The organism is Brachybacterium tyrofermentans, from assembly GCF_014897585.1.
Classification (GTDB): Bacteria; Actinomycetota; Actinomycetes; order Actinomycetales; family Dermabacteraceae; genus Brachybacterium; species Brachybacterium tyrofermentans.
This window is the reverse complement of the sequence record NZ_JABUXW010000005.1, coordinates 55065-112735: the sequence shown is the minus strand read 5'-3', so window position 1 is coordinate 112735 and position 57671 is coordinate 55065. Positions and strand designations below refer to the sequence as shown.

51 protein-coding genes (2 of these 51 cut by a window edge) are annotated in these 57671 nt (G+C 69.2%); 30 read left to right on the top strand and 21 right to left on the bottom strand.

The window, feature by feature from the left end:
* From INT49_RS05065 to INT49_RS05050, 4 genes are all read left to right on the top strand, one after another.
* On the top strand, nt 1-1151 hold the 3' portion of the coding sequence (locus INT49_RS05065; protein ID WP_193116631.1) for a GH32 C-terminal domain-containing protein. Its footprint begins 268 nt before the window's first position; the window shows 1151 of its 1419 coding nt (coding positions 269-1419); its start codon lies beyond the left edge, outside the window; the stop codon is at nt 1149-1151.
* Nucleotides 1148-2062 (top strand): carbohydrate kinase family protein, encoded by a 915-nt coding sequence (locus INT49_RS05060; protein ID WP_193116630.1) that lies wholly within the window; start codon nt 1148-1150, stop codon nt 2060-2062. Before INT49_RS05065 ends, INT49_RS05060 begins: the two co-directional genes overlap by 4 nt.
* Nucleotides 2063-2246: 184 nt before the next feature.
* Nucleotides 2247-3116 (top strand): PrsW family intramembrane metalloprotease, encoded by an 870-nt coding sequence (locus INT49_RS05055; RefSeq protein WP_193116629.1) that lies wholly within the window; start codon nt 2247-2249, stop codon nt 3114-3116.
* Nucleotides 3117-3206: 90 nt separating this feature from the next.
* Nucleotides 3207-3467 (top strand): type B 50S ribosomal protein L31, encoded by a 261-nt coding sequence (locus INT49_RS05050; protein ID WP_193116628.1) that lies wholly within the window; start codon nt 3207-3209, stop codon nt 3465-3467.
* 10 nt (nt 3468-3477) lie between these two features.
* Here the strand turns inward: INT49_RS05050 and INT49_RS05045 are convergent, their stop codons facing one another.
* Complete coding sequence (locus tag INT49_RS05045) at nt 3478-4599, bottom strand: CobW family GTP-binding protein (RefSeq protein ID WP_193116627.1); 1122 nt, start codon at nt 4597-4599, stop codon at nt 3478-3480.
* Between the two features lie 57 nt (nt 4600-4656).
* Between INT49_RS05045 and rpmB the strand changes: the two genes are divergently transcribed.
* The 8 genes from rpmB (at nt 4657) to INT49_RS05005 (ending at nt 8681) form a co-directional block, all read left to right on the top strand.
* Entirely contained in the window at nt 4657-4893 is a 237-nt protein-coding gene (gene rpmB / locus INT49_RS05040; protein ID WP_193116626.1) for a 50S ribosomal protein L28, read from the top strand.
* A 14-nt stretch (nt 4894-4907) separates the two neighbouring features.
* Nucleotides 4908-5075, top strand: coding sequence for a 50S ribosomal protein L33 (rpmG, locus tag INT49_RS05035; RefSeq protein WP_193116625.1), 168 nt, complete (start codon nt 4908-4910; stop codon nt 5073-5075).
* Nucleotides 5075-5380, top strand: a complete 306-nt coding sequence (gene rpsN / locus INT49_RS05030; protein WP_193116624.1) for a 30S ribosomal protein S14 — start codon at nt 5075-5077, stop codon at nt 5378-5380. The genes rpmG and rpsN overlap by 1 nt, the downstream gene beginning before the upstream one ends.
* A 111-nt stretch (nt 5381-5491) precedes the next feature.
* Nucleotides 5492-5797: a type B 50S ribosomal protein L31 gene (locus tag INT49_RS05025; RefSeq protein ID WP_193116623.1), complete on the top strand. Its 306-nt coding sequence runs from the start codon at nt 5492-5494 to the stop codon at nt 5795-5797.
* Entirely contained in the window at nt 5797-5922 is a 126-nt protein-coding gene (rpmJ, locus tag INT49_RS05020; protein WP_193116622.1) for a 50S ribosomal protein L36, read from the top strand. The genes INT49_RS05025 and rpmJ overlap by 1 nt, the downstream gene beginning before the upstream one ends.
* A gap of 254 nt (nt 5923-6176) precedes the next feature.
* On the top strand, nt 6177-7775 hold the full coding sequence (locus tag INT49_RS05015; RefSeq protein WP_193116621.1) for an FAD-dependent monooxygenase: 1599 nt from the start codon (nt 6177-6179) through the stop codon (nt 7773-7775).
* Nucleotides 7776-7857: 82 nt separating this feature from the next.
* Nucleotides 7858-8304, top strand: a complete 447-nt coding sequence (locus INT49_RS05010; protein WP_193116620.1) for a nucleoside triphosphate pyrophosphohydrolase family protein — start codon at nt 7858-7860, stop codon at nt 8302-8304.
* Nucleotides 8301-8681 carry an NUDIX domain-containing protein gene (locus INT49_RS05005; protein ID WP_193116619.1) on the top strand — a complete coding sequence of 127 codons (381 nt, stop codon included), beginning with the start codon at nt 8301-8303 and terminating at the stop codon, nt 8679-8681. The genes INT49_RS05010 and INT49_RS05005 overlap by 4 nt, the downstream gene beginning before the upstream one ends.
* 50 nt (nt 8682-8731) lie before the next feature.
* Here INT49_RS05005 and INT49_RS05000 read toward each other — a convergent pair whose 3' ends face one another.
* Both INT49_RS05000 and INT49_RS04995 read right to left on the bottom strand, forming a co-directional pair.
* A complete protein-coding gene (locus INT49_RS05000; protein ID WP_193116618.1) occupies nt 8732-10150 on the bottom strand; it encodes a phosphoglucomutase/phosphomannomutase family protein in 1419 nt (472 codons plus the stop codon).
* Nucleotides 10151-10199: 49 nt separating this feature from the next.
* Entirely contained in the window at nt 10200-11402 is a 1203-nt protein-coding gene (locus INT49_RS04995) for a Gfo/Idh/MocA family protein (protein ID WP_193116617.1), read from the bottom strand.
* 332 nt (nt 11403-11734) lie between these two features.
* Between INT49_RS04995 and INT49_RS04990 the strand changes: the two genes are divergently transcribed.
* Genes INT49_RS04990 through INT49_RS04980 form a run of 3 tightly spaced genes read left to right on the top strand, consistent with a single transcriptional unit; the run spans nt 11735 to nt 15251 of the window.
* Complete coding sequence (locus INT49_RS04990) at nt 11735-12613, top strand: ABC transporter permease (protein ID WP_226849757.1); 879 nt, start codon at nt 11735-11737, stop codon at nt 12611-12613.
* Nucleotides 12610-13590 carry a carbohydrate ABC transporter permease gene (locus INT49_RS04985; RefSeq protein WP_319021516.1) on the top strand — a complete coding sequence of 327 codons (981 nt, stop codon included), beginning with the start codon at nt 12610-12612 and terminating at the stop codon, nt 13588-13590. The genes INT49_RS04990 and INT49_RS04985 overlap by 4 nt, the downstream gene beginning before the upstream one ends.
* Nucleotides 13591-13616: 26 nt before the next feature.
* Nucleotides 13617-15251 carry a type 2 periplasmic-binding domain-containing protein gene (locus INT49_RS04980; protein ID WP_193116616.1) on the top strand — a complete coding sequence of 545 codons (1635 nt, stop codon included), beginning with the start codon at nt 13617-13619 and terminating at the stop codon, nt 15249-15251.
* Between the two features lie 24 nt (nt 15252-15275).
* On the opposite strand, the gene INT49_RS04975 is transcribed toward INT49_RS04980, so the two are convergent.
* From INT49_RS04975 to INT49_RS04925, 11 genes are all read right to left on the bottom strand, one after another.
* On the bottom strand, nt 15276-16472 hold the full coding sequence (locus tag INT49_RS04975; RefSeq protein ID WP_226849756.1) for an ABC transporter ATP-binding protein: 1197 nt from the start codon (nt 16470-16472) through the stop codon (nt 15276-15278).
* A complete protein-coding gene (locus INT49_RS04970; RefSeq protein WP_193116615.1) occupies nt 16469-17524 on the bottom strand; it encodes an ABC transporter ATP-binding protein in 1056 nt (351 codons plus the stop codon). Before INT49_RS04970 ends, INT49_RS04975 begins: the two co-directional genes overlap by 4 nt.
* Before the next feature lie 113 nt (nt 17525-17637).
* Nucleotides 17638-19308 (bottom strand): ABC transporter substrate-binding protein, encoded by a 1671-nt coding sequence (locus INT49_RS04965; protein ID WP_193116614.1) that lies wholly within the window; start codon nt 19306-19308, stop codon nt 17638-17640.
* Between the two features lie 59 nt (nt 19309-19367).
* Nucleotides 19368-20321 (bottom strand): ABC transporter permease, encoded by a 954-nt coding sequence (locus INT49_RS04960; protein ID WP_193116613.1) that lies wholly within the window; start codon nt 20319-20321, stop codon nt 19368-19370.
* A gap of 9 nt (nt 20322-20330) precedes the next feature.
* A complete protein-coding gene (locus INT49_RS04955) occupies nt 20331-21443 on the bottom strand; it encodes an ABC transporter permease (protein WP_193116612.1) in 1113 nt (370 codons plus the stop codon).
* A 397-nt stretch (nt 21444-21840) separates the two neighbouring features.
* Nucleotides 21841-23766: a glycoside hydrolase family 35 protein gene (locus INT49_RS04950; RefSeq protein ID WP_193116611.1), complete on the bottom strand. Its 1926-nt coding sequence runs from the start codon at nt 23764-23766 to the stop codon at nt 21841-21843.
* Nucleotides 23767-23879: 113 nt separating this feature from the next.
* Nucleotides 23880-25895: a beta-galactosidase gene (locus INT49_RS04945; RefSeq protein ID WP_193116610.1), complete on the bottom strand. Its 2016-nt coding sequence runs from the start codon at nt 25893-25895 to the stop codon at nt 23880-23882.
* A gap of 397 nt (nt 25896-26292) precedes the next feature.
* Nucleotides 26293-27642: a serpin family protein gene (locus INT49_RS04940; protein ID WP_193116609.1), complete on the bottom strand. Its 1350-nt coding sequence runs from the start codon at nt 27640-27642 to the stop codon at nt 26293-26295.
* Nucleotides 27643-27852: 210 nt separating this feature from the next.
* Nucleotides 27853-28815, bottom strand: a complete 963-nt coding sequence (locus INT49_RS04935; RefSeq protein WP_193116608.1) for a carbohydrate ABC transporter permease — start codon at nt 28813-28815, stop codon at nt 27853-27855.
* The gene (locus INT49_RS04930; RefSeq protein ID WP_193116607.1) at nt 28812-29696 is read right to left on the bottom strand and encodes a carbohydrate ABC transporter permease; all 885 of its coding nucleotides are present in this window, start codon (nt 29694-29696) and stop codon (nt 28812-28814) included. Before INT49_RS04930 ends, INT49_RS04935 begins: the two co-directional genes overlap by 4 nt.
* Nucleotides 29693-31027, bottom strand: a complete 1335-nt coding sequence (locus tag INT49_RS04925) for an ABC transporter substrate-binding protein (protein WP_193116606.1) — start codon at nt 31025-31027, stop codon at nt 29693-29695. The genes INT49_RS04930 and INT49_RS04925 overlap by 4 nt, the downstream gene beginning before the upstream one ends.
* A gap of 321 nt (nt 31028-31348) precedes the next feature.
* Here INT49_RS04925 and INT49_RS04920 point away from each other — a divergent pair, with 321 nt between their 5' ends.
* The 3 genes from INT49_RS04920 (at nt 31349) to INT49_RS04910 (ending at nt 35222) form a co-directional block, all read left to right on the top strand.
* On the top strand, nt 31349-33046 hold the full coding sequence (locus tag INT49_RS04920; protein WP_193116605.1) for a sodium:solute symporter family protein: 1698 nt from the start codon (nt 31349-31351) through the stop codon (nt 33044-33046).
* Nucleotides 33047-33068: 22 nt separating this feature from the next.
* Nucleotides 33069-33446, top strand: coding sequence for a hypothetical protein (locus INT49_RS04915; RefSeq protein ID WP_226849755.1), 378 nt, complete (start codon nt 33069-33071; stop codon nt 33444-33446).
* Between the two features lie 264 nt (nt 33447-33710).
* Nucleotides 33711-35222 carry a S10 family peptidase gene (locus INT49_RS04910; RefSeq protein ID WP_193116604.1) on the top strand — a complete coding sequence of 504 codons (1512 nt, stop codon included), beginning with the start codon at nt 33711-33713 and terminating at the stop codon, nt 35220-35222.
* Nucleotides 35223-35325: 103 nt separating this feature from the next.
* Here the strand turns inward: INT49_RS04910 and INT49_RS04905 are convergent, their stop codons facing one another.
* Nucleotides 35326-36858: an FAD-dependent oxidoreductase gene (locus INT49_RS04905; protein ID WP_193116603.1), complete on the bottom strand. Its 1533-nt coding sequence runs from the start codon at nt 36856-36858 to the stop codon at nt 35326-35328.
* Between the two features lie 100 nt (nt 36859-36958).
* Between INT49_RS04905 and INT49_RS04900 the strand changes: the two genes are divergently transcribed.
* The 11 genes from INT49_RS04900 to INT49_RS04850 all read left to right on the top strand — a co-directional run bounded on the left by INT49_RS04900 (nt 36959) and on the right by INT49_RS04850 (nt 50557).
* On the top strand, nt 36959-38884 hold the full coding sequence (locus INT49_RS04900; RefSeq protein WP_193116602.1) for a glycoside hydrolase family 15 protein: 1926 nt from the start codon (nt 36959-36961) through the stop codon (nt 38882-38884).
* Between the two features lie 125 nt (nt 38885-39009).
* The gene (locus INT49_RS04895; RefSeq protein ID WP_193116601.1) at nt 39010-40557 is read left to right on the top strand and encodes an NAD-dependent succinate-semialdehyde dehydrogenase; all 1548 of its coding nucleotides are present in this window, start codon (nt 39010-39012) and stop codon (nt 40555-40557) included.
* Nucleotides 40558-40720: 163 nt separating this feature from the next.
* Entirely contained in the window at nt 40721-41656 is a 936-nt protein-coding gene (locus INT49_RS04890; RefSeq protein WP_319021515.1) for a carbohydrate ABC transporter permease, read from the top strand.
* 34 nt (nt 41657-41690) lie between these two features.
* A complete protein-coding gene (locus INT49_RS04885; protein WP_226849754.1) occupies nt 41691-42635 on the top strand; it encodes a carbohydrate ABC transporter permease in 945 nt (314 codons plus the stop codon).
* Nucleotides 42636-42748: 113 nt separating this feature from the next.
* Complete coding sequence (locus INT49_RS04880; RefSeq protein ID WP_193116600.1) at nt 42749-44062, top strand: ABC transporter substrate-binding protein; 1314 nt, start codon at nt 42749-42751, stop codon at nt 44060-44062.
* Nucleotides 44063-44100: 38 nt separating this feature from the next.
* A complete protein-coding gene (locus INT49_RS21535) occupies nt 44101-45240 on the top strand; it encodes an ABC transporter ATP-binding protein (RefSeq protein WP_193116599.1) in 1140 nt (379 codons plus the stop codon).
* A 157-nt stretch (nt 45241-45397) separates the two neighbouring features.
* Nucleotides 45398-46384 (top strand): hypothetical protein, encoded by a 987-nt coding sequence (locus tag INT49_RS04870; RefSeq protein WP_193116598.1) that lies wholly within the window; start codon nt 45398-45400, stop codon nt 46382-46384.
* 161 nt (nt 46385-46545) lie between these two features.
* Nucleotides 46546-46866: a DUF3870 domain-containing protein gene (locus tag INT49_RS04865; RefSeq protein WP_193116597.1), complete on the top strand. Its 321-nt coding sequence runs from the start codon at nt 46546-46548 to the stop codon at nt 46864-46866.
* Nucleotides 46867-47018: 152 nt separating this feature from the next.
* A complete protein-coding gene (locus INT49_RS04860; protein ID WP_193116596.1) occupies nt 47019-48170 on the top strand; it encodes a DUF819 family protein in 1152 nt (383 codons plus the stop codon).
* A gap of 14 nt (nt 48171-48184) precedes the next feature.
* Nucleotides 48185-49339 carry a dipeptide epimerase gene (locus INT49_RS04855; RefSeq protein WP_193116595.1) on the top strand — a complete coding sequence of 385 codons (1155 nt, stop codon included), beginning with the start codon at nt 48185-48187 and terminating at the stop codon, nt 49337-49339.
* Nucleotides 49340-49438: 99 nt separating this feature from the next.
* Nucleotides 49439-50557 (top strand): C40 family peptidase, encoded by a 1119-nt coding sequence (locus tag INT49_RS04850; RefSeq protein WP_193116594.1) that lies wholly within the window; start codon nt 49439-49441, stop codon nt 50555-50557.
* Nucleotides 50558-50816: 259 nt separating this feature from the next.
* Here INT49_RS04850 and INT49_RS04845 read toward each other — a convergent pair whose 3' ends face one another.
* The 6 genes from INT49_RS04845 to INT49_RS04820 all read right to left on the bottom strand — a co-directional run bounded on the left by INT49_RS04845 (nt 50817) and on the right by INT49_RS04820 (nt 57266).
* Nucleotides 50817-51419, bottom strand: a complete 603-nt coding sequence (locus tag INT49_RS04845) for an NlpC/P60 family protein (RefSeq protein WP_193116593.1) — start codon at nt 51417-51419, stop codon at nt 50817-50819.
* Between the two features lie 247 nt (nt 51420-51666).
* Nucleotides 51667-52467 (bottom strand): serine hydrolase, encoded by an 801-nt coding sequence (locus tag INT49_RS04840; protein WP_193116592.1) that lies wholly within the window; start codon nt 52465-52467, stop codon nt 51667-51669.
* 235 nt (nt 52468-52702) lie between these two features.
* Nucleotides 52703-53047, bottom strand: a complete 345-nt coding sequence (locus INT49_RS04835) for a hypothetical protein (RefSeq protein ID WP_193116591.1) — start codon at nt 53045-53047, stop codon at nt 52703-52705.
* A gap of 232 nt (nt 53048-53279) precedes the next feature.
* The gene (locus INT49_RS04830; RefSeq protein ID WP_193116590.1) at nt 53280-54158 is read right to left on the bottom strand and encodes a carbon-nitrogen hydrolase family protein; all 879 of its coding nucleotides are present in this window, start codon (nt 54156-54158) and stop codon (nt 53280-53282) included.
* 369 nt (nt 54159-54527) lie between these two features.
* Nucleotides 54528-55376, bottom strand: a complete 849-nt coding sequence (locus tag INT49_RS04825) for an aldo/keto reductase (protein ID WP_193116589.1) — start codon at nt 55374-55376, stop codon at nt 54528-54530.
* A 177-nt stretch (nt 55377-55553) separates the two neighbouring features.
* A complete protein-coding gene (locus INT49_RS04820) occupies nt 55554-57266 on the bottom strand; it encodes an IlvD/Edd family dehydratase (protein WP_193116588.1) in 1713 nt (570 codons plus the stop codon).
* A 118-nt stretch (nt 57267-57384) separates the two neighbouring features.
* Here INT49_RS04820 and INT49_RS04815 point away from each other — a divergent pair, with 118 nt between their 5' ends.
* Nucleotides 57385-57671 carry the 5' portion of a zinc-dependent alcohol dehydrogenase gene (locus tag INT49_RS04815; RefSeq protein WP_193116587.1) on the top strand. It continues 787 nt past the right edge of the window, so the window shows 287 of its 1074 coding nt (coding positions 1-287); it begins with the start codon at nt 57385-57387; its stop codon lies beyond the right edge, outside the window.

Sequence of the window (57671 nt, the reverse complement as noted above, 5' to 3'; positions counted from 1 at the left end):
TCCATGACGCCGCGAACACCTCCGGCCTGGGGGCGCCGAGCGAGGACGGTCCGCTCGTGGCCTTCTACACGAGCGCGTACACGCCGGAGCATGCGACGGCTCCCGGCATCCAGGCGCAGTCGATCGCCTTCTCCCTCGACGGCGGCACGACCTGGGACTTCTACGCCGAGAACCCAGTGCTCACACGAGATTCGGAGAACTTCCGGGACCCGAAGGTGTTCTTCCATCCCGAGAGCGGCCGCTGGGTGATGGTCACGGTCGAGGCCCTGGACCACGCCGTTCATCTCCACACATCCACCGACCTGCTGTCCTGGGAGCCTGCCTCGACCGTCACGCACCCGGGGCTCGACGGCGGCATCTGGGAGTGTCCGGATCTCCTGCGGGTGCAGGTCCCGGGAACTGACCGGGCCCCCGGGCGGGAGGCATGGGTCCTGGTGATCAGCACCAACCCCGGTGGACCGGCCGGTGGATCCGGCACCTACGCGCTGATCGGCGACTTCGACGGGACCCGCTTCACGAGCGACGCGTCGCCGGTCCCCCTGGACCTGGGGCAGGACTGCTACGCGACGGTGTCCTTCTCGGGCGTGGACGGCGATCCGGTGCTGCTGGGCTGGATGAACAACTGGGCCTATGCGGAGCAGACTCCGACCGCGCCGTGGCGCTCGGCGATGACGCTGCCGCGGACCCTCCACGTGGAGCCGGCCGCGGACGGGACGCTCCACGTGGTCCAGCACGCGATCGTCCCGGGGGGTCTGCGATCCGTGGATCTCGACGCCGCGGTCGACGGGGAGCCCGTCCAGCTGGACGCGGACGAGCCCTTCCTTCTGCGAGGAACCCTCTCCCCGCAGGGGGCACGACGGATCGTGCTCCGGTTTGGTGCCGGACCGGCGCAGCGCGAGCTCGTGCTGGGCCTGGACCCGGAGGGGCACGTGGTCCTGGACCGCAGCCGCGCGCACCTCGAGCCCTTCGCTCCCGACCATTCCCGGTCACTGCCCTACAGCCCCCTGGCAGGAGCCGAGGGCGTCGCCTTCGACCTGGTCGTGGACCGCTCCTGCGTGGACCTCGAGCTCGATGGCGGCCGCGCCATGGTCTCCCAGCAGATCTTCCCCGCTGCCGATACCGTCGCCGTGCTGGTCGAGCGCTCGGCATGAGCGACCTGACCGTGCTGGTCGTCGGCGAAGCGCTCACCGACGTGGTGATCGGGGCCGACGGCGCCGAGGAGGCGCGTCCGGGCGGCAGTCCGGCCAACATCGCCGTGGGGCTCGCGCGGCTCGGGGTGGCGACCGATCTGCTGTGCCGGATCGGGCCGGACGCCTACGGGGACGAGCTGCGCAGCCATCTCGAGCAGGCGGGCGTCGGCCTGGTACCAGCCATCTCGGCCGGGCCCGATCGCACCTCCACCGCCGTGGCCCGGATCGGCCCCGACGGTGCGGCGATCTACTCCTTCGACATCGACTGGGACCCGGGCCCGATCAGCGTCGGTGAGGTGCGGGCGCTTCATACGGGGTCGCTGGCGATGGTCCTGGAGCCCGGCGCGTCCGAGGTCTCGGCCGCACTCTCCGCGGCCACCCCCTCCACCCTCGTCTCCCTCGACCCCAACATCCGGCCGTCCCTCTGCCTCCCCCGGGACGAGGCGCTGGCACGGTTCGAGGTCGCCATCGGCCGCGCCCACCTGGTCAAGATGAGCGACGAGGACCTCGAGTGGCTGTACCCGGGCGCGTCACCGGGCGAGGTCGCGGCAAGGATGCACGGGGCCGGGGTGCGACTGTTCGTAGTCACCCTCGGTGCGTGCGGATGCTTCCTCAGCACCGCCGAGTGGTCTGGCCGGATGCCGGCCGAGCCGACATCGATGGTCGACACGATCGGTGCAGGCGACGCCTTCATGTCCGGGCTGCTGTACGCCGTGCTCTCGAAGGACGGCGACGAGTCCGTGCGCACCGGTGACCTGCGCCGGCGGACGGTCGAGGGCTGGGCCCGCATCGCGCTCCGCAGCGCCGCGCTCACCGTAGGGCGTCACGGCGCCCAGCCCCCGCACCTCGCCGAGCTGCGGACGCGAACCTGAACGCCGACGCGAACGCAGATGCAGACGCAGGCGCAGGCGCAGACGCAGACGCAGACGCAGAACGCTTCCTGATGATCGCCCCGTCCGCCCGCGGCCGGGGCGCATACTGAGAGCGACGCCGCCGCTTCGACGACGCCGTACCTCGGGTGGGCGGGTCCGATCCCGCTCCAGGAAGGATCGTCTGATGAGCGAGCAGCCAGTCATCCCCCCGCAGGCCCCGACCGTCGCGCCATCCGGTCCCCCGCCGACACCGCAGGCACCGTCGGTTCCCCCGCGGATGCCGCAGGCATCGTCGGGTCCGCACCCCGGACCGGCCCCGTCGCTGACCGCGGCTCCATCGTCAGGCACCGCGGGCACCGCCCGCTACCCCTGGTACCTGCGCTTCGCGTGGATCCTCGCGCTGGTGGCCGGGATCATCGCGTATGTGGCGACGTTCGTGATCATGCTGCTGACCCGGAACCCCACGATGCTGCCCACCGTGCTGCTGGTCGGCGCCGCGACCATCCCCCTCACGGTCCTGCTGTTCGCGCAGTCCAGCCGGGTGGGCCCGCTCGTGCCCACCCGCACCGTCCTGGTGACGGTCGCGCTGGGCGGGCTGTTCGGGATCTGCGCCGCCGGCCTGGAGGAGACCATCGCCGGCCTGCTCCTGGGCAAGGCCTCGATCCTGCTGGTCGGCGTGATCGAGGAGACCGCGAAGCTCGTGGTCCCGTTGATCGTGCTGGGCCTGGCCCATCGCAGCACCCGGGGCGGGGGCGTCGTGATCGGCATCGCGGCCGGCACCGGGTTCGCGGTCCTGGAGACCATGGGCTACGGGTTCAACGCCCTGCTGTCCCGGAGCGGCGGACTCGGCGCGCTCGACTCGACCCTGATCCTCCGCGGCATCCTCGTGCCGGCCGGGCACGTGGCCTGGACCGGCGCGATCTGCGCGGCCCTGCTGACGCTCACGATCCTCGCCCATCGCGCCTTCGTGCGGCGGGCCCTTCCGCCCGCCGGGAAGGTGGCCGCCGGAACCCGTTCGACTGGCGCGGAATACACCATCCCCTCCCCTCGTTGAAAATTCACGTCAACGGCTCTCGGCACGAGCGTCGGTCGACCGGCACCGCACCCCACCAGGCCGCGTCCGCCAGCAGGCGAGGAGAACACCATGAAGAAGAACATCCACCCCGAGTACCGCCCCGTCGTCTTCCGTGACGCGAGCGCCCACCACTCGTTCCTCACCAACTCCACCCGTACGTCGTCCACCACGGTGACCTGGGAGGACGGCAAGGAGTACCCGGTGATCGACATCGAGATCTCCTCCGCCTCGCACCCCTTCCACACCGGCCGCGCCGCCGTGCGCGACGCCGCGGGCCGGATCGAGCAGTTCCGTCGCCGCTACGGCCGCACCGGGGTCCTGACCGCCTGACCGCGTCCGGTCAGACGGTCGCGTCCCGGGCCCCCAACCACGGCGCAAGGTGATCCTCGGCGCCGAGCCACGGGGCAAGACCGTCGGACCACTCGTCCGCCGTGAGCAGGCTGCGCCCGAAGGCCCCGCGCACCCGCTCCCGATCGGCCGGGTCGACGCCGGTGACCACCAGGCGCGTCGTGGGCAGCTCGAGACCCGCCTTCCACACGGCGCCGACGGAGACCTGACCGCCGGCGCCGTCCCATTGGCAGATGCTGTCGGGCCGGTCAGGGACCCAGAACCGACCCCGGCTGCGCAGCTTCCCGGATCCCAGGTCCTCGATGTTCTCGAGCAGGCGCTGCGGATGGAACGGTCGCCGGGAGGTGAGGTCGAGCGTCCAGGTGCCGTGCGCGGTCAGGCCGCCGTAGGGCTCGACGTATCGCATGTCGCGTCGGCGCAGGCCGACGAGATGATCGAGGTGCCCTCCGAGAACCTGGTCGAGCCCGACCTCGTGCGGCCCGGCTGCGAGGATCTGATCCGGGGCACGCAGATGCTCCAGCAGCTCAGCGCCCTCCGAGCGAGGATCTCCGTCCACGACGAGCAGGTCGGAGTATTCGATCTGCGCGGCGAGCGCCTCGCCGACGCTTCGCTGGTCCCCGTCGGCCCATTGCACGCCGCGCTCGGCGAGCGTGGCGTCCCCGAGCAGATCATCCAGTGCGGAGCCGGAGGAGAGCACCGCAGCGGCACCTGCGAGATGCCAGCGGTCCTGATGGGGCTGCAGAGTTCCCACCACGACCGTGGGATCGGCGCTGAGGGGAGGTGCGAGCAGCACACCGGCGCACCGGGGATCCCCCGCGAGACGGGCCAGGGTCGGCACGGCGTCCTCGCGCATGGCGCAGGAGACGCACGGGTGCTCGAGGTGGATGACCTCGTCCTCGATCACACCGTCGGCCCGCAGGATCAGGCGGCGCAGTGCGGCAGAGGCCGCATCCACCTCGTAGCGGAGCTCGACCACGCCCTGGCCGTCGAGCAGCAGGCTCGCGACCAGCGCATCCCGGAGCACCGGATCGATGGCCGTGACCACGGCGACAGGCAGGGAATGCCCATCACCCCGCGGTCGTTGAAACTGATCGAACCCGTGGACGTCGGTCATGCCGACACCACCTTCCTTACTTGACGATAACGATTCTCATTAATAGTATCGCTGAGCATGTCCCAGCACTGTCAAGTCACCGGAGCCGCACCGAGCTTCGGGAAGTCCATCTCCCACTCGCATCGACGCACCTCGCGCCGGTTCGACCCCAACATCCAGCGCAAGCGGTTCTACGTCCCGTCCCTGGGCCGCACCGTGAGGCTCCGAGTCTCCGTACGCGGCCTGCGCACCATCGATCGCCGCGGGATCGAGGCCGTCGTGGCCGAGATCCGTTCCCGCGGCGAGAAGATCTGAAAGGAGCCATACCCATGGCCAGGAAGAACGACGTGCGCGGCACCGTGAAGCTGCGCTCCACCGCCGGCACCGGCTACACGTACATGACCAGCAAGAACCGCCGGAACACCCCGGATCGGCTCTCTGCCCGCAAGTTCGATCCGCGCGCTCGCGCCGTCGTCGAGTTCCGCGAGGAGCGCTGATGGCGAAGACCTCGAAGATCGCCGCTGACCAGCGCCGACGGGGGACCGTCGCCCGGCACGCCGAGCACCGCGCCGCCCTCAAGGCCGCGATCAAGGACCCGTCGACGACCCTCGCCGAGAAGGTCCAGGCCCAACGTGCCCTGCAGCGTCTACCACGGGACGCCAGCCCCACCCGCCTGCGCAACCGCGACGCGATCGACGGCAGGCCCCGCGGCTACCTGCGGACCTTCGGGCTCTCGAGAGTCCACTTCCGGGCCGCAGCCCACCGCGGTGAGCTGCCCGGCATCACGAAATCCAGCTGGTGACCACGACGCGCCGCGGTGAGGAACCGGGCCCGTCCGGTCGCCTGCCAGCCACAACAACAACAACCCCAACCACAACGTTCCGGTGAGAGATCACCCGGAGAGGACTCGACCATGAAGACAGCTATCCATCCCGAGTACCGCAGCGTCGTCTTCCGCGACGCGAGCGCCGACTTCTCGTTCCTGACCCGCTCCACCCGTACCTCCGACAAGAGGGTGACCTGGGAGGACGGCAGGGAGTACCCCGTGATCGACGTCGAGGTCTCCTCGGCTTCCCACCCCTTCTACACCGGCAAGGCGACCGTGCTCGACACCGCAGGCCGGGTCGAGAAGTTCCGTCGTCGCTACGGGAAGTCCGCCCCTCAGCCGGCCGCCGCTGACGATGCCGGTGCCGGTGCCGCAGAGACTGCGGGTGCCTGATGAAGGTTCGCTCCTCGCTGCGGTCCCTGATCCGCAAGCCCGGCGCCCAGGTGGTGCGTCGCCGCGGCCGGATCTACGTGATCAACACGAAGGACCCCCGGTTCAAGGGTCGGCAGAAGGGCTGATCCGACGGGCAGGTCCCGATGCCCGGCACCCTTGATCGAGCCGTACGTTCTGTGCAGACAGGCCTCACTCTCCGTACAGAACGCACGGCTCGTTCTGTCGTCAGGACGGGTCGGTGGCTCTCTGTCGTCAGGACGGGATGAGGTTCTCGCCTGAGCGACGGCGGGCTGATCTTGTGCTCCCCTTCCTGCCCTTGACCCCGCGCACTACCGTAGAAGCACGCCCATACCGGACGTGCCGAGGAAAGGCGCCTCCCATGACGACACCACCAGCGACGACGGAGTCGGCCACGTCGCAGTCATCGACTGCAGCGACGGAGAAGGGTCTGCCGCTGCTGGAGACAGACGTGCTCGTCGTCGGCGCCGGGCCCACCGGACTGATGGCCGCCCTGGTCCTATCCCGGCGCGGGGTGCCTGCCCTCGTGATCGACGCCAAGGCCGGACCCACGCGGGAGTCGCGAGCGATCGTGGTCCAGGCGCGCAGCATGGAGATCTACGACCAGCTGGGTCTCGCGCAGGAGGTGATCGACGGGGCCGTGGCCGCGGAGGGCATGCAGATCCGTGCGGAGAGCGCGTCGGGCGGTCTGCTGTCGAGCGCGAGCGGCGTCGACATCGAGCGCATGCAGCAGGGTCAGACTCCGTTCCCCGGAGTCCAGGTCTTCGAGCAGTCCCGGAACGAGGAGCTGCTGGCCCGGGTCCTCGCCGACGAGGGCCGTCCGGTCCTGTGGCGGCATGCGCTGGAGTCGCTGGACGCACCCTCCGGAAGCCCGGTCGAAGCACTGGTCAGCAGCCCGGACGGGCCGCTGCGGATCCGGGCGCGCTGGTGCATCGGCGCCGATGGGGCGAGCTCGACCGTGCGCCACGAGCTGGGCCTGCCCTTCGACGGTGTCACCGATGACGCGACGTTCTGCGTGGCAGATCTCCACGGCGTCACCGGGCTGCCCGACAAGTCCCTGGCCGCCCGCTTCGGGGACGAGAAGTTCGCGGTCCTGTTCCCGCTCGGGCCCGGCGGCCATGTGCGGCTGATCTGGCTGCACGGCGATGAGCATCCCGAGCAGGAATCTGCCCTCGCGGAGGCCCGCGCCGACCTCGACATCGACTACGACAGGGTCGACTGGTTCTCCACCTACCGCGTGCACCACCGCATCGCCCCGCGCTTCCGGCAGGGTGCCGCCTTCCTCGCCGGCGATGCCGGGCACGTGCATTCACCCCTCGGCGGCCAGGGCATGAACACCGGCCTGCAGGATGCCCACCACCTCGCGCACCTGCTGGCCGACGTCACCTCCGGGCGGTGCACCGAGGCGGCTCTGGACCGCTACGACAGCGAGCGTCGACTCGTCGCGACGACCCTGATCACCGCCACCGACCGCGCCTTCGGGCTCGTCGCCCGACCCGGCCGCGGCACGGCCTTCCTGCGCCGACGGGCCCGGGATGTGATGGCCGAGCTCGCGCCGCGGCTGCTCAGCACGCGTCTCGGCCCCTACGTCGGCGGCCTGCTCGGCCAGTACCGGATCCGCTACCACCCGGTGCCCGCGGAGGCGCCGGTGCCGCAGTGGGCCACCGATCCCGCCGTCGGCCTGCGCCTTCCCCCGACCGCGGAGAACGCCGAGGCCCTGCGCGCGATGAGCTGGCAGCTCCACACCTATGGGGCCGACGCCGGCCGGCCGATCGACGTCCCGACCTGGGTCGATGGACCGCTGCACTTCTCCCCGGACCCGCAGGCCCGGCTCCGCACGGATCGGCTGTATCTCGTGCGGCCCGACGGCTACGTGGCCGCGTCGCTCCCGGTGCACGCCGGCTCCTCCGCCGTCCATGAGGTGCGAGCGGCCCTCGCGGCCTACGACGTCATCGCATGACCGGTGGGCCCGGCGTCGAACGGCGGGCTCGACCTCGGTGCGCCGGGACGAGAGCGCACGACCCCACACATAGGGTGCCGGGATGGACCTCCACGACATCGCCGCCCGGATCGAGAAGCTCTCCACCCAGTACGCGGAGGTCTACGGCATCGAACGCTCCGGCGAATGGGCGCTGCTCAAGCTCACCGAGGAGGTCGGGGAGCTCGCGCAGGCGCACCTGACCGCGACCGGGCAGAGCCGCGACCGCGGGCTGGCGGCCGATGCTCAGCGGAAGGTGCTGGCCGACGAGGTGGGCGACGTGCTCGGCATGTGCCTGGTCTATGCGCAGCAGATGGGCATCGACCCGGTCGAGGCAGTCACCGAGAAATGGTTCCAGTACGAGCGCGCGGTGCCGGCGCGGGATTCGGCGGGCACGGGGCCGACGGGGACGGCCGCGGCCACAGGCGTCGGATCAGCCGCGACCACGGGTGCCGGACCGGCCGCGGCCACCGGCGTCGGACCGGCCGCGACCACGGGCGCCGGATCATGAGCCTCGCGGTCTCGATCAAAGCCGTCCTGCTGGACGCCGACGGCCGCGTGCTGCTGGGACGGAACCCGCGTCAGGAATGGGAGCTGCTGGGCGGCCGGCCCGACCCCGAGGACGCCTCGCCCCAGGACACGCTGCGGCGCGAGCTCCTCGAGGAGGCCGGCCTCGCGGTCGACGTCGGCCCGATCCTGGACTCGTGGATCTACGACCTCGGCGAGCTGGGACGGGTCTGCATCGTCACCTACCGCGCGACCCTCCCCGACAGCTCGTCGCTGCAGGTCAGCGAGGAGCACTCCGATCTGCGCTGGTTCACGGCCGACGAGGTGCTCACCGCCCCGATGCCGCAGGGCTACAAGGACTCCGTACGCAGGGCGCGTTGACGGGACGGCGGGCTCCCTGACGGGACGGCGGGCGCATTGACGGGCCGGCGTCAGGCCTTCAGCCCGTAGTGGTCGGCGACCGTCCGGGACAGATCCTTGGCCTCCTCGGCGGTCGGCGCCTCGGCGAACACCCGGATGACCGGCTCGGTGCCGGAGAAGCGGATGGTCAGCCAGGAGTCGTCGGCGAAGTACACCTTGCAGCCGTCCTCCCAGGAGGTCCGGTCGATCTCCCGCTCGAAGCCGGGCAGATCGTGCTCCTCGAAGATCCGTCGCTGCAGCTCGTCGCGGCGCGCGGGCGTGTAGCCGTAGGAGGACTCCTCCATCACCAGCTCGCCGTAGCGCGCCACGAGGTCCGCATAGATCGCCGAGAGCGTCTTCCCGGAGCGGGCCACCATCTCCACCAGCAGGCTGCCGGCGTAGATGCCGTCCTTCCCGGGGATGTGGCCGCGCACGGTGAGCCCGCCGGAGGACTCGCCGCCGATGACGGCGTCCGTCTCCGCCATCTTCGAGCTGATCCATTTGAAGCCCACGGGGACCTCGTGGCAGACCTCGCCATGAGCGGCGGCGACCCGATCCAGCAGGTGCGTGGTCGAGAGGTTGCGGACCACGGGCCCGCTCCACCCCTTGCCGGTGAGCAGGTACTCGTACAGCAGCACGAGCACCTGGTTGGGGCTGAGGTAGTTCCCGAGGTCGTCGATGATGCCGAGCCGGTCCGCGTCGCCGTCGGTGGCGATGCCGAGGTCTGCACCCTGATCCAGGACCGCCTGGCGCAGCGGCGAGAGCGAGCCCTCCGCGGGGGACGGCATGCGGCCGCCGAACAGCGGATCGTGGCGGGCGTTGATGACGGAGACTTCGCAGCGGGCGCTGACGAGGATCGTCTGCAGGCTGGTCTGGGCCACGCCGAACATGGGGTCCAGCACCACCGAGAGGTGGGCGTGGCGGATGGCGTCCAGATCCAGCTGCTCGATGATCGCGTCGAGATACCAGTTGATCGAGCTCTGCTGGGTGACCAGCGGGCTGTCCGCCACCTCGTGCGGGGCCAGGGAGCGCACCGCAGCCGGGTCCAGGGTCCTGACGTGCGCGGTGATCTCGTCGGTGACCTCGAGCTCGGCATCGCGACCACCCTCGGTGAACACCTTGATGCCGTTGTACAGAGCGGGATTGTGGGAGGCCGTGACCGTGATCCCGTAGGCGCTGCCCTTCTGCTTCACGGTCCACATGCACATCGGGGTGGGGACCGGGCGGGTGATCACGGTGACCGGCACGTCATTGCCGGCGAGCACCTCGATCGCCCACCAGGCGGCGACATCGGAGAGGAAGCGACGGTCGTAGCTGAGCACGACTCCGCGCTCGACCACTCCCTCGTCATGCATCCTGTCGGCGAGCCCCTGCGCGAGCAGGCGGACGTTCTCCCGGGTGAACTCGTCGCCGATGATGGCGCGCCAGCCGCCGGTGCCGAACTCGATCATGGGAAATCCTCCTGGGGTAGCGGTGTTCTCCGGGGTCGTCGCGATGCGCTCAGACCGCGACTGTCCGGGTGTTCTGGGGAGCCTGCTGGCCGCCGTCGAAGTACTCGACGACGTCGGCGGGGACGGGCGGGATGTCGTAGGGGACGCCGCCGTTCCGGATCGACTCGGCCCCGTAGACGCCGGTCGCCACGGCCTCCCGGGCCGCGATGACGGAGACGTCGGTGATCCCGCCCTCGCGGGCGAAGCGCAGGAACTCTGCGACCAGGCTCGGGTCGGCGCCACCGTGGCCGCCGTCGGCCCGCGCGATGACCTCGACCGCGTCGGGGCGGCCGGGCCCGGAGCGGCGGGACTCCCAGATGTGGATCTGGTCGCCGCTGCCGTCTCCCATGTTCTCGATCCGTCCGGCGTCGCCGATGACGGTGTAGTTGCGCCAGTAGTCGGGGGTGAAGTGGCACTGCTCGTAGGAGGCGAGCACCCCGTTGTCGAGCGTCATGCTCAACATCGAGATGTCCTCGACGTCCACGACGGGGTTGAGCTCCTTCTGCTCCGTGGGCGGCCAGTTGTCCTCGTCGTACCAGTCCCACATGCGACGGTCGGAGTTGTCGCGGCGATCGGTGACGTCTCCGTAGACGGCGAGGTCGCCGATGCCGGAGACGCGGCGCGTGTAGCCGCCGGCCAGCCAGTGGATCACGTCGATGTCGTGGGCGCCCTTCTGCAGCAGCAGAGAGGTCGCCTTGGAGCGGTCCGCGTGCCAGTCCTTGAAGTAGAAGTCGCCGCCCGTGCCCACGAAGTGGCGGCACCAGATCGCCCGCACCCGGCCGATGCGCCCAGAGTCGACGATGGCCTTCATCTGCCGGATCACCGGCATGTGGCGCATGTTGTGGCCGACGAACAGGCGCGTGCGGTTCTCCATCGCGAGGGCGAGCATCGCGTCGGTGTCCTCGACCCGGATCGCCATGGGCTTCTCCGAGAAGGTGGGGATGCCGGCGGCGAGCGTCTTCAGCGCGACCTCGGCGTGGGCGAAGTCGGGGGTCAGGATCATGACCGCGTCGACCTCGTGCTCCGCGAGCAGCTGGTCGACGTCGTCGACGGTCGCGACGTCGTCCCCGAACAGCTCGCGGGCCGAGTCCTTGCTGCGAGGCGTCGGGTCGGCCACGACCGTGACGCGGGATCCCTCCCCCGGCTGGTGGGCGTGGCGGGCGAGGCCGCCTCGGGCGCCGAAGCCGACGACTCCGATCTTGAGGTCAGACATGAAGGGAACCACTTTCGATGAGGTGCATGACGCGCTTCGTCCCATCCTCCCCCGAGCAGGGTCGGCGCGGGAGGCGAACGCTCCACGAGTTTGAACCGATTTACAAAGTAGGTGAAAGCATTTACTCTCGATCTCACCCTGTCAAGGTGCCGATGCCGACGGGTGAGTGCCGCCTCCCCGGGGCGCCGACCGAGAGGACCGATCTCGTGACCACCTCGACAGCGCAATCCCCCGCACCGCCCCCGCAGGTGGTGAGGGCCGCTCGGAGCACATCGTCCGCGCCCCGGAGACCACGGGGCACCTTCCGCAACCGGGTGCGGAAGGACTGGCAGATGCTCGTCCTGATGATCCCTGGGGCCCTGTGCCTGCTGCTGTTCTTCTACGTCCCCATCCTCGGCAATGTCATCGCCTTCCAGGACTACTACCCCTTCATCACGATCCCCGAGGCCGAGTGGGTAGGGCTGTGGAACTTCATCGACCTGTTCAACGACGAGCAGTTCCTGATCGCTCTGCGCAACACGCTCGTGCTGGCGGTCGTCCAGCTGGTGCTGTTCTTCCCGGTCCCGATCGTGCTCGCGCTGATCGTCGACTCGGTGATGACGCCGCGCTTCCGCAAGGCCTTCCAGTCGATCGTCTACCTGCCGCACTTCCTGTCATGGGTGCTGGTCATCGCCCTGTTCCAGCAGATGCTGGGCGGCGCTGGGTTCATCAACCAGTTCCTGGCCTCCCATGGCATGGACACGATCCCCTTCATGACCAACCCGAGCACTTTCCCCCTGCTGGTGACCCTGCAGGTGGTCTGGAAGGACGCCGGATGGGGAATGATCATCTTCCTCGCGGCGCTCGCTTCCATCCCGGCCTCGTTGTACGAATCCGCCGCGACGGACGGCGCAGGACGCCTCCATCGCATCTGGCATATCACGCTTCCCGGCATGCGCCCGGTGATCGTGCTGCTGCTGATCCTGCAGCTCGGGTCGATCCTCACCGTCGGCTTCGAGCAGTTCATCCTCCAGCGAGACGCCGTCGGCCCCGATGCCGCCGAAGTGCTCGACACGTACAGCTACTACGCGGGCGTGATCGACGGCAGCTGGTCGATGGGCGCGGCCGCCGGCCTGGCCAAGGGAGTCGTGGGCACGGTCCTCATCCTCGCCTCCAACAAGATCGCCCACCTGCTCGGTGAGGACGGCATCTACCGCGGGAGCAGCAAGTGAGCACATCGACCACGCACCCCCTCGAGAACTCGACACGCTCCGCGCTGCCGGACGAACGGGGATTCCACCGACGGCTCTGGGACCTGATCGGCGGACGCTCGGAACGGCCCGCATGGATGGAGAGGCCCTCCCCCTCGCTGACCCTCCTCAAGACCCTCGTGATCCTCGCGATCTCGATCTCGATCCTGGTGCCGATGCTCGTCGTGGTCTCCACCTCGCTCGCCTCGGACGCAGAGATCCGCGAGGCCGGCGGCTACGTGCTCTTCCCGACCGAGCCGACGCTCGAGGCATACCGCACCATCTTCGCCAGCCCGCTCATCTTCCGCTCGCTGGGTGTGAGCGTGCTGGTGACGGTGGCTGGAACGCTCATCGCGCTGTTCGTGACGATCACGATGGCCTACGCCCTCAGCCGCCCGGTGCTGTTCGGCAAGCCGATGCTGTTGGCGATCGTGCTGACGATGTTCTTCTCCCCCGGGCTGATCCCGCTGTACCTCATGATCAAAGAACTGCACATGCTGGACAGCCTGTGGTCCCTGATCCTGCCGACGGCATTCGCCGCCTTCAACTTCATCGTGATGCGCTCGTTCTTCATGGCGCTGCCCCAGGAGCTGCTCGAAGCCGCCCGCATCGACGGGGCCAGCGACTTCCGGATCCTCTGGCAGATCGTCATCCCGCTGTCGAAAGCGGTGATCGCCGTGATCGGGCTGTTCTACGCGGTGGCGTACTGGAACGCCTTCTTCAACGCGATGCTCTACATCAACGACCAGGAGCTCTGGCCGATCCAGCTCATCCTGCGCAGCTACGTCATCCAGGGCACATCGATGACTGCGGACCAGCTCGGCGTCCAGCAGACCGCCGCCCCGCAGTCGATCAAGATGGCCGTCGTCGTCGTGGCGCTGGTCCCGATCCTGCTGGTCTACCCCTTCCTCCAGAAGTACTTCTCCAAGGGCGTCATCACCGGCGCCGTCAAGGGCTGAACGAACTGCCCTCGAGAAAGGCACCCATGAGCCCCGAACCCCGACGTCGCCACGTCCTCGCCGCCGCCGGAGCACTCACGCTCGGAGCCGGCGCCGCCTCGTGCGGCCCCCGGCCCGAGCCGGAGCTTCCCGACGTCCCGGACATCACCCTGCCGACCTATCAGCCGTTGGAAGGACTCGCCCCGGATCTGGTCGGCAATGCCGATGGTCTCCATGACGCGTACCTGACGGTCCCCGAGCAGCTGATCTCGACCACCTCAGGCAGACCCATCACCTCGGGCACGATCTCCGGCCTGACCCAGACCTTCCAGACCCCTCCTCCGCCGATGGACCGCAACCCCTATTGGAAGCGCCTGAACTCGGCGATGGGTGGCGTGCTCGATCTCGACGTGGTGGTGGACGACTATCCCTCGAAGTTCGCCACCACCCTGGCCTCGGGCAATCTGCCGGATCTCATGTGGGTGCCGCCGAACCAGGGCATACCCAACATCGGGCCGATGCTCGATGCGGCCTTCACCGATCTCACCGACTACCTGGCCGGCGACGCAGTGCTCGAGTACCCGAACCTCGCCGCTCTCCGGCAGGACTCCTGGCGCACCGCGGTGGTCAACGGGAGGATCTGGGGAGCTCCCATCCCGTCGACACCCTTCGGCCAGGTCTACGTCGGCAATCCGGAGGTCTGGCAGGAGGTGGACGGATTCACCGCCGAGAGCGCAGCCCAGTTCCTGGAGAAATGCCAGGAGCTGTCGATCCCGGGCAAGCGCTGGGCGCTCGAGCCCTTCCTGCCCAATGCGTTCCATATGATCGGCGAATGGTTCGGTGTGCCCAACGGATATAGGGTCGAGGAGGACCGCAGCCTCACCGCCGCGCAGCAGACCGACGAGTACCTCGAAACTCTCGAGTTCGCTCGTGAGCTGTTCGCCGCAGGGGCGTTCTATCCCGACCTGAACCTCGCGGAAGCACCCCAGCTGCTGACCAACGGCACCCTTGCCGCGATGGTCTCGGTGGGGCCGCGCGGTGCGGCGGAGACTCGCCTGAACAATCCCGATCTCCTGGGCGACATCCTGATCCCGTTCCCTGCCGTCGACGGGCGCATCCCCACCTATGACATGGGGTACGGCACTGTCGGTTTCACCCCGTTCCGCAAGACTGCTGACGAGGCCCGCATCCGCGAGCTGCTGAGCGTGGTCGATTATCTGTCTGCTCCCTTCGGGACCACCGAGTACATGCAGGTCAACTGGGGCACCGAGGGCAAGGAGTACACGGTCGAGGACGGCAACTACGTGTTCACGGAGGCGGGGGCCCAGAACGTGCCCGGCCTGCAGAGCGCCCTGCAGATCATGGCTGCGGGCGAAGGCGTCATCTACAACCCGATCCCCGAGGACACCCGCTACATCTACGAGTGCGAGCAGGAGCTGCTGCCCCTGGCGCAGAAGAGCCCGATCAAGGGCCTGTACTCGCCGACCAACTCGCGTCTCGGCACCAAGATCAAGACCCGCCTGGACGAGGCGCGCGACGAGGCGATCCAGGGCCGCGGCACGATCGACGACTTCAAGGCCGCTCTCCGGGACTGGGAGGAGAAGGGCGGCAAGCAGATCCTCGAGGAGTTCTCAGAGCTGCTGCCGGACGACGTCCCGGTCACCCCCTCGAACCGGGTTTGAGGCGCCCGGCGTCCGGCACCCGGGTCAGGGCTGGAACGGTCCCAGGTCGGCGGTGGTCTCGCCCTCTAGGGCGACGGTCCGGTCCAGGATGTCCTCGGCGTTGACCGTATCGATCCCGGCCTCCGCTGCGGCGGTCTCGATCGGGACCCCGAACTGGATGTTCCGCTGCTTCAGCAGATCCGCCCTGCCCTCCTGATGCAGCCAGCACTTCGCCCAGTGACCGGGTGAGACCTCGACCTTCTCCGGCTCCTTCTCGTTGCAGATGTCCATCGCGAAGGGGCAGCGAGGGTTGAAACGGCATCCCTTCGGCGGGGTGATCAGGCTGGGCGGCTCGCCGAGATCCCCCACCTCGTCGAAGAGGGACTGCTGATCACCCTCCAGGCCACGGCCGGGGTCCGGGGAGGAGTCCAGCAGCAGGCGCGTGTACGGATGCTGCGGGTCGTGGATGACCTCTTCGGAGCTGCCGCCCTCGACCATCTGCCCGGCGTACATGACGTTGATGCGGTCGGCGATGTACCGGGCCGACGCGATGTCGTGCGTGATGTAGAGCAGGGCCAGGCCCTCCTCGTCGCGCAGCTTCTTGAGCAGGTTCAGCACATCCAGGCGGATGGAGACGTCGAGCATCGAGATCGGCTCGTCGCCGAGCATCACCCGCGGTTCGACGGCGAGCGCACGGGCGATCACGATCCGCTGACGCTGCCCTCCGGAGAGCTCATGGGGGTACTTGTCGATGTACTGCTCGGGCGGGGTGAGGTTCACGCGCGTCAGCAGCTCATGGATCCGCTGCTCGACCTGCTTCGCCCCACGGGCCTTGCCGTGGATCTTCAGCGCCCTGCCCAAGATGTGGCGGATCGGCTTCAGCGCGTTCAAGGAGGCGAAGGGGTCCTGGAACAGCAGCTGCACCTGGCCGTAGTACGTCAGCGCCTTGCGCCCCGTGACGTGGCTGACGGGCTTCCCCTCGAGCAGGATCTCCCCGCCGGTGGTCGGGTAGTACAGGCTCAGCAGACGGGCAACGGTGGTCTTCCCGGACCCCGACTCCCCCACCATGGCGACGATCTCGCCGCGGTGCAGCTCGAGGTCGATGCCTTCGACGGCGCGCACGACAGCGCTGCCCTTCTTGCCGCGCACGGTGAAGTGCTTGGTGACGTCACGGGCCTCGAGGACGACCTCACGCTCGGCATCCTGTCGGGGCTGCTCGGTGCGGGTGGATGTCGTGGTCATGCTGCGTGTCCGTTCTCGGAGCGGGCGTCGGAGGGACCGGCGCCCACGGGCTCCTTCTGGGGGTCGTTGAGATGACAGGCCGCGTCGACCTTCTCGCTCACCTGCACCAGCTCGGGTCGCTTCGTGAGACAGAGGTCCATCGCCCGGGCGCAGCGCGGTGCGAAGGCGCAGCCGTCGGGGAGGTTCATGAGGTCCGGCGCCGTGCCGGGGATCCCGCGCATCTCGACCAGCGGTGCGTACAGCGGCGGGAACGAGTCCCGCAGCGCCTTCGTGTACGGGTGCTTGGGGTGGTGGTAGAGCTCGGTCGACGGTCCGATCTCGACGACCTTCCCGGCGTACATGATGGCCAAGCGGTCCGAGAGCTCCAGCAGCAGGGAGAGGTCGTGGGTGACGAACACGATCGCGAATCCCAGCTCGCGCTGCAGCCGCAGCACCTGACTCATGATGGTCCGCTGCATGACGACGTCGACCGCGGTCGTGGGCTCGTCCATCACCACCAGATCGGGGTCGCAGGCCAGAGCGAGGGAGATCAGGGAGCGCTGGCGCATGCCGCCGGACATCTCATGCGGGAAGGAGTCCACCCGGTCACGAGGGATGCCGGAGAGGGCCAGGAGGTCGCCGGCCCGCTCGAGCGCCGCCTTCTCGCTCATCCGCGGATCGTGCTGGCGCAGCACGTCGACGAACTGGGCGCCGAGCCGCTTGACCGGGTTCAGGGCGTCCATCGCACTCTGCATGACGATGGCGAGCTTGTTCCACCGCAGGTGCAGCAGCTCCTTGTCGGTACGGGGCACGAGATCCGTGACGGTCCCGTCGTCCCCGTGGTAGAGCACCTTCCCGCCGACGGTGACCGCCGGCGAGCGCTGGAGGCGCAGCAGCGCAGTGGTGAGCGTCGACTTCCCGGAGCCGGACTCCCCGGCCAGGCCCAGGATCTCTCCCCGGCGCAGGGTGAAGGACGCATGGGAGACGGCGCTGACGGCGCCGTTGAGGGTCAGGTAGTCGACGCTGAGGTCCTGCACCTCGAGCAGGACATCTCCGACATCGCGACGGGTCACGGTGGGCTCCTTGAGAACTGGATGACTGCGGATTCAGGGGTTCAGCGGGCCGGCGGCCCCGGGACGGCCGATCCGTCGGGCGGATGGGCGTCTGCACCACCCGCCCGACGACATCAGGCGATCGGCTTGAGCTTGGCCATGGTCTGCCAGCCCTCCGGGCCGTACGGACGCGGAACGATGTCTCCCTCACCGAGCGGGCTCTGCGGGAAGCCCTCGAAGTTCTTGCCGCTGGCCTCGAGGAAGGAGGCCGAGGCGTTGAACGGCGCGCAGTAACCCTCCTCCACCACGATCTTCTGCATCTGCTGGCTGAGCTCGACGAGCTTGGTCTCGTCGTACTCGACGCGGGAGGCGTCCAGCAGCTCATCGAGCTCGGGATTCTGGATGCGGCCGTAGTTCCCATCGCTCGACTCCCCGATCGGGAGGGCATCCTTGGAGTGGAAGTCGGCGTAGACCGCGGAGAGATGCGGGCCGCCGCCCACCCAGCTCATGCCGATCTCGAACTCGCCGGTGCCGAACTGATCCCAGATCTGTGCGTCCGGGATCTTCAGCACCGCCACATCGAGGCCCAGCACGTCCTTGAGCTGCGCCTTCACGCCATCGGACCAGGTGGACCAGTTGACGTAGTCGGCGACCGTCTTGAAGGAGACCGGGTAGGACTCGCCATCCTTGACCAGCTTGCCGCCCTCGACGCTCCAGCCGCCGTCGGCCAGGAACTTCTTGGCGGCCTCGTGGTCCGCAGCATGCTGGACCCGGTACTCCGAGGCCACGGCCTCGCCGAAGATCTTCTCGTCCATCGTGGTGGGGCTGGTCGAGGAGAGACCGATGTCGAACAGCGAATGGATCTGGTCGGTGTCCAGTGCGGCGTAGACGGCCCGGCGCACGTTCTTGTCGTCGAACGGCGCCTTGGCCGTGTTGAAGATGAGGCTCTCCGTGCCCACCAGCTCCACGGTCCAGTAGTGGTTGCCCTTGGCCACGATCGTGTCCTCGGCGTTCTGCAGCGAGAGGGTCGCCACATCCATCGTGCCCTGCAGGATCATCGACTTGCCGATCTCGGCGCTGCCGTACGGCGTCCAGTTCACGGTGCCGATGTGATCCCAGGCGCCCATGAAGTGGTCGTCGCGGACGGCGAAGGAGACCCGCTGCGGGGTGAACTCCTTCACCACCAGTGGAGAGGAGGTCACGGGATCGGCGTTGGTGAACGATGCGAGGTCCTCGGCGGAGAAGACGTGCTCGGGGTACAGCGGCACCTCCGCGAGTTTGCGATCGCCGCTGATGTCGGCGTTCTCCTCGCTCCAGGTGACCTCTGCGACGAGGTCGTCGACCGCGGTGACCTCGAAGTCGTAGCTGGTGACGGTGGCCTTCTGCTTCTCAGCCTGCTTCGGCAGCTCCATCACCGTGTAGACCAGGTCCGCGGTGGTGATCTTCTCGCCGTCCGACCACGTCGCGTCATCGCGCAGGGTCACGGTGGCCTTCCGGGCCTCCGGATCGAAGTCGATGCTCTCGGCGAGCCACGGGACGATCTCGTACTTGTTGTTCACGTCGGCGTATCCGAGCGTGTCGTAGAGGTAGTTTGAGCCGATCACGCCGTCGGTCGGGGAGAACGGGTTGAAGTTCTCGATGAACGTGGGACGTGGACCGAAGGAGTTGACGTTTATGGAGGCCTTGGCCCCGTCGCCGCCCCCGTCACCGGCAGTCTTGTCGAAGCTGCATCCGGCGGCCGCGCCGACGGCGGCCGCCGCAGCTGAGCCGGCGAGGAAGGTGCGTCGCGTGGAGCTCGTGGTCATGTCTGTACCTCTGATTCGTGCGGAAGGAACATCAGGGAGAACTGCAGGGGGTGGAACAGTCAGTTCGATGCCGTGACGGCGGTGCGCTGCTCTGCGCGTGCCTCGGCCCGCTGACGTCTGAGGAAGGCGCGGACGACCTTCTCGTTGCCTGTCCGCAGCTTCGGGTTGGTGACCTCGTCCAGGCCGAAGTTCACCATCGCCGTCGCGGTGCCGATCACGGCGATCGCGAGGCCGGGGGGCAGGAACCACCACCAGAAGCCCAGGGTGAGCGCGCCCTGGTTCTGGGCATTGGTGATCATCGTTCCCCAGGAGATGACGCCGCCGGTGGAGACGCCCAGGAAGTTCAGCCCGGCCTCGGCGAGGATGCCGGCCATGATCGCGGCCAGGAAGCGCGCGGAGATGATGCCCAGCAGATGCGGCATGATCTCGAACAGGACCAGGCGCCAGGTCTTCTCGCCCAGCAGCTTGGTGGCCATCGAGAAGTCGCGGCCGCGCAGGGTGAGGGTCTGGGCGCGCATGTACCGGGCCATGCCGGGCCACTCGAAGATGCCGATGAGGAAGGCCATCATCACCCAGCCCATCCCGGCCGATCCGGGCCCGCCCGCGGCGGAGATGTACCCGGCCGCGATCAGGGTCAGGGCGAAGGACGGCATGGTCATGAAGACATTCGTGATCGCATTGACGACGGTGTCGTACGCCCCGCCGATGAAGCCGGCCGAGACGCCCAGGAGGGCACCGATCGTGCAGGCCAGCAGTGCGGAGAGAGTCCCGACGGCGAGTGAGCCGCGGGCACCGGCGATGAGCTGGGACAGCACGTCCTGGCCCGAGATCGTGGTGCCCAGGAGGTGCCCGCCCCGCAGCGGCGCGCTGGCGACGTAGTCGTAGTCCACGTCCAGGGGGCCGAAGCCGTACACCTTCAGGATCAGGTCGCCGAAGATCGCGATCCCGGCGCAGAGGCCGAAGGCGGCCAGGCCGATCTGCACGCGGCGGTTGTGGAGGAATCCGGTGAACATGGGAGTGCCTCAGTTCGTGTCGGCCGCGCGCGGATCGAGGAGCACGTAGATCGAGTCGGCGATGAAGTTCGCGACGATCGCGGTGAAGGTCAGCAGCAGCAGGACCGTCTGCATGACCGGGAAGTCGTGCCCGGTGATGGAGGTCTGCAGCAGGTACCCCATGCCGGGATAGGTGAACACGGCCTCGATGAGCACCGCGCCGCCGATCACGCCGCCGATCGCCATCGCCAGACCGGTGACGTTGGGCAGGAGCGCGTTCCGCGCCGCATAGCTGAACAGCACCTTCTTCTCCGGCAGGCCCTTCGCGCGGGCCATCAGCACGTAGTCCTCGGTGACGGTGGCGACCATGACGTTGCGCATCGAGAACAGCCAGCCGTTGAAGCCGATGAAGATCAGGGCGAACATCGGCAGGGCGCCGTAGTACACGACGCTGAGGAGGAAGTAGAAGTTGTTCAGGGACATCGGGACCGACGTGTCGTATCCGCCTGAGACCGGGAACCATTCCAGCGTGATCGAGAAGATCCACAGCAGCACCAGGGCGATCCAGAAGCCCGGGAAGGCGTGGAAGAACGTGGACAGCGGGGCGAACCAGGAGTCGAAGCGGTTGCCGGGCTTCCAGCCCATCACCGCCCCGAGGATCGTGCCGATGATCCAGGCGACGACCGTGCTCACCCCTATGAGGAACAGGGTCCACGGCAGGGCCTGCAGCACGATCTCGGAGACCGGCGTGGGGTAGTGCGCGGTCGAGACGCCGAAGTCGAACTTCGCCACGCCCACCCAGTAGTCGACGTACTGGTGGAGGATGTTCTCGGTCGGATTCCCGTACATGCGGCGCACGGAGGCGATCTGCGAGGCCGACGGCGGCTCGCCCGTGGTCTGCCTGATCTTGCGCAGGATCGCCTCAGCGGGATCGCCGGGCATGAAGCGCGGGATGAAGAAGTTCAGGGTCACCGCCGCCCAGATCACGATGAGATAGCTGCCCAGGCGACGCAGGAAGTACGCCCCGCGGCCGCCAGCTCCACGCCGGCGCCTGGCGCCGGTGACACCGGGCAGGCTGGACTCCGGCCGGAGCGGTTCGTCCAGGGCGACCTCGCGTCGACCTGTCGCAGTGGGCTGCGTCATCGCTGAGCCTCACGGGTCATCGTCGGTTCTCCGGCTTCTCGGGGACGGTGCGCGGACGGTCGTCGCGGAGAGCACCCAACGGGCCTCTGTTCAGCGACGACCACGTCGCGACGTGCGGACGATCACATCCGCAAAAGGATTTACGAAATATAAGCGGCAACCTCTGACATCGTCAACAGCGGACCGGAGAACCGCCGATCCGTCACCCTTTCGTGATCTGGCCTGGAGCATCGCCGCAGATCGGGGCCGACGCCGATCGGCCCGATCTCCCCTGTGGGGCGACCGGGCTGCTCGGGCCGACGGGCCCGCGACGACTCAGATGGCGGGAAGCGTCGCCGTCACGACTGCTCGCGCCGGGACCCTGGCCGCCAGCACCGCGGCGGCACCCACCGGAACCTCAGCCGTCGGCGCGACCGAAGACGTGCCCCTCCGCGAGGGCGAGGCGCGTGGGCTGCTTCTCGAGATCGAGCAGCAGCACCTCGTTGCGGCCGGCGCGCACCAGCGGTGCGGGCACGTAGAGGGTCTGCTGCGGGCCGATGTTCCAGTAGCGGCCCACGCAGAAGCCGTTGACGTAGGCGACGCCGTGCCCGGCTGCGGAGACGTCCAGGAAGGCATCCGCCGCACCATCGGCCTCGAAGGATGCACTGACCAGCACGGGCAGGGCGTCGTCGAGCACGGTGGAGGTGCCAGCCTCGGAGACGTCGTCAGCCCGTGCTGCGCCGTCGGCCCCCATCGCGCCGACCGCCTCGGACCCGGCCGCCAGCTGCGCGAGCTCGGCGCCCATCTCCTCGAGCGGCCAGGCGTCGGCCTCCCAGTCGTTGAGGAAGCGGATGGTCTGCCAGACACCGCCGAGGATGCCTTTGCGCTCCCCCAGCCGCGGGCCGAAGTTCACGCGCCCGAGGTTCTCGACCAGGATCTCGAGGCGCACGGTGCGGCGCCCGCCGTCGGGCAGGAGGCGATCGGCGAAAGGGCTCAGCTCGACCGTGGCGGGATCGGTGTCCCGTGCCTCGTCGCCCATCACGCCGGTCGCGCCGACGTAGATCCCGTCGACGTAGATCCATGCGCGGTCGTGCAGGTCGTAGAGCTTCAGCGGGGAGATGACAGTGCGCCCCTCGCGCACGGAGGCGGCGATCTCGATGTCGCGGCTCAGCCGCAGCAGGCCGCGCTCGAGGCCGAGATCCTCGAAGGAGGGCGGGGTGGGGTGCACATCCGCGACGCGCGAGAAGCGCTCGGTGCCGCGCAGGGCGACGACCTTCTCGATCGGCACCTCCGTCGCTCGCAGGCGGGCGGGGACTGCGTCGAGCCCGAGCCGGGCCAGGTGCTCCTCGAGCGGCGGCAGCTCGACATGGCGGGCGATGACCTCACGGAACGCGCGGAACTTCTCGGTGAGCTCGCCGTTCTCCGCGATCGGGGCGTCGTAGTCGTAGCTCGTGGTGGTGGGCTGGAGCGCCTCGTCATAGTTGGCGCCGGCGCGCAGCCCGAAGTTGGTGCCGCCGTGCGCCATGTAGAAGTTGACGCTCATGCCGTGCTCGAGCATGTCGGTGAGCTCGCCGGCGGCATCACCCCCGGTCCGCTCGTGATGCTCCTCGCCCCAGTGGTCGAACCAGCCGTTCCAGAACTCCATGCACATCTGCGGCTGCGAAGGCAGCTCCTCCTGCGCCATCGTGAGCACCTCGAGCGCGCGCGAGCCGAAGTTCACGGTGCCGAGCGCCCCCTCGACGGTCCCGCCGGTCAGCCACATGCGGGCCGGCCCGTCGGAGGTCACCAGCAGCTCGTCGATCCCGCGGGCGAGCAGACCGTCCCGCAGGTGGGCGAGGTAGGCCGTGTCGTCCCCGAAGCTGCCGTACTCGTTTTCCACCTGGACCATCACGACGTTGCCGCCGCGGCTCGCCTGGCGCTGCGCGATCACGGGGATGAGCTGGTCGAACCAGGCGTCGACGAGTGCGAGATAGGGGGCGTTGCGGTTGCGCAGGCGCAGATTGCGGTCGGCGAGGATCCAGCCGGGGAAGCCGCCGTTCTCCCATTCGGCGCAGATGTAGGGGCCGGGGCGCACGATCGCATCCAGGCCCTCCTCGCCGGCGATGTCCAGGAAGCGTCCGAGGTCCGCGATCCCCTCGAAGTCCACGACGTCCGCCGAGGGCTGGTGCACGTTCCAGGCCACATAGGTCTCCACCGTGTTGCACCCCATCGCGACCAGGCGGCGCAGGCGATCGCGCCACTGGTCGGGGTGGACCCGGAAGTAGTGGATCGCTCCGGAGATCACGAGGTGGGGTTCGCCGGCGCGGAGGAATCCGTCGGGCGTGGGTTGCAGCAGGGCGGTCATCGGTGGTCGTCCTCTCGGTGAAACGTCTTACGTCCAGTGTCGCAGGAACCCCGCGTCCGACGCGCACCGTCCGCCGGGTGTCAGCGCCCGGGTTCGTCAGCTCTCCTGGATCCTCAGCGCTCCTGGATCACTGCGGCGGAGCCTGCGTGGACGGTGAAGGCGCCGCCGGCGTCGGTGCCGGTGAGCAGCTCGCGCCCGCTGACCTGCACCACCTGGTCCCGGTCGGAGTGGTTGAGCACGAACAGGTAGGTGGTGCCGTCCTCGGCGAAGCGCCGCACGGCCTCCACGTCGCGGTGCAGGCCCGACACCGAGGGCTCCACACCCGCGGCGGCGACGATCTCCGCCACGAGGGTCTCGAGCCCCTCCGCCGAAGGACGGGCCGCCACGTACCAGGCCGCGCCGTCGTCCGCCCCGACCCCGTGCCGGGTCACGGCGGGCCAGCCGCGCAGCGGACCGTCGGCCCAGCTGCGCACCACCTCAGCGCCCTCGAGATGCGTCTTCTCGCTCCACAGGTCCGCGTCGGTCCCGTCGTCGAGATGGAGGATCTCCCCGGCCTGCAGCGGGTAGAACTCCTCGGTGCGGACCCCCAGCAGGTCACGGAATGCCCCGGGGTAGCCGCCGAGGTGCACGTGGTCGTTCTCGTCGACGATGCCGGAGAAGAAGGTGATGACCACCTGGGTGCCGGCGCGGGCGGCGTCGGCCAAGCGGTCGGCGTCCTCCTCGTGCACCGAGTACAGGGTGGGGGCGATGACCAGCTCGTAGCCGGTGAGATCGATCCCGGTGGGCACCATGTCCACGCCGACGCCGAGGTCCCACAGCGCGGTGTACCAGCGCAGCAGCTCCTCGTTGTAGCGCAGCGCCTGGGTGGGATGGGAGTCCAGCTCGCTGGCCCACCAGGAGGGGTAGTCCACGACGATCGCGACCCGGTTCAGCACGCGGCTGCCGTGCACGGGGGCGAGAGCTTCGAGCGCCCGTCCCAGAGCCACCGTGTTCCGCCAGACGTCGGTGTCCTGGCCGCCGTGGGGAACCATCGCGGAGTGGAACTTCTCGGCACCGGCCCGGGACTGGCGCCACTGGAAGAACATGATCCCGTCCGCCCCGCGCGCGACGTGCGAGAGCGAGTTGCGCAGCATCTCCCCGCGCCCCTTGGCGCGGTTGCGCGGCTGCCAGTTCACGGCCGACGTGGAGTGCTCCATGAGGATCCAGGGGTCGCCGCCGGCCACGCCGCGAGTGAGGTCCGCGGCCATCGCCAGCTCGATCTGGCCGCGCTCCTGGGCAGCGATCAGGTAGTGGTCGTTGGCGACCAGGTCGACGTCGCCCGCCCAGGAGTAGTAGTCCATCCACTTCGTGGCGCTGGAGAGCATGAAGTTCGTGGTGGCCGGGATGCCCGGGGTGACCTCGCGCAGCACGTCGCGCAGGGCCCGGTAGTGGGTCAGCAGCTCGTCGCTGGAATAGCGGGCGAAGTCGAGCTGCTGCGTGGGGTTCGCGTAGGTCGGTGCGGCACGCGGCGGCAGGATCTCCTCGAAGGAGTCGTAGCGCTGGGACCAGAACGCCGTGCCCCAGGCGTCGTTGAGCGCCTCGATCGTCTCGTACCGGCGCTCGAGCCAGCCCCGGAACGCGAACGCGGCATGGTCGGAGTAGTCGTGCGGGACATGGCAGCCCAGCTCGTTGTCGACGTGCCACAGCGCGAGCGCGGGATGCTCGCCATAGCGCTCGGCCATCACCCTCGTCATGCGCAGCGCGTACTCCCGAAACAGGGGCGCGGAGACCGCGTAGGCCTGGCGCCCGCCCTGGCCCAGCACGGTGCCGCCCTCGGTGACCGGGAGGAGCTCGGGGTGAGTGCGGGTGAGCCACGGCGGCGGCGAGGCGGTCGCAGTGGCCAGGGCGACCTTGATCCCGGCATCGGCGAGGTCGTCCATGACCTCGTCGAGCCAGGCGAAGTCGTACTCGCCCTCGCGCGGCTCGAGCGTGGCCCAGGCGAAGATCGCGACGCTGACCAGGTTCACGCCGGCCTCGCGCATGAGGTCGACGTCCTCGAGGCGCACCTCGCGGGGCCACTGCTCCGGGTTGTAGTCGCCGCCGTAGATGATCCCATCGACTCCGAGCGGCCAGGGGCGTGAAACGGTCATGTCTCCTCCATCGCGAGAACTTTCCGGAATGCCTACTGACCAGGGTAGTCGGCAGGATCCCTGCCGGGTGGGTCTCCACCGGATGCCCCCGTCGGCCGCCACCTCGTCCTCCGCCCCCTCACCCTGCCTGCTCGGAGAAGATCTCCGTGAAGCGCCCGCCACGGGCGAGCAGCTCGTCGTAGCGTCCGCGCTCGACCACGTGACCCTCGTCGACCACGAGGATCTCGTCCATGCCGCGCAGGGTCCATGCCCGATGCGAGACGACGATCGTGATCCTGCCGGCCCTTATCCCGGGCAGCGTCCGCCGTCGACCGGCTGCGGTGGCCGACGGGTCCGTGCCGATCAGGCGCCCCGGCCGACGGGCGCGAGGCGCCGAGAGCCGCCGGCTGCGGCCCGGTCAGCGGGTCTGCGTCGGGTCCCCGATCCAGCCGAGCACCAACGGCGCCCGCGTGGTCCTCTCGTAGGCGACGAACAGGAACGGGGAATCCAGCACCAGCTCGTGCACGTCCGCCGGTGCCGACACGGCTCCGGCGCCGACCGCGGTCGCGGCGGCCGCCTCCATGCCCCCCTCATCGACCGTGATGACGGCCTTCTGCAGGACCGCGGAGATGGCCAGCTCCTCCTGGGTCGTGATGCCGGAGAAATCGGCAGCGGCGGTGAAGGCGTCGGTCATGCCGAGCCCCTGGAGGATCTCCATCAGCGACGCATCCCCGTCGATGTCGAAGCCCGGGAAGGTCAGCTCGGTGGTCGCCTCACCTCGCTCGAGCCCGTCGAGCAGTGCGGCCAGGCCCGCCCCCGGATCCACCGCGGCATCGACCCAGGTATCCAGGACGCTCGCGAGGTCCGCGGCCGGCTGCACCAGGGCGAGCGCGAGGGCGTTCCCGGCGGTGTCCAGCGCGGTGGCGCGGCACAGGTCATCCTCGTACCAGGACGAGGTGGGGCCGCTGAGCATCTCCGCGCTCACCTCCTCGCCCGCGCCGGTGGTGAAGGTGCCTCCCGCCGACGACAGGGGCTGCGGCCAGGCGGCCTTGAGGTGCAGGGCGTTGACCAGCACCAGGCGGGTCGAGGCGTCGAGCGCACCCTCGGGGATGAGGTCCTCGATGAGGTCGTTCGTGGCGTCGGCGACCCAATCGTTGACGCGTCCGCGTCCCTGCTCCCGCTTCCGCTCGTCGGTGAAGTCGACCTGGTAGACGCCGCTGCCGAAGTGGGTCGCCAGGCCTTCCAGGAACTCCTGCTCGACGGCGAGGTCCTCCTGCAGCCAGGTGCCGTTGACGAGCGCGGCGACGGCCGGCTCGGGCTCCTCGTCATCGGCCTTCTCGCGCTCCTCGTCGCCGATGGCGGCGAGCACGCTGGACAGGGTGTTCGCGGTGGCCGCGAGCTCGTCGATGCTGCGGCCGAGCACCTCCTCCATCTGAGCACGGGTATCCCCCGCCGCACCGAGGCCGGCCATGGTCAGCGCCACCTGGGCGGACAGCGGCGAGCAGACGGTGTTCACCGCGGACCTGTCCACGGCCCCGAGCAGGCGGGCGCTGAACGGGACTGTCAGGGTGCCGGCGCCCTCGGCCGGGCCGGGATCGGCGCGCGGCACCTCGGCGGCGAGATCCGGCTCCCCGGCCTCACCGGGGCCGGCCCCCTCGCTGCAGGCCGCGAGGCCGATGGTGGCCAGCGGGAGCGCCGTCCCCGCTGCGAGCACGGCCCGACGGGGGATTCCGGGGCGCGGCACGGGACAGGACGTCAGTGAGGTCATGGGTCCCATCGAAGAGGGCTGACGTCGCGGATGCAAGCACCCCCGGCTACGGAACAGCACCGTTCGCCCCGATCAGGGACCGCCGAACACCCCGCCCCTCTCCCGAACGCCTCCCGAATGCGATTGTGCGCTGCGCTTCCCGGCAAGGAAGCACAGCGCACAATCGCGTCGCGGTGACGCAGGGACGGGGCCGGACCCGGCGGTGGGGCGTCAGCCCTTGATGGAGCCCTCGGTGAGACCGCCGCGCCAGAAGCGCTGCAGCACCAGGATGAGGATCGCCAGCGGGATCACCGACAGCAGGGCGCCAGTGGTGGTGAGCTGGTAGAACTCCGGCAGACGATCTGTCTGGGCCCGCCAGTTGTCCAGGCCCAGGGTGATCGGATACAGCTTCTCGTCGGCCAGCATGACCAGCGGGAGCATGTAGTTGTTCCAGATCGCGACGAACTGGAACAGCAGGATGGTCACGATCGCCGGGGTGAGCTGCGGGAGCGCGAGGCGATGGAACAGCCCCAGCTCTCCCACGCCGTCGATCCGGCCCGCCTCGAGCAGCTCGTCCGGCACCGCGGCGCCGGCGTAGATCGACGCCAGGAACAGACCGAAGGGGCTCACCAGCGACGGGATCAGCACGGCCCAGTAGGTGTTGGTGATCCCGATCGAGGAGAACAGGAAGAACAGCGGCAGGGCCACGGCGGTGCCGGGAACCAGCACACCGCCCAGGACCAGCCCGTACACGAGCTTCCGACCCCGGAAGCGGTACTTGGCCAGGGCATACCCGGCGGCGACCGAGAAGTAGGTGGCCAGCACGGAGCCGACCCCGGAGTACAGCAGCGAGTTCAGGCCCCAGCGCGGGAAGATGCCGCCGTTGGAGGACAGCACCGCCTTGATGTTCTCCCACAGCTGGAAGCTCTCGCCGAACCAGAACCCGCTGGTGCCGAAGAGGTCCTCGGTGGACTTGGTGGCATTGATGACCACCCAGTACACCGGCACGAGGAAGTAGAGCGCGACGATCGCGAGGATCGCGGTGACGAGGATCGTCGTAGTCGGCTTACGACCTGCGTTTCGATTCCCGAGGCGACCGTCACCCCGGGCGGCCTTGGCGGCATTGCCCAGAGGCTTGTTCCGCCTGGCAGTGGTGGTGGTGCTGCCGGCGGGGGCGTTGTCGGTGGAGCTCATCGGCGCTTCTCCGTCCAGTTCGAGACTCCCAGCGCGATGGCCGAGAGGAGGAAGGCGGCGACCGCGATGATCACGGACTGCGCCGCGGCCATGCCGATGTCGTTGTACTGGAACGCGAAGGCATAGGCGGACATGTTCGGGGTGTACTCCGAGGTGATCCCGGCACTCATGGTCTGCAGCAGCCTCGGCTCCGCGAACAGCTGCAGGGTGCCGATGATCGAGAAGATCACCGTGAGCATCAGGGCCGGGCGGATCAGCGGCAGCTGGATCGAGGTCGCGACACGCAGCGAGCTGGCGCCGTCGAGCTTCGCCGCCTCGTACAGCTCACCGGGGATCGCTTTCAGCTGCGCGATGATGATGAGCATGTTGTAGCCCGTGTACGTCCAGGTCACGATGTTCGCGATGGACCACAGCACCATGTTTGGGCCGAGGAAGTCGATGTCGATCCCCACCGCCCCGAGGACGTCCACGATCGGGGACAGACCCGGGATGTAGAGGAACGACCACAGGATCGTGGCGATGACACCGGGGATGCCGTAGGGCAGGAAGTAGGTGGCGCGAAAGAAGCCGGGCCACTTCGCCGAGGCGCTCTCGAGCAGCAGCGCGAGGACCGTGGCAGCGATGATCATGACCGTCACCTGCACGATGCCGAACAGGATCATGCGACCGATGGATGCCACGAAGTTCGCGTTGGTGAGCGCGGCGACATAGTTGTCGAACCACGCGAAGGAGTTCGTGAGCCCTTTCTCGCCGAGCAGACCCGAGCGCGTGACGGTGGTGAAGCTGTAGCCGATCGCCATGATGATCGGCACGATCATCGTGCCGATGAACACGATCAGGAAGGGTGCCAGCAGCACCCACGGAGCTGTCCTGCTTCTCATCGTGCCTCCTCCGCATCCAAGCCCATGTCCCGCATGATCGTGATGATCTCCTTCTGCGAGTTCTCGAGCATGTCCACGAGCGTCTGCTCGCCGGCGACGGCCTGGGTGAAGCCGTCACCGATGATGGCCTGTGCACGCTGCATCATCGGCGCCCAGGTCCAGTCGAGGTTCTGCCCCTCGGCCATCGGGACGATGACCTCCTCGTTGTAGTTCTGTCCGGAGAAGAACTCCGAGGGCTGCTGACGGACCGTGCCGATGTAGTCCTTGGCGGGCGACCAGCCGATGCCGGAGAACTCGATCATGGCGTCGATCCCTGCCGGATCGGTGCACATCCAGGTGAGGAACTCGAGCGCCTCGACGGGATGCTTGCTGGTGGACAGCACCGCGGCCGATGAGCCGCCGTGGCCGCCGGAGGCGTAGCCGTCCTCCCAGCGAGGCATGGGCGCCACGGCCCACTTGCCGGCCCCGCCGGGGACCGTCTCGACCAGCGCATCCGACCATGAACCGCTGATGGAGGCGAGCACGTCGCCGTCACCGGCTGCGGCGTACCACGGCGTCGAGAAGGCGCCGTACCCGGCGCCGATGATCTTCTTGTCCAGGATGTCGTCCCAGAACTCCGCGACCTTCATCGAGGCGTCGCCGACCATGTCGATGACCCAGCCGTCCCCTTCGGGACGGAACCAGGTCGCGCCGGACTGCATCGCCCACGCGATCGGATAGGAGCCATCGGAGGGGTCGAGGCTGATGAGCATCTTGCCGGCCTCGGAGACAGCGGCCGCGGTCTCGCGGAACTCGTCCCAGGTGGCCGGGACCTGCAGCCCGAGCTCCCCTTCGAGAACCTCACGGTTGTAGAAGGTGGCCACCGGGCCGGTGTCCTGGGGGACCGCCCAGTAGGAGTCGCCGACCTTGACCTGGGCGATCGCCCCGGGGTCGAAGGCGTCCGCCTGCTCGGCGAAGTCGTAGCGGGTCAGGTCGACCAGGGCGCCGGCGAGGGCGAACTCCGGGACCTGCCGCAGCTCGACCTGGGCGATATCGGGACCGCCGCCCGCGGCGACCGCGGACAGGATCTTGGCATAGCCGCCCGAGTTGCCGCCGGGGATCCAGGTCGTCTCGACCTTGATCCTGTCCTGGCTGGCGTTGTAGACGTCCGCGACCTTCTGCAGGTCCTTCAGCCAGGCCCAGTAGCTGACGGTGACGGGACCGTCGGATGGGGGGATGGTCGCCTCAGCATTGACGTTGCCGGGGTTCGGCGGGGCGCAGGCCGCTAGGGCAGCGCCCATTCCGACGGCGCCTGAGGCGGCGAGCGCCGCGCGCCGTGTATAGCTCTTCATGAGGGTGGGCTCCTTTCCTCCTCGTCGAGGGTGAACGTTCACGATAACCGGATCCGGGGCGGATCCGGCCCCCAGGTTCGGACCGTGACCTACGGGTGCGTCACATCACATCCGCGATCTTCGGCAACTTCGTGAACGAACCTCGGAAAACTCTACATTGTGATATGCGCGTCGTCCGGCCCCAGGGGGCTCTGCTGGCGGTCGGGAAATAGTTTCACGGTGGTAGCGTGACCGCCCGGTGGCCACGGCCACCCTGCCCTCGTGCCCTTCGGCGCACGTCAGCGGCCCCTCCTCACCCCTTCTTCACCAAGGATCATCCTCATGGTCGACATCCGCCTGGATGCTCAGTGGATCGACTACGCGATCATCGCGTTGTACTTCGTGTTCGTGCTCGGCGTCGGCTGGTACGCCAAGCGCGGAGTCTCGAACTCCATCGAGTTCTTCCTGTCCGGCCGCTCCCTGCCTGCCTGGGTCACCGGCCTCGCCTTCATCTCCGCCAACCTCGGCGCCGTCGAGATCATGGGCATGTCCGCCACGGGCGCCCAGTACGGCATGCCGACCATGCACTACTTCTGGGTCGGCGCCATCCCCGCGATGCTGTTCCTCGGCGTCGTGATGATGCCGTTCTACTACGGCTCCAAGGTGCGCTCGGTCCCCGAGTTCATGCGCATGCGCTTCGGCACCGGCGCGCACCTGGTGAACTCGATCAGCTTCGCCGTCGCGCAGCTGCTCATCGCCGGCGTGAACCTGTCGCTGCTGGCCATCATCGTGAACCGTCTGCTGGGCTGGCCGATGTGGGTGGGCCTCGTGCTCGCCGCCGCGTTCGTGCTCTTCTACATCACCGTCGGCGGCCTCTCCGCCGCGATCTACAACGAGGTGCTGCAGTTCTTCGTGATCGTCGCGGCCCTGCTGCCGCTGACGCTGATCGGCCTGCACCGCGTGGGCGGCTGGAACGGCATGAAGGAGCGCATCGCCGGTGACGGCATGCTCGGCGAGGAGCAGCTGCACTCCTGGCCCGGTCAGGCGCTGTCCGGCTTCGACAGCCCGATCCTCTCCGTCGTCGGCATCGTCTTCGGCCTCGGCTTCGTGCTCTCCTTCGGCTACTGGACCACGAACTTCGTGGAGGTCCAGCGGGCGATGGCGTCGAAGTCCATCACCGCCGCCCGGATGACGCCGATCATCGGCGCCTTCCCCAAGATGTTCATCCCCTTCATCGTGATCATCCCCGGCATGCTCGCCGCGGTGCTGGTCGGGGAGCTGACCGAGTTCAAGCAGCTGGACGTCGCGGGCGATGCCGCCGGGGCCGCCGCCACCGGCGTCACCTACAACGACGCCCTGCTGCTGCTCATGCGCGACGTGCTCCCCAACGGCCTGCTCGGCGTCGCGATCGCCGGTCTGCTGGCCGCGTTCATGGCCGGAATGGCCGCGAACATCTCGGCCTTCAACACCGTGGTCACGTACGACCTGTACGAGCAGTACGTGAAGAAGGATGCGCCTGATGCGCACTACATCAAGGTGGGGCGCTACGCGACGCTCGCCGCCTGCATCATCGCGATCTTCACCGCGCTGATCGCCGGCAGCTTCTCGAACCTGATGGACTACCTGCAGGCCCTCTTCGGGTTCTTCAACGCGCCGCTGTTCGCGACATTCATCCTGGGCATGTTCTGGAAGCGGATGTCCCCGACCGCCGGCTGGGCCGGTCTGGTCGCCGGCACGCTCTCCGCCGTGGCCCTGTGGGCCGGCTCGACGTTCTTCAGCATCTTCGAGCTGCCGGGCCAGGGTCTCGCCTTCGTCTGCGCGGCCACCGCCTTCGTGGTCGACATCATCGTCTCCGTGGTGGTCACGCAGTTCACCGCCCCGAAGCCGGCGCACGAGCTGAAGGGCCTCGTCTACTCCGAGACCCCGAAGGCCGATCTGGTCGACGCCGACGAGAAGAACCTCCCGTTCTGGCGCCGCCCCGTCCCGATGGCGGGCATCGGCCTCGCCCTCGTCGTCATCCTGAACATCGTCTTCGCCTGAGCGCGGACGGAGGAGAACACTCATGAGTGCACACAAGGATCAGAGCCACGGCAAGCGCCGGGCCACCGGGACCGAGCCCGCATCGGCCACCCCGCTCGGGGCCGACGCCGCACCCGCGGGCGCGGACGTCCAGACCGCCGGCGCCTTCGACATCCGCAACTTCATCGGCACGCTGCTGGGCCTCTTCGGGGTGCTGTTGACCCTGATGGGTCTGTTCGCGTTCGACGACGCGGCGGCCGCGAAGACCGGCGGGATGAACGCCAACCTGTGGGCGGGCCTGGCCATGATCGTCGTGGCCATCGCCTTCGTCGTCTGGACGAAGCTGGACCCGATCCGCATGGTCGTCCGCGAGAACGAGGACGGCGCCGAAGTGCCCCGCGACATCGCGCCCCTCGACTGAGCGACGAGCTGACAGGGTCGGCACCGCTCGACCCTCGCCGGGTCCGCTCGACCCTCACCGATTCCCTCGATACGTGCCGCTCATGGCACGGATCGGGGGTTTCGCGCGTCCTGCCCGTCCGGGAGGGCCCCTCCTGCTCCCCGGCCGGGCGGAAGGGCCGACGACACCTGCCCCGCACCGGCCGGAGCGCCACCACCCGAGCACCTCTGACCGCACCGCCCGCGTAGCATCGACGCCGATGCCGTCCCCGACGAAGGAGCACGAGTGAACGCCCAGCCCACGACCCCCTCCCCCGAGGTCGACTCCGACGGGAGCTCCGCGAGCCCTGCCCCCGAGGACCACCTCGTCACGACGCTTCATTCGCTCACCCTGCCGGACGGGCCGCTGGACTACACCGCGACCGCCGGCACCGTGGTGCTGCGGGAGGAGCCCGAGGGTGAGGAGTACGGGCGCGGCGCCGCCTACGCCGAGCTGTTCTCCGTCTCCTATCTCGCCCAGGGCACCGACGATCCGCAGCGGCCCGTGATGTTCGCGTTCAACGGCGGCCCCGGGGCGTCGACCGTGTGGCTGCACCTGGGCCTGCTGGGCCCGCGCCGGGTCGACTCCGGGGATGCCGGTTCCCCGGCCGCTCCCCCGCACCAGCTGGTGGACAACCACGAGACGATCCTGCGCCACGCCGATCTCGTCGTGGTCGACGCGATGACCACGGGCTACTCGCGGCCCGCTCCCGGCGCGAAGCCCGCCCGTCATCACGGCTTGACGGCGGACCGCGACCTGATCGCCGCGTTCGTCATCGACTGGCTGACCCGCAACCAGCGCTGGACCTCCCCGATCCACCTCGCCGGCGAGTCCTACGGCACCACCCGCGCCTCCGCCGTCGCCGCTCACCTCATGGACCGCTACTACGTGGCGGTCGCGGGCGTCGTGCTGATCTCCCCCGTGCTCGACTTCGGCACCATCAGCTTCGACCCGGGCAACGACAGCCCCTACGTGCACTACCTGCCCACCTATGCGGCGATCGCGCATGCCCACGGCAAGCATGAGGGGCGCCTGCTGCAGGACGTGGTCGACGAGGCGGAGGCGTTCGCGGAGCAGGAGTACCCGGCGCTGCTCGCCGCGGGCCTGCGGCTCTCGTCGGAGCAGGTCCAGGAGGCGTCGGCCCGGATCGGCGCCCTCATCGGGATCGACCCTGAATGGGTGGAGCGGGCGAACCTGCGCGTCGAGCACCTGGCGTTCCTCGCCGAGCTGCTGCGTGACCAGGGCCTGGTCACCGGCCGCATCGACGGGCGGTTCACGGCGCCCGCGGGAGCGGGCAATGCGGCGACGATGGAGACGGACCCGTCGATCGACCAGCTCGCCCCGTCGTACACCGCGACGATCAACCAGTACCTGCGCACGGAGCTCGACTTCTCCTGCGACGTGGTCTACGAGATCATGTCCGGCCGGGTGCACCCGTGGAGCTACAAGGACTTCGAGAACCGCTCCGTCGAGGTCGCCTCGGATCTCTCCCGGCTCCTGCGGAAGTCCCCGCACACGACGGTCCTGGTCTCCCACGGCTATCACGACGCCGCGACCCCGTTCCATGCGAGCGAGCACGTGCTCGCCCAGCTCGCGATCCCGCGGGAGGACTACGCCGAGCGGATCCGCATCGAGTACTACGAGGCGGGGCACATGATGTACTGCCACGAACCCAGCCGCCTCGCCCTCTCCCAGCACCTCGCGGAGTTCGTGACCGGCGAGGACTCCGCGGTCGAGACCACGTCCGACGGGGACTGACCCGGCGCTCCCCCGACTCGGCTCAGTCCCCGGCCCGGCTCGGTCCTCGAGCGATTCAGCCCTCGAGCGGCTCAGTCCTCGAGTGGCTCAGTCCCCGAACGGCTCAGCCCTCGAGCGGCTCGAGCTTCCCGAGGGTCTCGTTCAGCGACTCGGTCGAGGCCGGGTGGGTCCAGATCCCGTTCTTCAGCTGCGTGGCGGTGGTGCCGGTGCGCATCGCGAGCGCGACGAGGTTGATGACCTCCTGCGCGTCGACGTGGAACAGCCTCGCGCCGAGGATCTCGTCGGTCCGGGCGTCGACCACGAACTTCACGATCCCGCGCGGATCGCCGACGGCCTTCGGGCGCGGCATCGCCTTGATCGTCGCGGTCTTCTGCGAGGCCACGAGCACGTCGCGTCCTGCGGCGAGCGCCTCGCCGGCGGTGAGACCGACGGCCGCGAGCGGCGGGGTGAGGAAGGTGGTGGTGGGCACGGCGACCCGGTCGGTGGTGGTGCGCTCCCCGTCTCCCTGCAGCTGGGAGAGCACGATCCGGAAGTCGTCGAGGGAGAGGTAGGTCTGCTGAGACCCGCCGTGGACGTCGCCGATCGCGTACACGTTCTCGGCGCTCGTGCGCAGATGCTCGTCGACCACGATCGCGCCGCGCTCGTCAACGTCGATCCCTGCCTGCTCGAGCCCGAGGTCGTCGGTCGCGGGGCGCCTGCCGGTGGCGAGCAGGATGGCGTCGGCCTCGATCCGGCGCTCCTCGGAGCCGACGCGCAAGACGACCACCGCACTGGCAGAGCTGTTCTCACTCGCGGAGCTGCTCCCGCTGGCAGAGCTGTCCTCGCTCGCGGTGCTGTTCCCACTGCCCGCGCCGTCCTCGATCCGTACCGCCGAGGCCTCGTGCAGCACGTGGATGCCGTCGCCCTCGAGCACGCTGGTGACCTCGGCGGCGACGTCCTCGTCCTCGTCGGGCAGCAGGCGCTCACGACGGTTCACGAGCGTGACGTCGGCCCCGTACCCGGCGAACATCGAGGCGAACTCGAGGCCGATGGGGCCGGCGCCGATCACGGTGAGGCGGGCGGGCAGCGGGTCCACGTGCTGCACGCTCGTGGAGTCGTGCACCCGCGGGGAGTCGATGCCGGGCAGGTCCGGCCGGGTCGGGGTGGCACCGGTGTTCACGATGACCACGTCGGCCGAGGCGGTGAGCACGTCGTCGCCGCCGGTGACCTGCACGGTGCGCTCGGCGGTGAAGCGGGCGCGGCCGTCGATCAGGGTGACGGCGTCGAGGTCGGCGAGCATGTGGTGGTTGACGTCGCGCATCTTCCCCACCACGGTGTCGCGGCGCTCGACGGCGCGGGCCCAGAACTGCTGCGCGTCGTCGTCCTCACGGCGCTGCTCCGCGTCGTGGACGAGGGTCTTGGTGGGCACGCAGCCGATGTTGATGCAGGTGCCGCCGTGCATGGTGTCGAACTGCTCGACCATGCCCACACGCTTCCCCGCCCCGCCGAGCGTGGCGGCGAGGGTCTTGCCGCCCTTGCCCCAGCCGATCACGAGGACGTCGAAGGTCAGCTCGGGAGCGTCACCGGAGCCGCGGGCCGGTTCAGAGGCTCGGACAGATTCAGAGTCGCGGACAGGTTCAGTGGTCGAGGTGCTCATGGCCCCACCGTAGCCTGGACCCCCGTACCCCGGCAGGCACTCTGCCCGTCGGGCAGAGTTTTCCCGCCCCTGCCGGAACCAGCAGGTGCACACTGGAGCCATGACCAGCCCGCTCATCGAAGACCACGCCCTGCTGTCGGACCAGCGCGCCACCGCCCTCGTGACCAGGGAAGGGGTCATCAACTGGCTGTGCCTGCCCCGCTTCGACTCCGATGCCCTCTTCTGCTCGCTGCTCGGCGACGACGAGAACGGGCACTGGTCGCTGCGGATCGCTGACGGCGAGGTCCTCTCGCGCCGCTACCTGCCCGGCACGATGGTGCTCGAGACGGTGTGGCGCTCCCCCACCGGGACCGCCACCGTCACCGAGTACATGCCGATCACCGGCGGCGGGGAATCCGGCACCGGAGCCGGCACCGACACCGGTGACTCCGACTCCGCCGTGGCCGACGCCGACAGCACCGGGGGTGAGGCGACCGGGTCCTCGCCGGGCCCCGGGAGCGCCTCCTCCCTCTCCGGGGACGTCGACGACCACGCGGACCTCGTGCGTCATGTGGAATGCCATGAGGGCGAGGTCGAGGTGCTCCAGGAGCTGAAGATCCGCTTCGAGTACGGGCAGGCGGTGCCCTGGGTGCGCCGCGGCGAGGACGAGGCCGGGAACCGTGTGCTGATCGCCGTCGCCGGCGGGGACGGCATCGCGCTGCACGGCCCCGCACTCACTCCGCACGGCCGGACCCACCGGGGCACGCACCGCCTGCGCGCCGGGGAGAGCACGTGCTGGGTGCTCACCTGGTTCCCCTCCTGGCAGCAGGTGCCCGCCGCGCTCGAGAGCGAGACCGCCCTCGAGGCCACCATCGCGGAGTGGACCGGCTGGCTCGGCCAGGTGCGGGTCGACGCCGAGTACGAAGAACCGGTGACCCGCTCGCTGCTCGTGCTGCGGGCGCTGACCCACCGCCGCACCGGCGGCATCATCGCCGCCGCGACCACGAGCCTGCCCGAGGACTTCGGTGGGGTGCGCAACTGGGACTACCGCTACTGCTGGCTGCGCGACGCGGCCCTGTCCCTCGAGGCGCTGCTGGGCCACGGACACGTCGACGCCGCCGCGACCTGGCGCGACTGGCTGCTGCGGGCGATCGCCGGGGATCCGGAGCGGCTGCAGATCATGTACTCGATCACCGGGGACCGGAACCTGCCCGAGCGGGAGGTGCCGCATCTGGCGGGCTACGAGGGCTCGGTGCCGGTGCGGGTCGGCAACGGGGCGGCCGATCAGTACCAGGCGGACGTGGTGGGCGAGGTGATGATCGCCCTCGCGGCGATGCGCGATGCCGGCTTGGAGGAGACCGCCTGGTCGTGGCCGCTGCAGAAGGCACTGGTGCGCTACACCGAGGACCGGATCGACGAACCCGACCAGAGGATCTGGGAGATGCGCGGCGACCCCGCCTACTTCACCCATGGCCGGGTGATGGTGTGGGCGACCTTCGACCGCGCCGTCCGTGCCGTCGAGGATCACGGCCTGCCGGCCACCACGGAGCAGGTCACCCGCTGGAAGCACATCAGAGACCAGGTGCGCCAGGAGATCATGACCCGAGGGGTGGGTGCCGACGGAGCCCTCACCCAGACCTACGGCTCCACCGAGGTGGACGCCTCGCTGCTGCAGATCCCCCACACGGGCTTCCTGCCGGCGAACGACCCGCACATGCTCGCCACCGTGGCCCGCATCGAGCAGGACCTGCGCACCGAGGACGGACTGATCCTGCGTTACCGCACGCAGGGCCAGGACGGTCTGCCCGGGGATGAGCACCCCTTCCTGGTGTGCTGCTTCTGGCTGGTGGAGCAGTACGCCGCCTCCGGTCGCCGCGACGAGGCCGAGGCGCTCATGGAGCAGCTGCTGGGGTGCGCGAACGATCTGCACCTGCTGGCCGAGGAGTTCGACAGCGGCGCCGGACGCATGGCCGGGAACTTCCCGCAGGCCTTCAGCCACCTGGGCCTGATCCGCGCCGTCGACGCCCTCGCCACGACCCGGGACTGACTCCGCGGTCGGTCCCCGCCACGCGGCAAGGCCCTTCCACGCCGTCGGGCCCTGCCACGCGGTCGGGCCCCGCCCGGCCGTCGGGTGCAGACTGGATGGACCACCCGTCGACGAAGGAGCACCCCATGGCTGACCTGCCCACCATCACCGCGTCCCGCATCGCCGAGCTGCTCGAGCGCACTCCGCGCAGCTCCTTCGTCGCCGGTCGCTTCCTCGGCGGCACCGCCTCCCTGGACGTGCTGGATCCCGCGACCGGGCGCGCCCTGACCCAGGTGGTCGACGCCGACGCGCCTGCCGTCGGCCTCAAGGCGCTGGATGCGGCAGTCGACGTGCAGGAGGACTGGGCCGCGACCACCCCGCGACAGCGCTCCGAGATCCTGCGCCGCGCCTACGACCTGTGCCATGAGCGGGCCGACGACCTCGCACTCCTCATGACCCTGGAGATGGGCAAGCCGCTCGCCGAGGCGTACGGGGAGGTCACCTACGGCGCGGAGTTCCTGCGCTGGTTCAGCGAGGAGGCGGTGCGCCTGCCCGGACGGTTCCGCCACGCCCCCGCCGCCGACGAGGCGATCCTGACCGTGGCCCGCCCCGTGGGCCCCACCCTGCTGATCACGCCCTGGAACTTCCCGCTGTCGATGGGCACCCGCAAGATCGCCCCGGCGCTCGCGGCCGGCTGCACCGTGGTGCTCAAGCCCGCGCAGAAGACCCCGCTGACCTCGCTGCTGCTGATGGAGATCCTCGCCGAGGCCGGAGTGCCCGCCGGCGTCGTGAACTGTGTGGTCAGCTCCGATTCGAAGGGGCTGAGCTCCACGCTGATGTCCGATCCGCGGCTGCGGAAGGTGTCCTTCACCGGCTCCACGCCCGTGGGCCGCACCCTGCTCGCCCAGGCGTCCGAGCACGTGCTGAAGGCGTCGATGGAGCTGGGCGGCAATGCACCCTTCCTCGTGCTGCCCTCCGCCGATGTCGAGACGGCGGTCAAGGCCGCGATGCTGGGCAAGTTCCGCAACAACGGCGAGGCCTGCACCGCCGCGAACCGCTTCTACGTGCACTCGTCCCTCGCGGAGGAGTTCACGGCGCGCCTCGCGGAGGAGACCGCGAAGCTCCAGGTCGGCCCCGGGATCGCGCCCGGCACGACCATGGGTCCGATGATCGACGCCGCCGCACTGGAGAAGATCGAGGATCTCGTCGCGGACGCCGTGGACCGCGGCGCCCGAGTGCTCGTGGGCGGTCGTCGACCGGCACCGGCCTCCCTCGCTGCAGGCGGCAGTGCCAGCACGGACAGCACGGACAGCTCAGACAGCTCAAGCAGCGACGGCGGGTACTTCTACGAGCCCACCGTGCTGACCGACGTGCCGCGCGCTGCCCGCGTGAACCGCGAGGAGATCTTCGGCCCGGTCGCACCGATCATCGTGCTGGACGACATCGACGAGATGGTCGCCGCCGCCAACGACACCGAGTTCGGCCTCATGGCCTATGTGGCGGGCGAGGATCTCGGCGAGGTCACCGACGTGGCCGGCCGGATCGAGTCCGGGATGGTCGCGGTCAACATCGGCGTGGCCTCGGATCCGTCGGCCCCCTTCGGCGGCGTCAAGGAGTCGGGCCTGGGCCGCGAGGGGTCTCACGAGGGCATCACCGAGTTCCTCGAGATGACGTACGTGCGCCTGCCCCTGTGAGGGCCGACGACCCCGCGGGGGACGCTGGAGCCCGCTGACCTGACGACGCCATGACCAGGGACGACACCCAGGAGCTCACCTGGATGTCGCAGTATGGTCACGGAACTGGGCGAACCGTGTGACCTGGCTCCCAAACGGAGCGGCGACGCGTACTGTGACCGCTGTGACGACTCCCGCGATCCCGGGGCTCGAGACGACGACGTCCGACGAGCCGACGAAGCGCTCCCGCTCGCTCAACTGGCGGCATATCGGCCTGGCTGCCATCTTGATCGTGCCGAACATGATCCTGCTGGGCCTGTTCACCTACCGCCCGCTGATCGACAACTTCCGCATCTCCTTCTACAACTGGAACATCTCCTCGCCGGACATGCGGTTCGTGGGCCTGGGGAACTACATCGAGTGGTTCACCGACGACACCAGCTGGCAGATCGCCCGCAACACGCTGATCTTCACGCTCGTCGCGGTCATCGGCTCGATGGCACTGGGCCTCGCACTGGCCCTCCTGCTGGACCAGCACCTGCGCGCCCGCAACATGGTGCGCACCATGGTGTTCGCCCCGTACGTCATCTCCGGCGCCGCGATCGGTGTGGCCTTCCAGTTCGTGTTCGACCCCGGCTACGGCCTGGTCCAGGACGTGCTGGGCCGGCTCGGCCTGGACACCCCGGCGTTCTATCAGCATTCCGGCTGGGCGCTGTTCATGATCACCACCACCTACGTGTGGAAGAACCTCGGCTACACCTTCGTGATCTACCTGGCGGCCCTGCAGGGTCGTCGCTCCGACCTCGACGAGGCCGCCGAGATCGACGGGACGCCCGCCTGGCGGAAGTTCTGGCGGGTCACGCTGCCCCAGCTGAAGGGCACCACGTTCTTCCTGTCCGTCACGGTGCTGCTGAACTCGTTCCAGGTGTTCGACATCATCCAGGTGATGACCGAGGGCGGCCCCTTCGGCACCGGCACCTCGACGCTCATCTATCAGGTCTACCAGGAGACCTTCGTGAACAACCGAGCGGGCTACGGCGCCGCGGTCGCGACGATCATGTTCTTGATCGTCCTGGTCGTCACGCTCGTGCAGGTCAAGCTGCAGGACAAACAGGACTAGAGAAGGCCAGGAAGACAAGGACGGAGGTACCCCCATGACGATGACCAACGACGCACAGGCCGTCCTGCCGCCCGTTCCCGGGCTCGAGGACGACGACCCGCCTCAGCTCACCCCCGCGCAGAAGAAGCGCGCCACCTCCCGGCACCTCGCCTTCCAGGGCGGGACCGCCGGGAAGCTCTTGGGCTACTTCGGGATGCTGGCCGCGGTGCTGCTGTTCTTCGTCCCCCTGTACTTCATCGTCGTCACCTCGCTGAAGACCCACGGGGACATCTACTCCAACCCCATCAGCTGGTTGCCCAATCCCTTCGCGCCGGAGAACTACTCCTACGTGATCAATGAGGTGCGGTTCGACAAGTACCTGCGCAACTCGGTCATCATCACGGGGATCCTCACCGTGGTCGAGGTCAGCCTCGGCGTGATGACCGCCTACGGCCTCTCGTTCCTGCGCTTCCCGGGGCGGAACCTGCTGTTCCTGCTGGTCATCGCGTCACTCATGGTGCCCAACCAGATCACCGTCATCTCCAACTACGCCCTCGTGGCCAGCTGGGGATGGCGCAACACCTTCCAGGGCATCATCGTGCCGCTGGCCGCGGTCGCCTTCGGCACCTTCCTGATGCGCAACCACTTCCTGTCGCTGCCCAAGGAGATCATGGAGGCCGCCGAGCTCGACGGCACGGGCTTCTTCCGCACCCTGTTCCGGGTGGTGCTGCCGATGTCCTGGCCCACCCTGGTCGCGTTCACGCTGATCACCGTGGTCAACGAGTGGAACCAGTACTTGTGGCCGTTCCTCATGTCGGACACCGACGCCGTGGCACCGCTGCCGATCGGCCTGACCCAGCTGCAGGACAACGAGGGCCTGACCAACTGGGGCCCGGTGATGGCCGGCACCGTCCTGACCACCGTCCCGATGCTCATCGTCTTCCTCATCCTGCAGAAGCAGATGATCAAGGGCCTGACCGCCGGGGCCGTGAAGGGGTGATGGCCGGGCGCCGAACACCGCGCCCTACCCTCTCCCCCGCCCCCTTCCTCGACCCGGCCGCTATCCGTCGGCCCCGCACCGTCCCCGCACCACCACACGAATCGGAGATCGACATGGCAACGACGCGACGTTCACTTCTCGGAATGGCCGGAGCCGGCAGCGCAGCCCTGGCACTGGCCGCCTGCGCCGGGGGCTCCACCTCCGCCGGCGGCGGCGGTGGCGGCAAGGGCGAGGAGGGCGACGGCTCCATCCAGTTCTGGTCCAACCACCCCGGCAGCTCGAAGGACCTCGAGCAGAAGATCATCGACGCCTGGAACAAGGACAACCCCGACAACCAGGCGAAGCTCATCGACGGCGGCGCCAGTTACGAGGAGCTCGGCCAGAAGTTCAACGCCGCGCTCGCCGGCGGCGGCCTGCCCGACCTGATCGTGGCCTCGGACGTCACCTGGTTCAACTTCGCCTTCACCGGCACCACCACCGCGATGGACGACCTGTGGAAGGAGGCCGAGGTCGACTCGGACGACTTCGTGGACACCCTGCGCGAGGACTACGAGTACGACGGCAAGCACTACGGCATGCCGTACTCGCGCTCCACGACCCTCATGTACTTCAACACCGAGGTGATGAAGAAGGCCGGGCTGCCCACCGACAAGGGCCCGGAGACCTGGGAGCAGTTCGCCGAATGGGCCCCGAAGATCCTCGACGCGAACGGCGGCAAGCCCGCCATCGTCATCCCGGACGGCTCCGACTACCTCGACTGGTTCTTCCAGGGGATCATCTGGACCTTCGGCGGCAACTACTCCAAGGAGTGGACCCCGACGTTCACCGAGCAGGGCTCGATCGACGCCGCGACCTTCCTCCAGGAGCAGGTCGCCGCGGGACACATCGGCATCGAGAAGGACGCCGCCAACGCGTTCTCCATCGGCAACTCCTCGGGGCTGCTGCAGTCCACCGGATCCCTGGGCGGCCTGAAGGAATCCGCGGAGTTCGACTTCCACACCACCTATCTGCCAGGCCCGACGCCCGGCGCCTGCACCGGCGGCGCCGGCATCGCGATCCCCGAGGGCATCAGCGACGAACGCAAGGTGATGGCCATGAAGTTCGCGGACTTCCTGACCAGCACGCAGAACACCATCACGTTCAGCCAGGCCACCGGGTACATGCCGGTGCGGAAGTCCGCGATGGAGGACGCCGAGGAGACGAAGTACCTCGAGGAGAACCCCAACGCCATGACGGCGATCCGCCAGCTGAGCGAGAACACGGCGCCGCAGGACTACGCCCGCGTGTTCGTCAGCGGCGGCGGTCAGCGCATCGGTGCCGGTCTGGACCGCATCGCGATCGCCCAGGAGGACGTCGCGACCGTCATGAAGGACCTGCAGGACGAGACGCAGAAGGTCATCGACCGGGACATCACCCCCAACCTGTGAGCACCCGACCGACCCCCTGAAGGAGCACGAGGAACACCATGGCCACCGTCGAGTACCAGCAGGCCTCCCGCATCTACGACCCGTCCCGCCCTCCCGCGGTCAACCGGGTCTCGCTCACCGTCGCCGACGGGGAGTTCCTGGTGCTGGTGGGGCCGTCCGGCAGCGGGAAGTCCACCGCGATGCGGATGCTGGCCGGGCTCGAACCGATCGACGAGGGAACCGTCCTCATCGACGACGTCGACGTCAGCGAGCTGCGCGCCCGGGATCGCGACGTGGCCATGGTGTTCCAGTCCTACGCCCTCTACCCGAACATGACCGCGCGCCAGAACATGGCATTCGCCCTGCAGAACGCGAAGATGCCGAAGGCGGAGATCACCCAGCAGGTCGAGCGCGCCGCCGCGATGCTCGAGCTCGAGGTGCTGCTGGACAAGAAGCCCTCGCAGATGTCCGGCGGTCAGCGCCAGCGGGTGGCCATGGGCCGCTCGATCGTGCGCAACCCCAAGGTGTTCTGCATGGACGAGCCGCTGTCGAACCTCGACGCGAAGCTGCGGGTGTCCACCCGTGCCCAGATCGGCTCGCTGCAGCGCGAACTGGGTGTGACCACGGTGTACGTCACCCACGACCAGACCGAGGCCATGACCATGGGCGATCGTGTCGCCGTGCTGCGCGAGGGCGTGCTGCAGCAGGTCGACGAGCCCACCCATCTCTATGAGCACCCCGGCAACACCTTCGTGGCCGGCTTCATCGGGTCTCCGGCGATGACCCTGATCGACGGGGCCACGGTGAGCTCCGACGGCCGCGCCCTGCTCGGCCCCGACCACGGCCTGGACATGGACTTGCCCCGTGAGTACGCCGAGAAGACCCCCGGCCAGGTCATCGTGGGCGTGCGCCCCGAGAACTGGGAGATCGTGGGCCACGGCGCCGCGCCGGAGGACGGCGGCGCCAGCATGCCCCTCACGGTGCGCCTGGTGGAGAAGCTCGGCGGAGAGGCCTTCCTCCACTGCCGCGCCCAGGAGACAGAGGGCATGACCGCGTCCGTGCGCGGGAGCCAGCTGGTGCTCCGGCTGGACCACGGCTTCAAGGGCATCGAGCCCGATACGACGATCCACGTGCGCCCCAAGCCCCGCACCAGCGTGTTCTTCCACCCCGAGAACGAGATCAACCTCGAGTACCTCTGACTCGAGTCTGACCGTCGGGTGAACGGGTGTAAAAAGTTTCAGCGTTAAAGTCCGCATTCCTCAGCGATGTGGATCACATGCCGGTACGGTCGGGGAGGAACCTCATCCCCCATCTGCCGCCGGCGCTCCTTCGTGCCCGGCGCGACTAGGAGCCGACGTGCGCCCCCTTTCCCGAACTGTCATCTCATTCTCCGCTCTCGCCCTCGCCTCCGCGGGCCTCGCCGTCGGCGCCGGATCCGCCTCCGCGGCACTGACCACCCACTGCGACGGGGACGCCGCGGACGTCACCGTGCCCGGCGATCTCGTCGTCGACAAGGGCGACTCCTGCGTGCTGGACGGCGTGACCATCGAGGGCGAGGTGACGGTGAAGGCCGGCGCCGATCTGCTCATGACCGACTCGAGCATCGCGGACCGCGTCGTGGTCTCCTCCGAGGGCTACTTCGATGCCACCGGCACCGAGGTGGCAGGAAACCTGATCAGCAAGGGCGGCTACGGCGTCTACCTCGACGACTCCGCCCTGGGCGGGTCCTACACCGGGCGTGCCGTCGACGGAGCCGATCCCTTCCTGTACTCCTACGACTCCTCGATCGGGGGCAAGCTCACCGTGGAGCAGGGCCTCGTTCACCTGCAGACCGTGACCATCGACGGCGCTGTGAGCAGCGAGAACACGCTGTACACCGACATCATCGACTCGACCCTCGCGAAGGGACTGACCGTCTCCGCGAACGAAGAGGGCACCTCCCTGTGCAGCAGCGAGGTCGACGGTGCGGCCACCTTCACCGGCAACTCGGGCGTGCAGCTCGGCACCGGTGGCGGCCTCGTCGACTGCGAGGACGGCAACTACTTCGGCTCCGACGTGACCCTCTCGGACAACCTCGACGGCGTCGACGTCTCGGGCAACATCATCCGTGGCGCACTGACCGGCGAGGGCAACGATCCGGCACCGACCGGCACCGACAACCGCGTGCGCGGGGAGATGGGCGGCCAGTTCACCGACCTCGCACCGGCTGCGCAGAAGGCCCAGGCCTTCGCCGCGACCGCCGGTCCCGAGGCCCACGCCGATGGCCTCGACTCCCAGCGCGCCGACCGTCGCGCCACCGCCGAGCAGAAGGCCGCGGAGGCAGGCCCCGCGAACCTGGGCTGATCGCTCCAGCCACTCCCCGACCGCGGCCGGCATTCGTCTCGGCCGCGGTCGGCCCTCGTCGGCCGCGGTCGGCCCTCGTCGGCCGCGGTCGGCCCTCGTCGGCCGCGGTCGTCCGGTTCGACCGCGGTGTCTGTCAGGGGGCTGCCGCTTAGGCTTCCCCCATGGGCACCACCATCTATCTCACCGGCGAGGCCAAAGCGCCGAGCAACAATCCGATCACATCGCAGTGGGGATTGTTCTTCATCGGTCTCATCGTCGATACTGAGACCCACGTCATCACGGCAGCGGATTGCACCGCCACGCTGACCCTCACCGTCGAGTTCGTTCGCGAACTGCTGGTGGGTCGTTCGTTGCTCGATGACGATTCCCTGGTGGAGTCGATCACCGACAGGTACCACGGGTCCTCGCAGAGGGCGCTTGCCACAGCAGTGCGCAACGCCGCCGCGAAGTACCGCGACTTGTCGGCCGACGTCACCGCCTAACTTCAAAAGCGCCCACCGTCTGCCCGGAACCTCACCGAACCGGATCCCGTCGGAAGCACCCGGATCACGCCTCGCCCGAGGCGGCGATCCCTGGTGCTTCCGATTTTTTGTGCCCGACGGCGGCGACTTCCTGACCGACGAGGAGATCTCCCGTGATCACCGATGGCCTGCTGATGCTCGGAGTCCTGCTGGGACTGTCGTGCGTGCTGATCGTGCTCGAGCGCACGACCGGCTGGAAACTGTTCAAGTTCGTGCCCGGCATGGTGCTGATGTACCTGCTGTGCGCGGCTCTCAACACGCTCGGCGTGTTCGGCGACGACGAGGCGACCCGCGAGCCCATCGCCCAGGTCAAGACCGTGCTGCTGCCAGCGATGATCCTGCTGTTCCTGTTCGGCTGCGATCTGCGCAAGATCATCAAGCTCGGCCCGAAGCTGCTGCTGACGTACTTCGTCGCCGCAGCCTCGCTGTTCCTGGGGATGGTCGGGGTGTACGTCGTCTTCCAGAGCTTCGTGCACACCGAGGCCTGGAAGGTGTTCGGCGCCCTGCTGGCCTCCTGGACCGGCGGCAGCGCCAACATGGTCGCCGTGCAGGACATCCTGCAGGCACCGGAGTCGATCTTCGGCTATGCCCTGATCACCGACACGATCATCTACTCCGTCTGGCTGATGGCGATGTTCGCCTCGGTCGCCGTGTCCCCCAAGTTCAACAAGTGGACCAAGGCGGACACCTCCTACCTCGACGCCCATGAAGGAGCCTATGAGACCGACAAGAAGCCGGTCACCGCTGCGTCGCTGTCGATCGTCGTGTTCGGCTCGATCTTCGTCTCCACCCTCGCGATCTGGGTCGGCGGGCTGCTCCCGGAGTGGGGCACGGTCGTCAACGCCACCACCTGGACCATCCTCATCGTCTCCGTGCTGGGACTGCTGATCGCCCTCACGCCGCTCGGCGAGACCGCCGGGTCCAGCGAGGTCGCCGGCCTGATGCTGTTCGTGGTGATCGGTCAGATCGCCTCGGGCTCGGACTTCTCCGCCCTCACCCAGGCACCGATCTACCTGCTCATGGGCCTGCTCGTGCTGATCATCCACGCCGCGATCATGGTGGTCTACGCGAAGCTCACCAAGACCGAGCTGTTCTCCCTGGCCGTGGCCTCGACCGCGAACATCGGAGGCATCGCCTCCGCGCCCGTCGTCGCCGCGGCCTTCAACCGTCAGCTGGTGCCGGTCGGCGTGCTGTTCGCCCTGATCGGCTCGTTCCTGGGCACGTTCGTGGGCCTGATGGCCGCCCAGCTCATGTCCGCGCTGTGAGAGAGGGGAACCCGATGACCCAGGAATCCACGCCCCGCGATGCCCCGGCACCACAGCTGAGCACGCCCCTGGCCGTGGTGGCGGTGCGCTCGCACCGCCACCGGGCCCCGCTGCTGCGCCCCTTCGTGACGGCGGCGCGCCGCACCGAGGCGGTCGAGTACGTGGTCGCCGAGGTCGAGCTGGCCGACGGCACGATCGGCCAGGGCAGCGCGGCGGAGACCGTCGCGGTCACCGGCGAGACGGCGAGCACCATCTCCGCCGCCCTGCAGGGGCCGCTGCGCACTGCGGTCGTCGGCGCCACCGGCACCATCACGGAGCTCTCCGCCCGGGTTGCCGGCGCGCTCGACGGGGCCACGAGTGCGAAGGCCGCGCTCGAGGTGGCCCTGCACGACGCCTGGGCCCGGAGCCTCGGGGCGCCGCTGGTGGAGCTGCTGGGCGGGCGCCCCGGAGATCGTCTGCTCAACGACATGACCATCTCCCTCGAGGACCCCGAGGTGATGGCCGGGCATGCCCGCGAGGCCGTCGCCGGGGGCGAGCAGATCCTCAAGATCAAGCTCGGCCACGACATCGAGGAGGACAGGCACCGCCTGGCCGCGGTCGTCGAGGCGGCCCCCGGGGTCCGGCTGCGGCTGGACGCCAACCAGGGCTGGGTGCCGGAGCAGGCCATCGACATCATCACCGGGTTCCTCGCGGACGGTCTCCCGATCGATCTGGTCGAGCAGCCGGTGGCCGCGGCGAACATCGAGGGCCTCGCCCGGGTGTCCGCCGCGGTCGAGGTGCCGATCATGGCGGATGAGTCGGTGTGGAACGTCGAGGATGCCCGACGCCTGGTAGAGGCCGACGCCGTGGACATGCTCAACATCAAGCTCGCCAAGACGGGCGGTCTGCGCGGGGCCCTGGCCATCGCGGACGTCGCCCTCGAGGCGGGGGTGGAGTGCATGGTCGGCGCCATGATGGAGCCCCGTATCTCGATCACCGCCGCCGCCCACCTCGCGATCGCCCACCCGGCGATCACGATGATCGACCTCGACCCGCCGTTCTGGTTCGCCTCCGATGTCCCTGCCGGCGGCTACGTCCAGGAGGACGGCTGGCTGCGCCTGCTCGGCGGGCCGGGCCTCGGGCTCGAGCGCCTCCGAGCCGACGTCGATCCGTCCGGAGGTGATCAGTGACCCGCGCGACCACCCGCGCTCTCGACCGATAGCCGATCGCCCACCCATCATCCCGTGACCTGCGGCCCCCGCTCGGGGACCTGTCGAAGGAGACTCCAGATGTCCACGCACACCCCCACCGTCCGCCTCACCCGCCGTGACGGCCTGCGCCTGGCCGCGACCGGCACCGCCGGCCTCGCCGTCGCCGGCCTCGGCGCCGTCGCCCCTGCCCTGGCCGAGGTCCCCGCCGCACCGGCCGCCGGGCCGGCGACCCTGCCCGAGCCGGGCGCGGGCCTCACCCCCGGCGCCACCGCGCACGTCGCGGTCACCGCCACCACGCTGTGGGTGGAGCCGGGCTCGAACCGTCCCGGCATCGATGACCCCTCGCTCACGAACCCCGTCGACCTCGACGCCTGGAACGCGAACATGCAGGACACCGAGCCGCGACGCTGGCTGACCGGCGAGCTCGAGTCGCAGGCCGTGCTGGGCAGCGAGGTCATCGTCGACGAGATCGACGGCGACTGGGCGCACATCGTGGTCACTGCACAGGGCACCCCGCGCGACGCCCGCGGCTATCCCGGCTGGGTGCCCACCGTGCAGCTCGTGGTCGACGAGGACTTCGCCCAGCAGGCGGCCTCCGCACCGACCGCGACCGTCACGGCTCTGACCAGCACCCTCACCGGCACCCCGTCGGGCAACCACCCCGGGATCGACGTCTCCTTCGACACGATCCTGCCGGTGCTCGGCCGCACCGCGAAGGCCGTGAAGGTCGCGGTCCCCGGCGGGCGTCACGCCTACCTGCCCGCCGACGACGTCGTGGTGCGCGAGCACGGCGAGCAGCCGCCGCTGCCCACCGTCGAGGACATCGTCGCCACCGGCGAGCGGTTCCTCGGGCTGCGTTACCTGTGGGCCGGCGTGAGCGCCTACGGTTTCGACTGCTCGGGCTTCACGTACACGCTGTTCCACCACCACGGCATCTCGATCGACCGCGACGCCGGCGATCAGATGAACCACTCCGGCCTGGAGCCGGTGGAGCGGGAGGACCTGCAGCGCGGCGACCTGGTGTTCTTCGCATCCGAGCCGGGTGGCGACTCGATCCGCCACGTGGCCCTGTACATCGGGGACGACCTGATCATGCAGGCCCCCAACGCCGCGCGCAGCGTCGAGATCATGTCGCTGACCGAGTACGACCCCATCGGCGAGTACGCCGGCGCCCGACGGGTGGCCCTGGCCGGCTGAGCCGCCGAGTCGCGATCCCCACGTCGACACCAGCCCTCAGCCACCCCCTGGCCAAGCCCACCGCTGGCCCGGCCCGGCCCGTCGCAAGAACGGGACCTACAGGCCCGTCGCAGGAACGGGACTTACAGGCCCGTCGCGACAACGGGACTTATACGTGCAGCGAGCCCGCATATAGGCCTCGTGCCACGTATACGTCCCGTCGATGCGGGGGCTCCGCCCGAACAGGGCCGGTCGGGGCGGGGCGCCCCGCACTCTTCGGTCAGTCGACGATGAGGTCGTAGCGGAACGGGTGGTAGTGCGCGAGGTCGTCGTACGGGTAGCTGGCGGTCCGGGAGGTGGTGCCGCCGGCCCCGTAGGACTGCTCGAGGACGTTGTAGCCGCCGTCGACCCAGCCGTTGAACAGCACCACATGCCCGACGCCGCTCTCGGAGTCGGCGTTCTTCTGCAGGATGAAGTCGCCCGGGAGCAGATCGTCCTTGCTGATCGAGTGCGAGATCTCGTAGCCGCCGTCGGGGTGCAGCGTCTCGGTGGTCAGGCCCGTGGGGTTGTCGTCGAAGCGGACGGCCAGGGCCATCGACACGAAGCCCGAGCAGTCCATCCGCCACAGGATGTCGGAGTCCTCCTCGGGGCCGATGTCGAAGTTCTCCATGCTGTACGCCCTAGGGTCGTCCACCCAGAACATCGCCCGCTCGATGACCCGGTCGCGGGTGATCTTCTCGTTGTAGCCGGGGACCGGCGCTGCCGAGGCGGAGGGCGCGAGCAGCGTGGGGACGGCGACGCCGGTGACAGCCGCGGCGCCGGCGATGCCGACGCCCCGGAAGAAGCTCCGACGGCTGGGGGTGGTGAGTGCTTGATCGGTCACGGTCAGTACCTCCGTGTCGTGTGCACGGTCCGTCCTGAGGTCCGGTCTCCGGTCGATCGGACGACGGTGCCGTGCGTGATCGGGCACCTCCACTGTGACCACGGGCACACCCCGGAATGCAACCCCTGGGCGCTTCATCGCGGGATTTTTTACTCGCCGTTCATCGGCCGACGTGCCGCTGGGCGGGTGCCCCGACGAGGGGATGCGCACGACGGCCGACGAGGTCTGGGCAGGGTGGCCTGCCGGTTCAGGCGGCGACGTCGGGCAGCAGCTCCCTCACGAGCGACGCGATCTTCTCGTCGGCCGCCTCCGGGGCCAGCCCCGCGGTCATCACCGCGAGGACCCTCAGCTCATTGGAGTCGGGATCGCCGACGAAGGCGACGTCGTGCCGGTACCCGTCGACCCAGCCGGACTTCGAGCCCCAGTCGACCCCGTCGGCCAGCGCCGAGGCGATCACCGGGATCCGCTGCGCCCGCAGCACACTGCGTGCGAGGTCGACGTGGGCTGGCGTCGACTCTGCACTGCCGTCCTGCTGCACGAGCGCTCGCATCGTCCGGGCGAGGTCCGCCGCGCTGGTCTCGTTGGTCGCGCCCGTCGCGAGCGCGCTCGCGTCACCGATCAGGCGCTCGACCCGGGTCTCCTGCAGGCCCAGGCTCGCGATCGCCTCGGCCACCGCCTCCAGGCCCACGAGCTCGACGAGGTGGTCCGTGGCCTCGTTGCTGGAGCGGTCGATCATGCGCTGCAGGAGCTCGCGCACGCTCACCTGCTCCCCGTCGGCCGGATGTGTGGGGTCGAGGTGGTCGCCGCCGAGGGTGAAGGTCGTTGCGTCGGCCCCGGTGAAGCTGCGGGTCGCGGTCACGGCATCATCGAGGTTCAGGTCTCCGCGGTCTGCGGCCCGGAGCACGGCCAGCATCACGTGCAGCTTGATGGTGCTCGCGGCGTAGTAGGGCTGCTCGGCGCCCTGTGCGGAGATCGCCACACCCGCCGCATCGAGCAGGCAGTGGGAGATGGAGACCTGATCAGGGGCGGCAGCGGTGGGGATCGGCATCCTGCGACCTTACGTCAGCGTCTCCCGGCCGGCGCCTCATGAGCGCAAGCACGCCCCATCCCAGGTATCGCCGCTGGTAACGGGCATATTGCACGGGAGCCGTCTCGAGCTCGGCGCGCAGCTCCGGGACCAGCTCGTCCTCGGGGTTCTCGTCGCAGAAACGGCGGATGCTCAGCCACTGCGCGGCGACGTAGCGAGGGGGTTTTCGCGGTCGGGCACCCGCTGGCCGGCGGGGTCAGACCTCGCGGTCGCGTGCCAGGGGATCGTCCTCGGTGAAGGGCTCGTCCTCGAAGGCCTCGAAGGAGTCGTCGCCGCCGTCGAGCGCCCGGTCGTCGTCCGCGTCGTCACCCTCGGACAGCATCTCGTCGCCGTCACGGTTGCCCTGATCGGCGGCGGCGGAGTCCTCCTCGCCCAGCTCGCGGGGGAAATCGGCGGCGTCATCCGATCGGGCCGCGCCATCGCGCTCCCGATCGCGCTCCAGCTCGAGGATCCGGTCGGCGCTCTCGACACCGTTGGGGCCCGTGAAGTCGCGCGCCTCGTCGCCGGGGTCGGCCTCTGCGTTGTACTGGTTCTCGCTCATGGGATCCTCCGGCCGTGGTTCGACTTCGTGCATCGGATTTTACGCCGCCGGGTGGGCGGCAGGTCCCGCGCCATACGACGGGTTCGCCGACAGCGGGCAGGAGGAGCAGTGGCCGACCAGCTAGCCGGCACGGTGCGCAGGGAGGGCCGGCCGACACCACAACGGGACGACCGGCTCCTCCCGGGTCACCACGGACCCATCTCGATCAGGTCACCTCGATCGCCTGCGCGGGTCAGTCCGCGTCGACCATGGCGCGCCGCCAGTCCCGAGATGCCCCGCCGGGGCGCCGCGCGATCGTCTGCACGACCACAGCGGGCGACTGCTGGGCAGGACATATCGCGAGCCAGCGGCCGTCCGGACCGATCACCCCTGCAGGGGCGTACGGCGCGTTCGACGTCGGCACGCTGTAGCCGATCGATAGGCCATGGTGACGGGCAGCCGCGCGTGCGGAGATCGCGAAGGCGTCACCCTCCACAGGATCGCCCGGCCCTTGCGAGCACAGCAGGACGGCATCGGCGCCCGCGTCCTCGTAGCCCCGGAATACATCCTCGAACAGCACTTCGAGCCCCGACGCCAGGCCCAGCACGATCCCGTGGATGGAGATCGTGACGGCCTCGGTACCCTGCTCGTACATGAAGGCGCCCTTCGTCCGCGAGAGGCGCCGTTCGTCGTACTGCGCATGGACCCTGCCCTGTGGATCGATCACCAGCAGGCTCGTGCGGGGACGGCTCGCACCTTGGGCGCGGGTCTGACTCCCGATGACGGTCCACAATGCGAGTTCCTTCGCCGCTGCGCGCACCTCGGCGAGCTCCGCCTCCAGGGCATCCCAGGCGAAGCGGGTCCACTCCGACTCGGTGATCTCCTCGCTCGAACGGGACAGGGCCACCTTGTCGGGGAAGCTGAGCGTGGCCTCGGGGAACTGGATGAGGTCGGCACCAAGATCCCCGGCGCGGCGCATGAGCGAGCGGACCTCCTCGCCCGCGCAGTGGAAAGCATCGGCATCGGAGGGATGGTGCTGAGGGGTGGTCTGCGCCGTCGCGAGGCGTAGGGCGCGATCGGTGGTTGGATCCGTGGCATTCGTCGGATCCGGAGTGATGGGTTGGGTCGGCACGGTGTCTCCTGGGGTGGAGCGGAGGTGCCGGAGGGCTGCCGTATAGGACTCTCCCGTGCGCGACATGCGAGCGCGCACGCGCTTCTTGAGTGCTCGGTCGGCTGCCATCCGTACTCCCGCAATGCCTCGCATCGGCTCCCCAGCGGCGACGACCCGAGGCACGGGTGTTCATCGACAGCGACCGGAGACCGGGTCCCTTTGCCTCGTGGTGCCCTCTACCGAGGTGCGGGCCCGTGCTGGGGACGGGCGATCGAGGTTCGGCGTCGGACACGCCACGTCCAGAGTAGCCCGCATCCTCGGAGATCCCGGGACGACATCGGGCCCGGCCCCTCCCGCTGCTGCGAGAAGGGCCGGGCCCGATCAGGGGACTCAGGCGCCCTGGTGCGCGATCATGTCGTTCGGGTTGCCGCCCTGACGGCCGGCGTCGCCCTTGTGCAGGCCGGTGATCTGGGCGATCTCGTCGTCGGTGAGCTCGACCTCGAGCGAGGCGAAGTTCGAGACGATCCGCTTGGGGGTCTCGGACTTGGGGATCACCACGTTGCCCAGCGCCAGGTTCCAGGCGATCAGCACCTGGCCGGCGTCGGCCCCGTGCGCCTCGGCGATCTTCGTGACCACCGGGTCGGTGAGCTCGCCGCCGCCCTGGCCCAGCGGGGACCAGGACTCGGTGAGGATCTGCTTGGAGGCGTGGAACTCGCGCAGCTCGGGCTGGTTGAAGTAGGGGTGCAGCTCGATCTGGTTGAGCACGGGCAGCACACCGGTCTCGGCCTCGATCTTCTCGAGGTCCTCGACGCGGAAGTTGGAGACGCCGATGGAGCGGATGCGCCCCTGCTCCTGCAGCTCGATGAGAGCCTTCCAGGTCTCCACGGCGAGGCCCTTGGAGGGCGCGGGCCAGTGGATCAGGTAGAGGTCGAGCTCGTCGAGGCCGAGGTCCTCCATGGTGGCGTCGAAGGAGGCGAGGGTCTTGTCGCGGCCCTGGTCCTGGTTGGGGACCTTCGAGGTCACGAACACGTCGTCGCGCTTGAGGCCGGCGGTCTTCAGCGCCTGGCCCACGCCGGCCTCGTTGTTGTAGCCGCGGGCGGTGTCGACGTGGCGGTAGCCGGCCTCGAGTGCCTGCACGACGACGTCGGCCGCGACGGCGTTCTCGACCTGCCACACGCCGTAGCCGAGCTGCGGGATGGACCGGCCGTCGTGGAAGGTGACAGAGGGAGAGACAGGCATGATGCTCCTCGTGATCGGGGTGGGCGGCACCGAGCCGCCGGGCGGACCCTCCCAGGCTAACGCTTTCCTCCCCGTCTTGACCAGCGCTTTCACAGGTCCACGCCGTTCCCGCGAGCGGAACTGCGCGATCCGGTGCGGTCCGCTCGACGCAAGGCGAGGTCAGGACGCGAGGGGCGGTCAGTGGGACTCGCGCGCGACCTCGGAGCCGCTCGCGCCGACGAGGAAGTCGAGGTCGGCGCCGGTGTCCGCCTGCTGCACGTGGTCGACGTACAGCCGCTCCCACCCTCGGGTCGGCGCGGCGAACGCCCCGGTCATCGCGGCCGACGGCTCACGCGCCGCGAGCTCCTCCGCACTGAGCTCCACGTCGAGGCGGCGCCCGGCCACGTCCAGCACGATCCAGTCGCCGCTGCGCACGAGCCCGAGCGGCCCGCCGGCGGCGGCCTCAGGGGCTACGTGCAGCACCACGGTGCCGTAGGCGGTGCCGGACATGCGGCCGTCGCAGATGCGCACCATGTCCCGCACGCCCTGCTCGAGGAGCTTGGTGGGCAGGGGCATGTTGGAGACCTCGGGCATGCCCGGGTAGCCCTTGGGGCCGCAGCCGCGCAGAATCATCACGGAGTCCGCGTCGACCTCGAGCTCAGGGTCGTCGATGCGCTCGTGGAAGTCCTCGATGCTGTCGAACACGAGGGCCCGCCCCCGGTGCTGGAGCAGCTCGGGGGTGGCGGCGGCGGGCTTGATGATCGCGCCGTCGGGGGCGAGGTTGCCGCGCAGCAGGGCGATGCCGGCGTCGTCCTGGACCGGGGTCTCGCGCACGGAGATGACCTCGGGATCGAAGATCTCCGCGTCGTCGAGGTAGTCCACGAGCGGCTTCCCGGTGATGGTGAGCGCCTCGGGGTCCAGCAGGTCCTTGACCTGGCGGAGCACGGCGAGCAGGCCGCCTGCGCGGAACAGGTCCTCCATGAGGTGGCGCCCGGCGGGCTGGAGGTCCACCAGCAGCGGCACGTGGGAGCCGATGCGGTCGAAGTCCTCCACGCTGAGCTCGATGCCGAGGCGGCCGGCGATCGCGAGCAGGTGCACCACGGCGTTGGTGGAGCCGCCGATCGCGGCGAGCGCGACGATCGCGTTGTGGAAGGACCCCTTGGTGAGGAAGGTCGACGGGGTGCGGCCCTGTTTCACGAGGTCCACGGCGAGGCGTCCGGTGAGCTGGGCGGCCTCGCTGAGGCGGGCATCGGACGCGGGCGTGCCGGCGATGCCGGGGACGATCGTGCCCAGCGCCTCGGCGACCAGCGCCATCGTCGAGGCGGTGCCCATCGTGTTGCAGTGCCCGGCGCTGCGGATCATCGCCGATTCGGAGCGGGCGAAGTCCTCCTGCGAGAGCGTCCCGGCCCGCACCTCCTCGCTGAGCTTCCACACCCCGGTGCCGCAGCCCAGCGGGGCGCCGCGGAAGGTGCCGTTGAGCATCGGGCCGCCGGGCACCACCACGGCGGGGATGTCCACGCTCGCGGCGGCCATGAGCAGGGACGGGATGGTCTTGTCGCAACCGCCCAGCAGCACCACCCCGTCGACGGGGTTGGCGCGCAGCATCTCCTCGGTGCTCATCGCGGCCATGTTGCGCCAGAGCATCGCGGTGGGGCGCACGTTGGTCTCGCCGAGGGACACGACGGGCAGCTCCTGGGGCACGCCGCCGGCCTCGAGGATCCCGTTCTTCACGAACTGGGCCACGCCGGTGAGGTGCGCGTTGCAGGGGGTGAGGTCGCTGGCGGTGTTGGCGATCGCGATCTGCGGGCGGCCGCGGAACGAGTCGTCGGGCGCTCCGCGGCGCATCCAGGCTCGGTGGATGTAGGCGTTGCGGTCCTCGCCCGCGTACCACTGGCTGCTGCGGAGCTCCATTGCTGATCCTGTTCCCACGCTGTCGACTACGCTGATGACTGCCTGCAGGTTACGTCACGCCAGGACGCACTCGTCGATGAGTCCGCAGGTGAGAACACTCTTGAGAGGATCCGCCCTGATGCGCGCCTTCGTGATCACCGCACCTGGAGAGGGCTCCGTGCAGGAGGTGGAGGCCCCCCGGGCGGAACCCGGCGAGGTCGTGGTCGACGTGGAGCGGGTGGGCATCTGCGGCACCGACCTCGAGTTCCACACGGGCCACATGGCCTACCTCCGCTCCGGGCACGCGCGCTACCCGATGCGCATCGGCCACGAGTGGATGGGCACCGTCTCCGCGGTCGGCGACGGCGTCGATCCGGGATGGATCGGCCGACGGGTCATGGGCGACACGATGCTGGGCTGCGGGCA

Bases quoted from the DNA above. Each gene is read 5' to 3' on its own strand.
- INT49_RS04950 (WP_193116611.1), bottom strand. From the start codon at position 23,766: ATGACCGCCCTGCTGCAACCCACGCCCGACGGATTCCTCCGCGCCGGC.
- INT49_RS04825 (WP_193116589.1), bottom strand. From the start codon at position 55,376: ATGCCTGTCTCTCCCTCTGTCACCTTCCACGACGGCCGGTCCATCCCG.
- INT49_RS04920 (WP_193116605.1), top strand. From the start codon at position 31,349: ATGGTCGACATCCGCCTGGATGCTCAGTGGATCGACTACGCGATCATC.
- INT49_RS04995 (WP_193116617.1), bottom strand. From the start codon at position 11,402: ATGTCTGACCTCAAGATCGGAGTCGTCGGCTTCGGCGCCCGAGGCGGC.
- INT49_RS04935 (WP_193116608.1), bottom strand. From the start codon at position 28,815: ATGAGCTCCACCGACAACGCCCCCGCCGGCAGCACCACCACCACTGCC.
- INT49_RS04820 (WP_193116588.1), bottom strand. From the start codon at position 57,266: ATGGAGCTCCGCAGCAGCCAGTGGTACGCGGGCGAGGACCGCAACGCC.
- INT49_RS04835 (WP_193116591.1), bottom strand. From the start codon at position 53,047: ATGAGCGAGAACCAGTACAACGCAGAGGCCGACCCCGGCGACGAGGCG.
- INT49_RS04895 (WP_193116601.1), top strand. From the start codon at position 39,010: ATGGCTGACCTGCCCACCATCACCGCGTCCCGCATCGCCGAGCTGCTC.
- rpmJ (WP_193116622.1), top strand. From the start codon at position 5,797: ATGAAGGTTCGCTCCTCGCTGCGGTCCCTGATCCGCAAGCCCGGCGCC.
- INT49_RS05010 (WP_193116620.1), top strand. From the start codon at position 7,858: ATGGACCTCCACGACATCGCCGCCCGGATCGAGAAGCTCTCCACCCAG.
- INT49_RS04905 (WP_193116603.1), bottom strand. From the start codon at position 36,858: ATGAGCACCTCGACCACTGAACCTGTCCGCGACTCTGAATCTGTCCGA.
- INT49_RS04980 (WP_193116616.1), top strand. From the start codon at position 13,617: ATGAGCCCCGAACCCCGACGTCGCCACGTCCTCGCCGCCGCCGGAGCA.
- INT49_RS04880 (WP_193116600.1), top strand. From the start codon at position 42,749: ATGGCAACGACGCGACGTTCACTTCTCGGAATGGCCGGAGCCGGCAGC.
- INT49_RS04840 (WP_193116592.1), bottom strand. From the start codon at position 52,467: ATGCCGATCCCCACCGCTGCCGCCCCTGATCAGGTCTCCATCTCCCAC.
- INT49_RS05050 (WP_193116628.1), top strand. From the start codon at position 3,207: ATGAAGAAGAACATCCACCCCGAGTACCGCCCCGTCGTCTTCCGTGAC.
- INT49_RS04965 (WP_193116614.1), bottom strand. From the start codon at position 19,308: ATGACCACGAGCTCCACGCGACGCACCTTCCTCGCCGGCTCAGCTGCG.
- INT49_RS04975 (WP_226849756.1), bottom strand. From the start codon at position 16,472: ATGACCACGACATCCACCCGCACCGAGCAGCCCCGACAGGATGCCGAG.
- INT49_RS05005 (WP_193116619.1), top strand. From the start codon at position 8,301: ATGAGCCTCGCGGTCTCGATCAAAGCCGTCCTGCTGGACGCCGACGGC.
- INT49_RS04940 (WP_193116609.1), bottom strand. From the start codon at position 27,642: ATGACCTCACTGACGTCCTGTCCCGTGCCGCGCCCCGGAATCCCCCGT.
- INT49_RS05015 (WP_193116621.1), top strand. From the start codon at position 6,177: ATGACGACACCACCAGCGACGACGGAGTCGGCCACGTCGCAGTCATCG.
- INT49_RS05000 (WP_193116618.1), bottom strand. From the start codon at position 10,150: ATGATCGAGTTCGGCACCGGCGGCTGGCGCGCCATCATCGGCGACGAG.
- INT49_RS21535 (WP_193116599.1), top strand. From the start codon at position 44,101: ATGGCCACCGTCGAGTACCAGCAGGCCTCCCGCATCTACGACCCGTCC.
- INT49_RS04865 (WP_193116597.1), top strand. From the start codon at position 46,546: ATGGGCACCACCATCTATCTCACCGGCGAGGCCAAAGCGCCGAGCAAC.
- INT49_RS04945 (WP_193116610.1), bottom strand. From the start codon at position 25,895: ATGACCGTTTCACGCCCCTGGCCGCTCGGAGTCGATGGGATCATCTAC.
- INT49_RS04855 (WP_193116595.1), top strand. From the start codon at position 48,185: ATGACCCAGGAATCCACGCCCCGCGATGCCCCGGCACCACAGCTGAGC.
- INT49_RS05045 (WP_193116627.1), bottom strand. From the start codon at position 4,599: ATGACCGACGTCCACGGGTTCGATCAGTTTCAACGACCGCGGGGTGAT.
- INT49_RS05055 (WP_193116629.1), top strand. From the start codon at position 2,247: ATGAGCGAGCAGCCAGTCATCCCCCCGCAGGCCCCGACCGTCGCGCCA.
- rpmB (WP_193116626.1), top strand. From the start codon at position 4,657: ATGTCCCAGCACTGTCAAGTCACCGGAGCCGCACCGAGCTTCGGGAAG.
- INT49_RS04900 (WP_193116602.1), top strand. From the start codon at position 36,959: ATGACCAGCCCGCTCATCGAAGACCACGCCCTGCTGTCGGACCAGCGC.
- rpsN (WP_193116624.1), top strand. From the start codon at position 5,075: ATGGCGAAGACCTCGAAGATCGCCGCTGACCAGCGCCGACGGGGGACC.
- INT49_RS05060 (WP_193116630.1), top strand. From the start codon at position 1,148: ATGAGCGACCTGACCGTGCTGGTCGTCGGCGAAGCGCTCACCGACGTG.
- INT49_RS04955 (WP_193116612.1), bottom strand. From the start codon at position 21,443: ATGACGCAGCCCACTGCGACAGGTCGACGCGAGGTCGCCCTGGACGAA.
- INT49_RS05025 (WP_193116623.1), top strand. From the start codon at position 5,492: ATGAAGACAGCTATCCATCCCGAGTACCGCAGCGTCGTCTTCCGCGAC.
- INT49_RS04930 (WP_193116607.1), bottom strand. From the start codon at position 29,696: ATGAGAAGCAGGACAGCTCCGTGGGTGCTGCTGGCACCCTTCCTGATC.
- INT49_RS04960 (WP_193116613.1), bottom strand. From the start codon at position 20,321: ATGTTCACCGGATTCCTCCACAACCGCCGCGTGCAGATCGGCCTGGCC.
- INT49_RS04850 (WP_193116594.1), top strand. From the start codon at position 49,439: ATGTCCACGCACACCCCCACCGTCCGCCTCACCCGCCGTGACGGCCTG.
- INT49_RS04885 (WP_226849754.1), top strand. From the start codon at position 41,691: ATGACGATGACCAACGACGCACAGGCCGTCCTGCCGCCCGTTCCCGGG.
- INT49_RS04915 (WP_226849755.1), top strand. From the start codon at position 33,069: ATGAGTGCACACAAGGATCAGAGCCACGGCAAGCGCCGGGCCACCGGG.
- INT49_RS04990 (WP_226849757.1), top strand. From the start codon at position 11,735: ATGCTCGTCCTGATGATCCCTGGGGCCCTGTGCCTGCTGCTGTTCTTC.
- INT49_RS04925 (WP_193116606.1), bottom strand. From the start codon at position 31,027: ATGAAGAGCTATACACGGCGCGCGGCGCTCGCCGCCTCAGGCGCCGTC.
- rpmG (WP_193116625.1), top strand. From the start codon at position 4,908: ATGGCCAGGAAGAACGACGTGCGCGGCACCGTGAAGCTGCGCTCCACC.